General features: G+C 60.7%; 47 protein-coding genes and 3 pseudogenes (1 of these 50 running past the window's edge). 26 read left to right on the top strand and 24 right to left on the bottom strand.

Annotated elements, in window-relative coordinates; genetic code table 11:
• The 4 genes in view from AWB69_RS26640 to AWB69_RS47170 are tightly spaced (at most 46 nt apart) and all read left to right on the top strand, a layout consistent with a single transcriptional unit that may run on beyond the window.
• Positions 1–768, top strand: the 3' portion of a protein-coding gene (locus tag AWB69_RS26640; RefSeq protein WP_063977918.1) for an SDR family oxidoreductase. 15 nt of this gene lie to the left of the window's left edge; the window shows 768 of its 783 coding nt (coding positions 16–783); its start codon lies beyond the left edge, outside the window; the stop codon is at positions 766–768.
• Positions 768–1493, top strand: a complete 726-nt coding sequence (locus AWB69_RS26635; RefSeq protein WP_062089822.1) for an SDR family NAD(P)-dependent oxidoreductase — start codon at positions 768–770, stop codon at positions 1491–1493. The genes AWB69_RS26640 and AWB69_RS26635 overlap by 1 nt, the downstream gene beginning before the upstream one ends.
• Positions 1494–1539: 46 nt before the next feature.
• On the top strand, positions 1540–3264 hold the full coding sequence (locus AWB69_RS47175) for an FAD-dependent oxidoreductase (RefSeq protein ID WP_062089821.1): 1725 nt from the start codon (positions 1540–1542) through the stop codon (positions 3262–3264).
• A complete protein-coding gene (locus AWB69_RS47170; RefSeq protein ID WP_062089820.1) occupies positions 3261–4451 on the top strand; it encodes an NAD(P)/FAD-dependent oxidoreductase in 1191 nt (396 codons plus the stop codon). The genes AWB69_RS47175 and AWB69_RS47170 overlap by 4 nt, the downstream gene beginning before the upstream one ends.
• Positions 4452–4559: 108 nt before the next feature.
• Here the strand turns inward: AWB69_RS47170 and AWB69_RS26625 are convergent, their stop codons facing one another.
• Positions 4560–5690 carry a porin gene (locus AWB69_RS26625; protein WP_062089847.1) on the bottom strand — a complete coding sequence of 377 codons (1131 nt, stop codon included), beginning with the start codon at positions 5688–5690 and terminating at the stop codon, positions 4560–4562.
• A 439-nt stretch (positions 5691–6129) separates the two neighbouring features.
• Between AWB69_RS26625 and AWB69_RS26620 the strand changes: the two genes are divergently transcribed.
• From AWB69_RS26620 to AWB69_RS26610, 3 genes are read left to right on the top strand one after another with little or no spacing between them, the layout of a single operon-like run.
• Complete coding sequence (locus AWB69_RS26620) at positions 6130–7071, top strand: dihydrodipicolinate synthase family protein (RefSeq protein WP_062089819.1); 942 nt, start codon at positions 6130–6132, stop codon at positions 7069–7071.
• Positions 7072–7078: 7 nt separating this feature from the next.
• Positions 7079–8209 carry an NADH:flavin oxidoreductase/NADH oxidase gene (locus AWB69_RS26615; RefSeq protein ID WP_062089846.1) on the top strand — a complete coding sequence of 377 codons (1131 nt, stop codon included), beginning with the start codon at positions 7079–7081 and terminating at the stop codon, positions 8207–8209.
• 30 nt (positions 8210–8239) lie between these two features.
• Complete coding sequence (locus AWB69_RS26610; protein ID WP_062089818.1) at positions 8240–9376, top strand: NAD(P)/FAD-dependent oxidoreductase; 1137 nt, start codon at positions 8240–8242, stop codon at positions 9374–9376.
• A gap of 28 nt (positions 9377–9404) precedes the next feature.
• Here the strand turns inward: AWB69_RS26610 and AWB69_RS26605 are convergent, their stop codons facing one another.
• From AWB69_RS26605 to AWB69_RS26570, 8 genes are all read right to left on the bottom strand, one after another.
• Complete coding sequence (locus tag AWB69_RS26605; protein WP_062089817.1) at positions 9405–10145, bottom strand: amino acid ABC transporter ATP-binding protein; 741 nt, start codon at positions 10143–10145, stop codon at positions 9405–9407.
• Positions 10066–10812, bottom strand: a complete 747-nt coding sequence (locus AWB69_RS26600) for an amino acid ABC transporter permease (protein WP_062089816.1) — start codon at positions 10810–10812, stop codon at positions 10066–10068. Before AWB69_RS26600 ends, AWB69_RS26605 begins: the two co-directional genes overlap by 80 nt.
• Complete coding sequence (locus AWB69_RS26595) at positions 10812–11486, bottom strand: amino acid ABC transporter permease (RefSeq protein ID WP_047897726.1); 675 nt, start codon at positions 11484–11486, stop codon at positions 10812–10814. The genes AWB69_RS26600 and AWB69_RS26595 overlap by 1 nt, the downstream gene beginning before the upstream one ends.
• A gap of 91 nt (positions 11487–11577) precedes the next feature.
• Positions 11578–12381 carry a transporter substrate-binding domain-containing protein gene (locus AWB69_RS26590; RefSeq protein WP_062089815.1) on the bottom strand — a complete coding sequence of 268 codons (804 nt, stop codon included), beginning with the start codon at positions 12379–12381 and terminating at the stop codon, positions 11578–11580.
• 207 nt (positions 12382–12588) lie between these two features.
• Positions 12589–13356: an SDR family NAD(P)-dependent oxidoreductase gene (locus AWB69_RS26585; protein ID WP_062089814.1), complete on the bottom strand. Its 768-nt coding sequence runs from the start codon at positions 13354–13356 to the stop codon at positions 12589–12591.
• A gap of 101 nt (positions 13357–13457) precedes the next feature.
• The gene (locus tag AWB69_RS26580; RefSeq protein WP_062089813.1) at positions 13458–14213 is read right to left on the bottom strand and encodes an SDR family NAD(P)-dependent oxidoreductase; all 756 of its coding nucleotides are present in this window, start codon (positions 14211–14213) and stop codon (positions 13458–13460) included.
• Between the two features lie 177 nt (positions 14214–14390).
• A complete protein-coding gene (locus AWB69_RS26575) occupies positions 14391–15188 on the bottom strand; it encodes an IclR family transcriptional regulator domain-containing protein (RefSeq protein ID WP_047897722.1) in 798 nt (265 codons plus the stop codon).
• A 65-nt stretch (positions 15189–15253) separates the two neighbouring features.
• Positions 15254–16711 (bottom strand): NAD-dependent succinate-semialdehyde dehydrogenase, encoded by a 1458-nt coding sequence (locus AWB69_RS26570; protein WP_062089812.1) that lies wholly within the window; start codon positions 16709–16711, stop codon positions 15254–15256.
• A 166-nt stretch (positions 16712–16877) separates the two neighbouring features.
• On the opposite strand from AWB69_RS26570, the gene AWB69_RS26565 reads away from it, so the two are divergent.
• On the top strand, positions 16878–18287 hold the full coding sequence (locus AWB69_RS26565) for an aminotransferase (protein ID WP_062089811.1): 1410 nt from the start codon (positions 16878–16880) through the stop codon (positions 18285–18287).
• Between the two features lie 55 nt (positions 18288–18342).
• On the opposite strand, the gene gcvPB is transcribed toward AWB69_RS26565, so the two are convergent.
• Positions 18343–19896 carry an aminomethyl-transferring glycine dehydrogenase subunit GcvPB gene (gcvPB, locus tag AWB69_RS26560; protein ID WP_062089810.1) on the bottom strand — a complete coding sequence of 518 codons (1554 nt, stop codon included), beginning with the start codon at positions 19894–19896 and terminating at the stop codon, positions 18343–18345.
• On the bottom strand, positions 19886–21295 hold the full coding sequence (gene gcvPA, locus AWB69_RS26555; protein ID WP_062089809.1) for an aminomethyl-transferring glycine dehydrogenase subunit GcvPA: 1410 nt from the start codon (positions 21293–21295) through the stop codon (positions 19886–19888). The genes gcvPB and gcvPA overlap by 11 nt, the downstream gene beginning before the upstream one ends.
• Before the next feature lie 103 nt (positions 21296–21398).
• On the opposite strand from gcvPA, the gene AWB69_RS26550 reads away from it, so the two are divergent.
• A complete protein-coding gene (locus tag AWB69_RS26550; RefSeq protein WP_075643989.1) occupies positions 21399–22520 on the top strand; it encodes an ATP-NAD kinase family protein in 1122 nt (373 codons plus the stop codon).
• A 21-nt stretch (positions 22521–22541) separates the two neighbouring features.
• Positions 22542–23474: a 3-hydroxyacyl-CoA dehydrogenase gene (locus AWB69_RS26545; RefSeq protein ID WP_062089807.1), complete on the top strand. Its 933-nt coding sequence runs from the start codon at positions 22542–22544 to the stop codon at positions 23472–23474.
• Positions 23475–23591: 117 nt separating this feature from the next.
• Here the strand turns inward: AWB69_RS26545 and AWB69_RS26540 are convergent, their stop codons facing one another.
• The 4 genes from AWB69_RS26540 to AWB69_RS26525 all read right to left on the bottom strand — a co-directional run bounded on the left by AWB69_RS26540 (position 23592) and on the right by AWB69_RS26525 (position 27382).
• The gene (locus AWB69_RS26540; protein WP_062089806.1) at positions 23592–24947 is read right to left on the bottom strand and encodes a sensor histidine kinase; all 1356 of its coding nucleotides are present in this window, start codon (positions 24945–24947) and stop codon (positions 23592–23594) included.
• Positions 24948–25066: 119 nt separating this feature from the next.
• A complete protein-coding gene (locus AWB69_RS26535) occupies positions 25067–25855 on the bottom strand; it encodes a response regulator transcription factor (RefSeq protein WP_062089805.1) in 789 nt (262 codons plus the stop codon).
• A gap of 41 nt (positions 25856–25896) precedes the next feature.
• Complete coding sequence (locus AWB69_RS26530) at positions 25897–26580, bottom strand: response regulator transcription factor (RefSeq protein WP_062089804.1); 684 nt, start codon at positions 26578–26580, stop codon at positions 25897–25899.
• A gap of 10 nt (positions 26581–26590) precedes the next feature.
• Complete coding sequence (locus tag AWB69_RS26525; protein WP_231937235.1) at positions 26591–27382, bottom strand: MipA/OmpV family protein; 792 nt, start codon at positions 27380–27382, stop codon at positions 26591–26593.
• Between the two features lie 577 nt (positions 27383–27959).
• On the opposite strand from AWB69_RS26525, the gene AWB69_RS26520 reads away from it, so the two are divergent.
• Entirely contained in the window at positions 27960–28634 is a 675-nt protein-coding gene (locus tag AWB69_RS26520; RefSeq protein WP_197500329.1) for a COG4705 family protein, read from the top strand.
• 370 nt (positions 28635–29004) lie between these two features.
• On the opposite strand, the gene AWB69_RS26515 is transcribed toward AWB69_RS26520, so the two are convergent.
• Both AWB69_RS26515 and AWB69_RS26510 read right to left on the bottom strand, forming a co-directional pair.
• Positions 29005–30417, bottom strand: coding sequence for a sensor histidine kinase (locus AWB69_RS26515; RefSeq protein WP_062089802.1), 1413 nt, complete (start codon positions 30415–30417; stop codon positions 29005–29007).
• Positions 30404–31087 (bottom strand): response regulator transcription factor, encoded by a 684-nt coding sequence (locus tag AWB69_RS26510; protein WP_062089801.1) that lies wholly within the window; start codon positions 31085–31087, stop codon positions 30404–30406. Before AWB69_RS26510 ends, AWB69_RS26515 begins: the two co-directional genes overlap by 14 nt.
• A gap of 153 nt (positions 31088–31240) precedes the next feature.
• Here AWB69_RS26510 and AWB69_RS26505 point away from each other — a divergent pair, with 153 nt between their 5' ends.
• The 8 genes from AWB69_RS26505 to AWB69_RS26470 all read left to right on the top strand — a co-directional run bounded on the left by AWB69_RS26505 (position 31241) and on the right by AWB69_RS26470 (position 42799).
• Positions 31241–31912, top strand: a complete 672-nt coding sequence (locus tag AWB69_RS26505) for a response regulator transcription factor (RefSeq protein ID WP_062089800.1) — start codon at positions 31241–31243, stop codon at positions 31910–31912.
• 110 nt (positions 31913–32022) lie between these two features.
• Entirely contained in the window at positions 32023–33516 is a 1494-nt protein-coding gene (locus AWB69_RS26500; protein ID WP_062089799.1) for an efflux transporter outer membrane subunit, read from the top strand.
• A complete protein-coding gene (locus AWB69_RS26495; protein WP_082913598.1) occupies positions 33513–34727 on the top strand; it encodes an efflux RND transporter periplasmic adaptor subunit in 1215 nt (404 codons plus the stop codon). Before AWB69_RS26500 ends, AWB69_RS26495 begins: the two co-directional genes overlap by 4 nt.
• Entirely contained in the window at positions 34724–37834 is a 3111-nt protein-coding gene (locus AWB69_RS26490) for an efflux RND transporter permease subunit (protein WP_062089797.1), read from the top strand. The genes AWB69_RS26495 and AWB69_RS26490 overlap by 4 nt, the downstream gene beginning before the upstream one ends.
• A gap of 331 nt (positions 37835–38165) precedes the next feature.
• Positions 38166–39248: a hypothetical protein gene (locus tag AWB69_RS26485; RefSeq protein WP_063977914.1), complete on the top strand. Its 1083-nt coding sequence runs from the start codon at positions 38166–38168 to the stop codon at positions 39246–39248.
• A gap of 554 nt (positions 39249–39802) precedes the next feature.
• Entirely contained in the window at positions 39803–40465 is a 663-nt protein-coding gene (locus AWB69_RS26480) for a response regulator transcription factor (protein WP_062089795.1), read from the top strand.
• On the top strand, positions 40441–41757 hold the full coding sequence (locus tag AWB69_RS26475) for an ATP-binding protein (protein ID WP_062089794.1): 1317 nt from the start codon (positions 40441–40443) through the stop codon (positions 41755–41757). Before AWB69_RS26480 ends, AWB69_RS26475 begins: the two co-directional genes overlap by 25 nt.
• A 316-nt stretch (positions 41758–42073) precedes the next feature.
• The gene (locus AWB69_RS26470; protein ID WP_062089793.1) at positions 42074–42799 is read left to right on the top strand and encodes an MlaA family lipoprotein; all 726 of its coding nucleotides are present in this window, start codon (positions 42074–42076) and stop codon (positions 42797–42799) included.
• 127 nt (positions 42800–42926) lie between these two features.
• Here the strand turns inward: AWB69_RS26470 and AWB69_RS26465 are convergent, their stop codons facing one another.
• A complete protein-coding gene (locus tag AWB69_RS26465; RefSeq protein ID WP_331712696.1) occupies positions 42927–44210 on the bottom strand; it encodes a sensor histidine kinase in 1284 nt (427 codons plus the stop codon).
• 498 nt (positions 44211–44708) lie between these two features.
• Between AWB69_RS26465 and AWB69_RS26460 the strand changes: the two genes are divergently transcribed.
• On the top strand, positions 44709–45632 hold the full coding sequence (locus AWB69_RS26460) for a class I SAM-dependent methyltransferase (protein ID WP_062089791.1): 924 nt from the start codon (positions 44709–44711) through the stop codon (positions 45630–45632).
• A gap of 309 nt (positions 45633–45941) precedes the next feature.
• Here AWB69_RS26460 and AWB69_RS50870 read toward each other — a convergent pair whose 3' ends face one another.
• Together AWB69_RS50870 and AWB69_RS46045 are read right to left on the bottom strand one after the other, a co-directional pair.
• Positions 45942–46373, bottom strand: coding sequence for an IS5 family transposase (locus AWB69_RS50870; protein WP_063977916.1), 432 nt, complete (start codon positions 46371–46373; stop codon positions 45942–45944).
• Between the two features lie 374 nt (positions 46374–46747).
• Positions 46748–46934 (bottom strand): annotated as a pseudogene (locus AWB69_RS46045) (DDE-type integrase/transposase/recombinase); the annotation flags it as partial.
• A 32-nt stretch (positions 46935–46966) separates the two neighbouring features.
• Here AWB69_RS46045 and AWB69_RS26445 point away from each other — a divergent pair.
• Positions 46967–47491 (top strand): GntR family transcriptional regulator, encoded by a 525-nt coding sequence (locus AWB69_RS26445; RefSeq protein ID WP_062089788.1) that lies wholly within the window; start codon positions 46967–46969, stop codon positions 47489–47491.
• Positions 47492–47702: 211 nt separating this feature from the next.
• Here the strand turns inward: AWB69_RS26445 and AWB69_RS26440 are convergent, their stop codons facing one another.
• Positions 47703–48620 (bottom strand): LysR substrate-binding domain-containing protein, encoded by a 918-nt coding sequence (locus tag AWB69_RS26440; protein ID WP_062089787.1) that lies wholly within the window; start codon positions 48618–48620, stop codon positions 47703–47705.
• A gap of 191 nt (positions 48621–48811) precedes the next feature.
• Between AWB69_RS26440 and AWB69_RS26435 the strand changes: the two genes are divergently transcribed.
• Complete coding sequence (locus tag AWB69_RS26435; protein ID WP_062089844.1) at positions 48812–49540, top strand: isochorismatase family protein; 729 nt, start codon at positions 48812–48814, stop codon at positions 49538–49540.
• A 66-nt stretch (positions 49541–49606) separates the two neighbouring features.
• Here AWB69_RS26435 and AWB69_RS26430 read toward each other — a convergent pair.
• Together AWB69_RS26430 and AWB69_RS26425 are read right to left on the bottom strand one after the other, a co-directional pair.
• A pseudogene (locus AWB69_RS26430) lies at positions 49607–50191 on the bottom strand (oxidoreductase); the annotation flags it as partial.
• Positions 50192–50227: 36 nt separating this feature from the next.
• Positions 50228–51283: a hypothetical protein gene (locus AWB69_RS26425; protein WP_062089843.1), complete on the bottom strand. Its 1056-nt coding sequence runs from the start codon at positions 51281–51283 to the stop codon at positions 50228–50230.
• Positions 51284–52255: 972 nt separating this feature from the next.
• On the opposite strand from AWB69_RS26425, the gene AWB69_RS26420 reads away from it, so the two are divergent.
• The 4 genes from AWB69_RS26420 (at position 52256) to AWB69_RS26405 (ending at position 57230) form a co-directional block, all read left to right on the top strand.
• Positions 52256–53368: an NADH:flavin oxidoreductase/NADH oxidase gene (locus AWB69_RS26420; RefSeq protein ID WP_062089786.1), complete on the top strand. Its 1113-nt coding sequence runs from the start codon at positions 52256–52258 to the stop codon at positions 53366–53368.
• 100 nt (positions 53369–53468) lie between these two features.
• Complete coding sequence (locus tag AWB69_RS26415) at positions 53469–54347, top strand: NmrA family NAD(P)-binding protein (protein WP_062089785.1); 879 nt, start codon at positions 53469–53471, stop codon at positions 54345–54347.
• A gap of 311 nt (positions 54348–54658) precedes the next feature.
• Positions 54659–55750 (top strand): alkene reductase, encoded by a 1092-nt coding sequence (locus AWB69_RS26410; RefSeq protein ID WP_062089784.1) that lies wholly within the window; start codon positions 54659–54661, stop codon positions 55748–55750.
• A gap of 118 nt (positions 55751–55868) precedes the next feature.
• Complete coding sequence (locus AWB69_RS26405) at positions 55869–57230, top strand: flavin-containing monooxygenase (protein ID WP_231937234.1); 1362 nt, start codon at positions 55869–55871, stop codon at positions 57228–57230.
• 65 nt (positions 57231–57295) lie between these two features.
• On the opposite strand, the pseudogene AWB69_RS26400 reads toward AWB69_RS26405, so the two are convergent.
• A pseudogene (locus AWB69_RS26400) lies at positions 57296–57490 on the bottom strand (helix-turn-helix domain-containing protein); the annotation flags it as partial.
• Between the last annotated feature and the right edge of the window lie 181 nt (positions 57491–57671).

The raw sequence follows: 57671 nt of genomic DNA, 5'->3' as shown, positions 1-57671 counted from the left end.
GAAGGCCGTCGCGCGGTGGTGTGCGGCGGCAGCAAGGGGCTGGGACTGGCAGCGGCGCGTTCGCTTGCGCGGGAGGGTGTGGACCTGACACTGGTCGCGCGCTCACAGGAAACACTTCAAACTGCTGCGCGCCAGCTCGTTGCCGAAACCGGTGTGAATGTCGCGACCGTCAGCGCTGATCTGAGCACCGCGCAAGGACGTGCCGAGGTGCTCGAACAGGCCGGGGTCGTGGATATCCTGGTTGCCAATCCCGGGATTCGCCAGGTCCCCGATAACTTCCGGACGATCACGCGTGAGGCGTGGGACGGCTGGATGGAAGCGCATTTCTTTTCGTCGCTCGAACTCATCCGCGCTGTCGTGCCGGGTATGAGCGAGCGCGGTTTTGGCCGTATCGTCAACATGTCGGTGAGCTTTATCAAATTTCCACAGGTCGGCTTCGGGCCTAGTCACGCGGCGCGGCTCGCGCTCGCCGGCGCGATTGCCGCCATGGCGCGCGAGCTGATTCCTCACAACGTGGTGATCAACAGCGTGTGCCCCGGACTCTTCGAAACCGACGCGCTGATCACGAACCTGCACGGTCATGCGGCACGCGGCAACACAAGCTATGAAGCAATAGTCGCGGACCGGTTGAGCCACTGTCCGGCAGGACGCTTTGCGGACCCGTCCGAGTGCGGCGACCTGATCGCGTTCTTGTGCAGCGCCCAGAACGGCTTCATGACAGCGCAGAACATTGTCAACGACGGCGGTGTCTATCAAGGGCTCTTTTGATGACTCAAGCTAACGGGGAAGAGCGCGGCGTGGTCATGTTGTCGGGTGCGTCCAGGGGTATCGGCGCAGCTATCGCGCAGCGTCTCTACAACGACGGGTACACGCTTTCGCTCGGTGTACGCGATCCAGCGAGCGTCGATCCGGCGCTCGCGGCAGATACGGCGCGCGTGCTGGTCGGGCACTACGATGCGTTCGACGCCGCGTCGCCCGCCGCGTGGGTCGCGGCGACACTGGCGCGCTTCGGTCGTATTGATGCGTTGATCAACAACGCCGGCATCCTGCTCGAAATAGTGCTTGAACGAGGCGACGAAAGCGCGCTCGACCAGATGTGGGAGGTCAACGTGAAGGGGCCGTTCCGCACGATTCGCGCCGCGATGCCCGCGCTGAGAATGGGCGGCCGCGGCCGGGTGATCAACGTGGCCTCCACCGATGGCAAGCGGTATCGGCCGACGGATTCCATCGGCTACTCGATGACGAAGCACGCCGTGATGGCGCTCACGCACGCGGCGCGCTTCGACGGCTGGGAGAGTGGTGTGCGCGCGACCGCGCTGTGTCCCGGCGCGGTGGATACAGAACTGATCGCGCACTTTGCCAGCGCAAGTCCCGTGGCCGATCGGCTGCGCCCGGAAACTGTCGCGGATACGATCGCTTTCTTGTTGTCGCTGCCGAACAATGCGACCGTGGCCGAACTTGTCTTGAACACCCGGCTGGAGCCGTCGCTTTGAGCCGGATCATTTGTTTTATGCTTGCTGATGTACCCATTGATCGACCATGACCCAAACGATTCCTATCCAGTTCGACGGCGAGACGCTTCACGCCCGGGCCGGTGAAACCCTGGCGGCGGCGCTCATCGCGCATGGTGTGCAGCAGTTCCGGACCACCGTCTCGGGTCAGCCGCGCGGCGTGTTCTGCGGAATGGGCGTATGCCAGGATTGCCTCGTCGAAATAGACGGCGTCGCGAATCGCCGCGCGTGCATGACGAAGATCGAGAAGCCGGTCACCGTCCGGCGCGGCGTGCACGCACGCCCACTGCCGCCGGTGACGGCGTCCGCTTCGGGCAGTTACGCCGGCTCGCCTGAACCTGAAATACGCGAACCCGCCTTGCTTGTGATCGGCGCCGGGCCGGGTGGATTGTCCGCCGCGCTCTTCGCGCAACGGGCCGGCGTGCAGGTCACCGTGCTCGACGAACGCAGTCAGGCCGGCGGCCAGTACTACAAGCAGTTGGGGGTGTCGGCGTCCGCATCGGCGTCGGAACCAGGGATCGCGCCTCCCGACGCGCAGCATCGCCGGGGCGCGGCGCTCATCGAATCGGCGCGCAAGGCGGGCGTGGAGATCATCCACGACGCGCTGGTCTGGGGCGCGTTCGAGCCAAAGGAGTTCATCGCGACGGTACGTGGACGGTCGATCCGCTTCCGGCCCGCAGCGTGCATTGTCGCGACAGGCGCCTACGAGCGCGGCTGGCAAGTACCGGGCTGGACGCTGCCGGGCGTGATGACGACCGGCGCCGCGCAAACGCTGTGGCGCACGTCACGGCGCCTGCCTGGCAAGCGCGTGCTGATCGCGGGCAACGGGCCGCTCAACCTGCAACTCGCGGCTGAGCTCCTGAGCGGCGGTGCGAGCGTCGCGGCTGTGGTTGAAGCGGCGCCGCGGCCTGGACTGGCCACATTGGGCCCGCTCGTCACGATGGCTCTCGCGGCGCCCGGGCTCGTTGCCGAGGGTGTCGGCTATAGCCGGATGGTGAAGCGCAACGGCGTGCACATCATCAATGACACTGTGATCGAGGCCATAGAGAAAACCGGGAGCGGGCTGTCGGTCACCCTTGCACGTGTGTCGGGCGAGACGCTTGCGCCGCGTATTGATGTCGATATCGTCTGTCTCGGTTACGGCTTTGAGCCAGCCAACGAACTGCTGCGTGCGCTTGGGTGCACGCATGACTTCGATACCGATCGGCGGCAGCTTGCAACACGCCGCGATGACACGGGCCTGACCAGCGTCGCGGGCGTCTATGCGCTCGGTGATTGCACGGGTCTTGGCGGAGCGAAGGCGGCGCTTGCGGAAGGCTCGGTCGTCGGCGCGGCGGTTGCGGTGTCGCTGGGCCATGCGCTCGCAGGTCCACTCGCCGGCGAACGCGATCGCGCAGTTGCCGATCTGGCTAGACAGCGCCGCTTCCAGCAAGCGCTCTGGACTGTCTATGCAAGTCCGCTGAATGCTCCGAAGGAACGCTGCGGCGACACCGTGATCTGCCGCTGCGAGGAAGTCACCTTCGGCGAGCTGGACGCAGCGCTCGACGAGGGCCTGAGTACGGTCGGCGCGATCAAGCGGCGTACGCGCATCGGCATGGGACGCTGCCAGGGGCGTTACTGCGCGCCCGTTCTCGACGAGATCGTCTGCGAACGCTTCGGCCGTTCGCGCGACGAGATGTCCGGATTTGCCCCCCGTGTTCCAGTCAAGCCGGTATCGATTGCGGAACTGGCCGGCCACGGCGACGATTCATGAACGATCCCACGATGGGCGCTTTGCCGCGCCGGCAAACCGATGTCGCAGTCATTGGCGTGGGCATTGTCGGATTGTGCCTGGCCGGTTTTCTCGCGCAGCGCGGGCGGGACGTCATGCTGCTCGATGCCGGCGGCTCTGCCGCGTCGACAGCGAATGCCGGCAGCCTTCATGTGCAGATGCAGAGTCGTTTCATGCGGCTCTTTCCCGAGCGCGTGGCCAGTTTTGAACAGCAGTTGCCGCTTTATCCGAAAGCGGTCGAGTACTGGCGGGAATTCGAGCGAGCCATTAACGCGGATTTCGAAATGAAGGTGTCGGGTGGCCTGATGGTCGCCGAGACGCCGGAACAGTTCGATTTCCTCGTGGCCAAAAGCCGTCGTGAACGAGAGCTGGGCCTCGAAGTCGAACTCCTTGAGCGCGCCGACCTGCAGCGCATTGCGCCGTATCTTGGCCCCGCCGCGTTCGGCGCCGAGTTGTGCGCCAACGAAGGCAAGCTCAATCCGCTCAAGTGCAACACCCAGATCAGGGCGTGGGCGTCACGCATGGGCGTGACCATTGTCGATCAATGCAAGGTCAACCAACTGCGTCCTGCCGGCTCGGGCTTCGCGCTGACCACGTCGCTCGGCGCGCTCGATGCGAGACAAGTCGCCGTTGCGGCGGGCCCCGGCGCGCGCGCGCTGATGGATAGTGCAGGGACCTTCCTGCCGGTGGATCCCGAGCCGCTGCACATGAATATTACCGAGGCCGCGCCGCCGCTGATCCTGCATCTCGTGCAGCACGCCGAGCGGTCCATCACACTCAAGCAATTATCGACGGGGCAGGTCGTGATCGGCGGCGGGTGGCCGGCGAAGCTCGCGGCAGGCGCCGACTATCCCGTTGTCGATCCCGCCAGCGTGATCGGCAATGTATCGCTGGCGCAGTTCATGGTGCCGGCGCTCGGGTCGCTGCAGATCATCCGGACGTGGGCCGGCATGAATTCGAAAGTCGATGGCCGGGGCGTGCTCGGCGAGATGCCTGGATTGCCCGGATTGCATGCGGCCATTCCCGGCGATGCCGGCTATACGCTGGGGCCACTGACCGCGCGATTGGTAGCAGACCTGATGACCGGCCGCGACCCGGGCGTCGACATGCGACCCTATTCGCCGATGCGTTTTCAGGCGGAAGAGCTTCGGCTTCTGACCGCGCAATGACCGCGCAATAAGCGCTCGTGAATGCCTGAACCCGGGCCTCGCCTGAATGTCGACCCGGGAAGCAATCCGCCGCGCCGCACGACCCGAAAGTCGCGCGGCGCTTCTTTATCAGAAGCGGTGACGCAGGCCAATCCGCACGCTGGTCTGCGTGCTGGTGGTTGACGGTGTGAACAGGAAGCCCTGAACAGCGTCCACACCCGACGACGCCCGCAGGTAAGAGCTCTGCAGGTAGACGTCGGTGCGCTTGGTGAACGCGTAGTCGAAGCCGAGGCTGGCTTCGTTGTAGTGATGGCCTTCGAAGGTCGAGTAGAAGTAACCCGCTGCCGCATTGAAAGATGGGGTGATCTGCCACGACGCGCCCGTATCGTAGGTGCGCAGCGCCGACGTGCGGCCAAACCCCTTGAACCAGACGTCCGAGTACGCGACACCGTACGTGACGTTCGACATGACGTAGCTTGCGCCAAGCGTAAGCACGCTCTGGCTGTCGATCTGCAGGGGCGTGCTCGCAAACAGGTCGGTGACTTGCCCGGTGACGGGGTTGCGTGTCGCCGTGGTCTGGCCCAGAAAACTGGAGACGCCCATGGAGGCGTAAGGATCGATCGCGTTCGAACCGAACGGGTTGTTCATGCGCAGATACACCGCGCCGGCCGAGAACGCGCCGTGGTTGTACTGCCCGCCCGCGGACCATGCGCTTTGCTGATGAAGACTGCCCGCCACATTGCCGAACGAATACATTGCGCCTCCCTGCAGCCCGTGGAAATCCGCACTCTTGATCTTGACCACGTTATCCAGGCGCTCCCAGCCCATGCGGTCCAGATCGCCCTGATGCGTGGCATAGCCGCTGGCCCAGGCGCTCATCGCATAGTTGGCGGTGTAGTCGTAGATCAAGTCGTACTGGCGGCCGATAGTGATGGCCGCGTACTCGTTCTGCAAACCGACCCATGCCTGCCGGCCGAATTCGCGTCCCCCCTGACGGAGCTGGCCGTTCAGAGCATCGAACCCGTTTTCAAGGGTGAAGATCGCCTTGAGCCCGCCGCCAAGATCCTCGGTTCCCTTCAGACCCCACCGGTCGCCCGAGGCAATCGAGTCGTCCATCTTGAGGTTATGCGCACCGCCTTCATTGCTCACGAACGTGGGACCCACGTCGATCACGCCATACAGCGTGACGCTGCTCTGCGCGTGAGCCAAACCCGTTGCTGCAACGCCCACAAGCGCTGCGATCCGCCTGATAGTTCTCATGCCACTCAACTCCCCTGAATTGATGCTGCTGAAAATTTGCAGTACGAAGCAGTTTCTTCGCGGCTGTTGCGAAGTTTGGCGAAGATTTGCCTGAATCGTGCTGCCTGCCCACGTGGTTTGCACGTCCCGCAGTCGCCACGGTGCGCGCTGCATCGGAACATTTTTTGACGTACGCGCTTTGTGACAAAGCGTGCGCCATGCTAACATTCAGACGCCATGTGAACAAAATTGAATGTTGGAATTTTGTGAAATTTTTGGGAAATTGGTGTAAACCCACTGAACACGCAGATCAATTTTTACCGATATAGGGCAAGCATAGGGCTTGATTCGGTCCTGGACGGGCTTGAAGGCAGGTTGGAGACAAAAAACCAACTTTGATCTCATGCATAAAAACTGTGCGCATTGCGCTCAAGCGTTCAATGATTTAACGGAGAGATACGTGAGTAAAGTTTTTCGTGGCAGCTATGGTGTGACCGTGACGCCCTTTACCGCCGACGGCGAGTCGATCGATGAAGGCGCACTCAGGCGTTTTCTTGACTGGCAAATAGAAGCGGGCTCTCCCGGTGTGATCATCCTGGGTACAACTGGCGAGTTCCTGACCATCAACGACGAGGAGCGCACTCAATATGTAGAGGCGACGGTCAAGCATGTGGCCGGGCGAATGGATGTGCTGGTCGGCACCATGAACGCGTCGACATCGAACGCGGTGCGTTATACCCGTGAGGCAGAAGCGCTGGGCGTAGACGGTTTCATGATCGCGCCGCCGTATTACTACACCCCGACTGACGACGAGATCTTCGAGTATTACCGGGCGATCTCCGAGGCCACGTCGCTGCCGATCATGCTTTACAACAACCCCGTGACGACCAACGTCGACATGTCGGCGAAGCTGGTGGCGCGCCTGACGCGGGCATTCGACAACATCCGCTATATCAAGGAAGCGAGCATGGACGTCGGCCGGGTCTACGACGTGATCGAAGCGACCGAAGGCGTGATGAACGTGTTTGCCGGCGAGCGGCCCGTGGAGAGTTTCCTGCTCGGCGCGCTCGGCTATGTGAATCCGTATGCGAACTACATCCCCGAGGCCTCCACGCGGCTGTGGAACGCGTTGGTCGAGGGCGAACTGGAGGAGGCCAAGACCATCCAGAAGATGATTGCCAGTTTCGACCGCATCATCGCGGAGGGTCATCCGACCTACGGACACCAATGCTATTCGAAGGCGCTGGCCGCGTCGCAGGGTTATCCGGTCGGCGACGTACGGCCACCGCTGACCAGGTTCGCCGCGCTGGGCAGCGAGGGCACGGAACGGCGCGCGAAGATCGTCTCGATCATTGACGATATCAATGCCTATGTCGCGCGGTGCGCGGCGCAAAAGGGCTGAGCCGGCGATGCCCGGGATCCGCTTGTTCACGCCGTTCAGTTTGCGAGGCGTCACCTTCTCCAACCGCATTGTCGTGTCGCCGATGTGCCAGTACCGCGCAGTCGAAGGCGCGGTGAATGCGTGGCATCTCGCGCATCACGCGCGTTTTGCACTCGGCGGCGTGGGCGGCGCGGTGATCGAAGCCACTGCGGTGGAGCGGGACGGCCGCATCAGCGAGGGCTGTCTCGGGCTTTGGGATGACAGCCAGATAGACGGCTTCCGGCAACTGGCCGAGCTTTATCACGGGCAGGGCATTTCGGTCGGTGTGCAGATCGGGCATGCCGGGCGCAAGGGTAGTTCCGCCAGTCCGTGGGACGGAGCGGGACCGCTCGCGAGCGCATCTCCGCCACGCGGCTGGCCAACGGTCGCGCCTTCGGCGATTGCCCATGCCGAAGGCTGGCCGATTCCCGCCGCGCTCGACGAGGCTGGGATCGCCCGCATTGCCAGGTCGTTCGCGGCGAGCGCCCGGCGCGCGGTTAGCGCGGGTCTCGACTTTATCGAAGTGCACGGTGCGCATGGTTATCTGTTGCATGAGTTTTTATCGCCGATATCGAATAGCAGGACCGACCGGTACGGCGGCACTTCAGAGAACCGCGCGCGCTTCGCCCTCGACGCCGCGCAAGCGGTCAGGCAAGCGGTGCCGGACGCGATGCCGGTGTGGTATCGCGCGTCCTGCGTGGATGAAAGCGCGGGGGGCGTGACGCTTGACGAGACCATCGAACTGGCACGTGGGCTGAAGGACATTGGCATCGACCTGGTCGACTGTTCGTCGGGTGGTATCCGTGGCCCGGTTGCGAGGTCCACGCGCCCGGAAGCGCCTGGGCATCAGGTGCCCTACGCAGAGCGGATTCGTCGTGAAGCGGGCATCCCGACCATGGCGGTGGGGCTGATCACGGAGCCTGGCCAGGCAAACACGATTGTCAGCGAAGGCTCCGCTGATCTGGTGGCCATCGCGCGGGAACTGCTGGCCGATCCGAACTTCGTGTATCGTGCGGCGCGCTCGCTGGGTCACCCGACGCCGCACGCGTTGCTGCCCGAGAACTTCGGCTTTTTTCTCGCGCGGCGTAACATGCAAGCTCCGGACACCTCCTCCACGTAACACCGTTTCAACATCCCACTTGCTGACCCGATGAACGATGTGATTGTGATCGGCGGCGGTCTCGCCGGCTGCGCGACAGCCTACTATCTCGCCCGCGATGGCCTGGCCGTGACCGTGCTCGAGCGCAGCGAGCTCAACACGCAGGCATCCGGCTCGAACGCGGGCAGTCTGCACGCGCAGATTCCGCATGACCCTTTCGTCAATCGCGGGCCGCAGTGGGCCCGGACGTTCGCACCGACCATCGGCTTGCTGCGTCATTCCATCGATGTATGGCGCGATTTGCCCGTGACGCTCGGCGCCGATCTCGAAGTGTCCCTGAAGGGCGGTTTGCTGGTCGCGACCGACGCGTCGCAGATGGCGTCGATCGCCGCCAAGGCGGAGGTGGAGCGCTCGCAAGGTCTGGAGGTCCGCTTGCTCGACCGCGCAGACGTAAGGACGCTGGCACCCTATCTCTCGGACACAATCGTGGGCGGTGCATTTTGCCCGGACGAAGGCAAGGCGAGCCCGCTTGCCGCGACGCTTGCGTACGCGCGAGCGGCCCGTGCGCTGGGCGCCAGATTCGTGCGCCATGCCGAAGTGACCCGAATCGCGCCCATACGCGACGGCTTCGAGGTATCGGCCGGGACGGAGCTTTTTCGGGCCGGGCGCGTGGTCAACGCGGCGGGCGCCGATGCGGGCAAGATCGCCGCGTTGCTGGGTATTTCAATCGACGTGCAGGGCTTTGCGATCCAGGTTGCCGTGACTGAGCGCGTCGCGCCGTTGATTCCACACCTGGTCTATTCCGCCGGCGACAAACTTACGCTCAAGCAAAACCAGGCGGGTTCGGTCCTGATCGGCGGCGGCTGGCCTGCGCGCTGGCACAACCGCGGTTATCCCAGCACGGATCCCGATTCCCTGCAGCGCAACATGGCCGTGGCATTGGCGACGGTGCCGGCGCTTGGCGCGCTGCGCGTGATCCGGACCTGGGCGGCTGTGGTGAACGGCACGGACGACTGGAAGCCGATCCTGGGTGAAGTGCCAGGCACGCCCGGCTTCTTCATCAACTTTTTCCCGTGGATGGGCTTCACCGCCGGCCCCGCGGTGGCGCAGATTGTTGCGAGCCTGGTGCAGGGCAAGCCCGCTCCCTTCGATGTTGACCTCTCGCCGTTCCTGCTGGCGAGCGCCTGACCGCCCTGGTAGTTTTAGTCGCTTTTACTTAGTGATGCCGAAGTATCTTGCCGACGAAGTCCCGCGTGCGCGCTTCGCTTGCATGGCTGAAGATCTTGTCAGGCGTGCCGATCTCCACCACCTGCCCCTTGTCCATCATCACCACGCGCGTGGAGACTTCGCGTACGAACGACATTTCGTGTGACACGACCAACATGGTGATGCCTTCGCCTGCCAGCGTGCGCACCGTGTCGAGCACTTCGTTCACGAGTTCAGGATCGAGCGCGGCCGTGATTTCATCGAGCAGAAGGAGTTCCGGCTTGAGCGCGAGCGCGCGTGCAATGGCAACACGCTGTTGCTGTCCTCCCGACAGTTCGTCGGGATAGCTCGCGTGTTTTTCCGCGAGGCCCACACGCCGCAACAACTCCTTCGCTTCTGCTTCGACCTGCTCGCGCGGCCGCTTCTTGATCTTGAGGGGCGAGATGGTGACGTTGCGCAGCACGTCCATGTTCTGGAACAGGTTGTACTGCTGGAACACGATCGCCATCTTGTCGCGCGCGGCCCGCACGCTTTTACGCGACGAATAATCAAGCGGTTCGTCGTCGAGCACGACCCGCCCGGCTGTTGGCGGCATCAGTCCGACCAGCGTGCGCAGCAGGGTGCTCTTGCCTGAGCCCGACGGCCCGATCAGGCTGATGACTTCGCCCCGTTCAACCGAGAGTGTGATGTCGCGGAGAACCTGTTGCTGAGCGTACGCGCTTGAGAGTTTTTCGACTGCGAGGTGAGGCAAGGCGATTCTCCAGATAGGCACCCAGACGGCTTAGCGGGTAGGACAAAATAAAATAGGCGGCGAGGACCGCGCCATACACGAGAAAAGGTGAGAAGCCCCGGTTCATCAGGACCTTGCCTGTGAACGTCAGCTCGACCACACCCATTTGCGACGCCAGCGACGTGTCCTTGATGAACATCACCATGAACGCGAACGCGGGCGGCAGGATCACTTTCCACGACTGCGGCAGCAGCACCAGGAACAGCGTCCGCAGGAAGCCGAAGTTCATGACTTCGGCCGCTTCCACCTGCTGGCGCGGCACGGATTCAAGCCCGGCGCGAATGACCTCCGAGAGAAACGCGGTCGCCACGATGCAGATGGATACCGTTGCAATCGTGAAAAGCGAGATGTCCGAGCCGAAGCCCTGCAGCGCGAACATGACAATGAACAGGTTCACGAGAAAGGGAATGCGCCGGAACACTTCGACCAGCACCGTCAGCACGAAACGCAACGGCGCAAGCACACCCGCCCTGGTACCGCGGATCACGGCAATGACAGCCCCGAGCACAATGCCGACGCCGCAACCGAGGGCGGTCATCGCAAGCGTTCGGCCCATGGCCTCGAGCAGGAACTCGAACGTGAAACGCGTGAAGAACGTGGGAATTTGCGCAATGATCTGGTCGAGCATCAGAAGATCCTCGCTTTGACGCGAAAGGCATAGCGGCCGGTCAGCGCAAGTGCGATCGACGCGACGAAGGTCAGCGCTACATACATGGCAGCTACGACCGAGAAGGTTTCAATGGTGCGCATGTTCGCGCTGGAGATGTTGATCGCGCGGCCCGTGAGTTCCTCGACGCCGAAGATCGAACCAATCGAGCTGCCGAGCACGAGCCAGACAAAGAAGTTGCAGAGCGGCGCATAGATGGTCTTGGCGACGTGCGGCAGGATCACATAACGCACCATCTGCAGGCGCGACATGCCGAGCGTTTCGGCAGTTTCCAGTTCCGAGATCCGCACGGAAATGATGCCCGAACGAAGGATATCCGTAAGATAGGCACCCGAGTTCAGAGTGAGGCCGATCAGCACGGCGGTCATCGGGGAGAGGGTGATGCCGGCGTCGGGCAACGCGTAGAACAGGAAGAAGATCTGCACGAGCGCGGGCGTATTGGTCAGCACAACCACATACAGGCCGACCAGGCGGCGTACCAGCGCGCCGCCATGCAGCTTGCCGAGCGCGCCGGCGAGTCCGATCGCGCTGCCGAGCCAGAACGAGACGAAGGCGATCTCGAGCGTCAGCACCGCGCCGGTTGCGAGATAGGGCAACTGGCGCAGTACGTCGGCGTATTGAAGGGTGTAAGTCATGGCAATCCGGATCAAACGACGACGTGCCCGGCGGGGCACGCGCTGTCATGCGTCATATGGCCGTGCGCCGCAACCGGCGCGCGGCCACGGCTCAGAAATACGGGTTGGGTACGATCGGTTTTTGCATCGGCGTGCCATACGCCTTTTGCCATGAGTCGTTGACGAAACCTGACGAGTGCAGGTCATACAACACCACGTTCAGATAGTCTTTCAGCGTCGAATTTCCCTTCGATACCCCAATGCAGTCGTAGTTCACGAAGATCGGGTCATTCAGCGTCCGCCACTTGATGTTCGGGTAATTCTTGGTGAAATTCTGGAAGAAGTCGATGTTCTCGACAATGGCATCGCCCCGTCCTTGCGCGACCGCGCGCACCGTGTCCGCAATGGACTCGACCAGCAGCATCTTGGCCTTCGGCAGCTTGTCCTTCACGTAGTCGACCGACCAGTTGCCGCGCATGTCCACCAGCGTGACCGACGGCGAATTCAGGTCCGTCCATTTCGTGGCCTTGATCTTGTCGGTGGTCAGCACGGACATCGACTCGGTATGCAGCGGCACGGTGAAGTCGATCAGCTGCGCGCGCTCGGCGGACCGGGTCAGTGCGCCCAGCGAGATATCGATGCGGTCGGACACGAGGAACGGGACGCGCTGCGCGGTTTCGGTCGGCACGAACTCAGCCTTGATGTTGAGCGTGCTGGCAATCTTGTTGCCAATATCGATATCGAAACCCGCAAGCTGGTTGGTCGCGTTGTACGAACTCATTGGCGGAAAATTCGGATTCACGCCGATGCGAATCGTCCCGCTCTTGATGACCTGATCGAGTGTACGGGCTTCGGATACCTGGGCGGTCATTGTCGCGACAACCGCCGCCAGCACGAGAAATACTGCTCTAAACATTGCGAACTCTCCAGAAAGGGCAAGGGAAAATCTGGGCGGCGGATGCCGGGTTGCCGGGTTGCCGGGTTGCACGGCAGGCTGAATCTGAAACGGTTGAACCCGGCCAGAACTCCAGGCATTCCACAAAAAAATTGTCGCTGCATCAAAATACACTGTCAAAGAAAATGTGCGCGAGGCGCACTTATGTTCTCATTATTCGAGGCTTATTCAGCGCACGTAGCTCGCGCCGTTGACGTCGAGGGTGGCGCCGCTCAGGTGACGCGCGGTGCCGCTGGCCAGGAACGCGACCAGGTTGCCGATGTCCTCGGGCGGAACCCATTCGCCCATCGCGAGAGTGGCTGTGATCTTGTCCTCGCCGCCTTGAGTGGCCGCGAACGCTTCTGACATTTGCGTACGGACCACGCCCGGTGCGACCACATAAGCGAGCAGGCCGTCGCGCGCATGTGCTCGCGCGACGGTCTGGGTCATCGAGCGCACAGCCGCCTTCGACGCGGCATACGCGATGGTGTCGGGGTTGGTTACGCCGCGCTGCGCCGCCCAGCTCGAGATGGTCACGAGCACGCCGCCTTGCTGGGCGAGGAAATGCTTGACCGCCCGGCGGATCAGGCGCGCGGGCGCCAGCACATTGACCGCGAGCGTTTCTTCCCAGACCGCGTCCCAGGTGGCGTCGTCGGCTTCGAAACCACCGTGCCACAGCATGATCGCGGCGTTGTTGACGTACACGTCGAGTCGTCCGCGCCAGGCTTGCGCGTCATCCCACATTGCCTCGGTCCCGGCAAGATCGCGCAGGTCGGCTTGCACGAAATGTTTGCGCGACGCAGGCACGCTGGCGAGTGCGTGTTCAGCGCCCGCGCGATCATGGCCGTAGTGCGCCACGACATGCGCACCGGCCGCGCCGAGCGCCGTTGCGATTGCCGCGCCGATTCCTTTCGACGCACCCGTGACGAGCACGGTCTTGTTTTCCAGACTGAACATCGGTGATGACCTGAAGCGAGAGAAAGGCCGGCGTATTGCGTGCCGGGATTGCGTGCCGGGATTGCGTGCCGGGATTACTTGCCGGGATTACTTGCCGGGGACTACTGCAGGCCGGCGTCGACGGGCAGCAGCACGCCCGTGATGCCGCTCGCCCTATCCGATGCCAGGAACATCGCGGCGTGCGCGACTTCGGCCGCAGTGGCGAGGCGTCCCAATGAATTGGCGTGCGCGAGTTCCTGCAGCGCGGTGTCGGCGTCTGTGCCGCCCGTGCGGGCGCGATGATGGATGCGATCGAGCAGCGCGTTCGTGGCGATCGGGCCAGGAGCAAGCGCATTGACGCGCACGCCCTGCGGACCGAGATCGCGTGCCGCTGCACGCACGATGCCCAGTACCGCGTGCTTCGACGCGGTGTAGAGCATCTGGCGCCCGTGCGCCGCGAACGAATTGATCGATGCCATCACGACAATCGATCCTTTCGTGACGCTCAAAACCTTGGCGGTCCTGGAAATCGTGATCGCCACGCCGCGTGCGTTGACGGCCATGACGCGGTCCCATTCATCGAAGTCGATGCTGTCTGTCGTGCGCCAGCCCGGCACGAGTCCCGCATTCGCGATCACGACGTCAAGACGGCCGAATTGCTCGAGCGTCGCCGTCACGCACGCTGACACGCTCGCCTCGGAACTCACATCGCAATCGAGCGCCGTCATGCCGGGCGGCGGGGCAAGCCGCGCGGATGACGCCAAATCCGCAACCACACCTACCGCGCCCTGTTCGGCAAACATCGCTGCGATGGCGTGACCGAGGCCGCGTCCGCCTCCCGTGACCAATACGACCTTACCTTTCACTGACGACTGCATGAACGATGGCTCCGGTAGTGATGTCTTGCGATGTCGAATCGATATTAGCGCACAAAAGTTCGCCATGTAAACATCTCGTCATTAAAAACTGGCAGGAAAGGGTGGCTAATGGATGAAAAAAGGGCGAAAAAAAACGGCACGCAAGGCGTGCCGTTTCATGGGGCGGGGACGGGGCAATCAGGCTTGCAGCGCCCGTGTAATGTCCTTCGATGCTTCCAGCATGGCCGAAAGAATCCTCGTGCTGATATCTTGCGGCGTGACCCGTTCGGCCGGGCAGCATACGTTGAGCGCGGCGACGACCTTGCCGTCGCGGTCGCGAATGGGCACGGAAATGGAGCGCAGGCTGATCTCCAGTTCCTGGTCGACGATCGACCAGCCGCGCAAGCGGGTTTCCTCCACCAGTTCCCGCAGCTTGACCTTCGACGTCACCGTGTTCGGCGTGAATTTCTGCAGTTTCGCGCCTTCCAGATACTGTTGAAACTCGGCATCCGGCAAGGCGGCGAGCAATACCCGTCCGGTCGATACACAATGAGCCGGAGTCCGGCTGCCAATGGAAATCCCCACATTCACAATGCGATTCGATGCCGCCCGCGCGACATAGATCACCGAATCGCCGTCCAGCACGGCGGCAAAGCACGATTCCTGGACGTTGGCCGAGAGCGCGTTCATGATCGGCTGGGCAATATCCCAGATGTTCATGGACGACAGAGCCGAAAAGCCGATTTCCAGGATCTTCGGCTTCAGGTTGAAGTACTTGCCATCGGTCTCGGCATAACCCTCGCGCACGAGCGTGAGCAAGAAGCGCCGGACCGTTGCGCGTGTCATGCCGCTCGCTTCGGCCACTTCGCTTAGCGTGCGGCGCGGCATGTGCCGGTTGAATACCTTGATGACTTCCAGTCCGCGAGCGAACGAGCCGACGTAGTCGCGGTCGCGTACTTCATCGTCGTCATCCAGAGCCGTTTCGTATGCGGCCATATGCTTCCCCTTCAAATAAGCGCAGTGGGCGCATGGCGCACAAATTGTGCAATGTGCAAATCTTATCAGCAGATTTCCGCGATGCACACATATTTGAGTTCGGTAAATTCCTCGATGCCGTGCATGGATCCCTCGCGCCCCACGCCGGATGCCTTCACCCCGCCAAACGGCGCGCCCTCAAAGGAGGTTGCGCCCGTATTCACGCCCACGATGCCGCATTCCAGCGCCTCGCTGACTCGCCAGACGCGCGCATTGTCGCGGGTGAAAAAATAGGCGGCGAGGCCGAATTCCGTGTCGTTCGCAGCAGCCACCGCTTCTTCTTCGGTGTGGAAGCGGAAAACGGGCGCGACGGGGCCGAACGTTTCCTCGATCGCGACTTTCATCGACTGAGTGACGCCTGTCAGCACGGTCGGCTCGAAAAACGACCGGCCCAGTGCGTGGCGCTTGCCGCCCGCCACGACTCTTGCCCCCAGCGCGAGCGCATCCGCGACGTGCTCCTCGACCTTCGCCACCGCCTGCTCGTCGATCAATGGGCCTTGCGCGACGCCCGGCTCGAAGCCGTCACCGACCGTCAGCGCGTTGACCGCGCGGGTGAGCGCCTCGACGTAGCGGTCATGAATGCCCGCCTGGACGTAGATTCGATTCGCGCACACACAGGTCTGCCCCATGTTGCGGAACTTGGACGCGATGGTTCCGGCGACGGCGACGTCGACATCGGCGTCGTCGAATACGATCAGCGGTGCGTTGCCGCCCAGTTCCATCGCGACTTTCTTGATCGTGCCGGATGCCTTCTGCATCAGTGATCGGCCGACTTCCGTCGAGCCGGTAAAGGTCAGTTTGCGCACGAGGGGGTGTGTCGCGAGTTCGTCGCCGATCGCCGATGCCGCCCCCGTCAGCACGCTGAATACACCGGCGGGCAAGCCGGCGCGCTGCGCGAGTTCGGCCAGCGCGAGTGCGGAAAAGGGCGTTGCACTGGCTGGCTTGAGCACCATCGTGCAGCCGGCGGCAAGCGCGGGCGCGGCTTTGCGCGGGATCATGGCCATCGGGAAGTTCCAAGGCGTGATTGCCGCGCACACGCCGATCGGCTGGCGCAGCACCAGCATGCGCCGGCCGGCTGACGGCGCCTGGAGCACTTCGCCGTGCAGGCGTTTGGCGTCTTCGGCATACCACTCGAAAAACGCTGCGCCGTACAGGATTTCCCCGCGGGCCTCGGCCAGCGGCTTGCCTTGCTCCGCAGTCAGGATGCCGGCGAGATCGTCGGCGTTGGCGACAATCAAATCGAACCAGCGTTTGATGATTTGCGAACGTTCAGCCGCAGGGCGTGCGCTCCATTTTTTCAAAACGCTGTGCGCTTTTTCGATAGCGGCGCTGGTCATCGAACGCGTTGCCTTGGGCACCTTGCCTATCGACGCCCCGGTTGCCGGATTCACCACATCGATAAAACCCGCACCTGTATCAGCTATCCACTCGCCATTGTGAAACAGCGCTTGTTTGAGCAGAGTCGGATCCTTGAGTGTCAGCATCGTTGAAATTTCCTCAGTTGGGCGTTTGATCAATTTCGATTCGTTGATTTATGTTCTCATATCGCCCAAAATGACGCAATGCGCACAAATATCAGCGAGTCATTGTCGCCGATATAGCGCGCTGCACTTCTTACCCGCTTTTTCTGTTCCCACTTGGAGAATGTTCATGAGTTTTCCCGTGACGGGCCCCGCGCCCGATCTCAACGATCTGGATCGGCAGTTCTTTTTTCATCCGTTTACGGCGCTGAGCGATCACGAACGCAACGGACCGCTCGTGATGGTGGGGGGCGAGGGCGTATGGCTGGAAGACACCCGCGGGAAGCGCTACATCGATTCCATGGCGGGGCTGTGGTGCGTGAACGTGGGATATGGGCGCCGCGAGATTGCGGATGCAATGCACGCCCAGGCCATGAAGCTGGCCTACTACCACACGTTCGCGTCGATGTCGACGGATGCGCCGATCCTGCTTGCGCAGAAGTTGATCGGGATGTCGCCGGTGCCGATGTCAAAAGTGTTCTTCGGCAACTCCGGATCGGACGCGAACGACACCCAGGTGAAGCTCGTCTGGTATTACAACAACGCGCGCGGCTTGCCGCTCAAGAAGAAGATCATCGCCCGCAGGCGGGGGTATCACGGCGTGACCGTGGTCACCGCCGGCATGACCGGTTTGCCGGGCCTGCATAACGGCTTCGACCTGCCGTTGTCGTTCATCAAGCACACCACGGCGCCCCACCGCCTGTGGGAAGCAGAACCGGGGCAGAGTGACGCGGCGTTCGTCGCGAAACTCGCGAACGATCTGGAGCAACTCATTCTCGCCGAAGGTCCGGAGACGGTCGGGGCCATGATCATGGAGCCGGTGATGGGCGCCGGCGGCGTGATCGTGCCGCCCGAGGGTTATTACCCCGCCATCCAGAAGATCCTCGATAAATACGACGTCCTGTTGATCGCCGACGAGGTGATCTGCGGTTTCGGCCGGCTTGGCACGATGTTCGGCACCGAGGCCATGGGCATGAAGCCGGACCTGATCACGGTTGCAAAGGGAGTGACCTCGGCGTACGTGCCGTTATCGGCGAGTCTGGTGTCCGAGAAAGTGTGGCGCGCGATTGTGTCGGGCAGCGACAAGCTGGGTGTGTTCGGACATGGCTTCACCTACAGCGGCCACCCGATCGCCGCTGCCGCAGCGCTCGCCAACCTGAAGATTATCGAAGACGACAATCTCGTGGCGCAGGCCGGCGCGCGCGGCGAAGTCATGCACAAGCACCTGCGTGCGGCCTTCGCCGATCATCCGGCAGTGGGCGACGTGCGCGGCTTTGGCTTGATCGGCGCAGTCGAATTCGTGGCCGAACGCAATCCGGCCAAGCGCTTCGATCCGGCGTTGAAGGTGGGCTTGCGGGTAGCGAAGGCAGCACTGGCGAATGGCCTGATCACGCGCGGCTTGCCGGACGGCGACTCCATCGCGTTCTCGCCGCCGTTCGTCATATCGGAAGACGAGATCGCCGAGATGGTGAAGCGTGCGCGGCTCGCGGTCGATCAGGTTTTCGGGGAACTGAAGGCGGAAGGGCACTGGAAGGGTTGAAGCATGAACGGTCCGCCACGTCAGGCGGCGGACCGTTCAGTTCTTAGGTTCGCCTCTATGCTGGTGCGCGCTTCTTCAGGTGCGCGCGCCACGTCATTGCCCAGCGTGACGGATCCTCGAGCGGTGCTCCGTCAATACGGCCTGCCGGATGCTTATGCGGCGCGGTTCGAACGATCTCCGGCGTCGTGTATGCCTCATGGCAGATCTGCGCCAGCACGGCAATCCAGGTATCGATGTCCTCCTTCGACCACATTTCGCCCGCCTCCGGCGTAAAGGGTTGCGGCACGATCCATGGTTCGTGTGCGAGCCAGAAGGCATCGACGCCGAAATCCACCATCCGGTTCTGCACGTCGAATACCGTCACGCCCGTGTCTTTTTCGAGCGTCTCAAGGCTGAAGCGCGTCATCTCCATGCGCCATGCGCCGATGTGCGGATGCGAGCAGGTCACGCCGCGAATCTTCGTGAGTTCCCGGGTCATGTAGTTGTTCGCAAGCACCGACAAATCTGCCGCCGCCGCGATACCTTCCGCGCCCATCGCCCGCACCCAGGCATAGGCCTTGATGACCGTTTGCACATTGCCGAAAAACTCGCGCACCCGGCCGATGCTGCCATCCGCGCCAGGCTCAAGCTGATAGGCGCCGTCACGTTTGACGACGAGCGGTCCCGGCAGATAAGGCGCAAGTGCCGCACTGCATCCATACGCGCCGACGGCGGGGCCGCCACCGCCCTTCGGGCCTCCAAAGGTTTTGTGCAGCATGAACATGCAGGCGTCGAAGCCGAGTTCGCGCGCGCGAATCCGGCTCATCACGCCATTGAAGTTGGCGTGATCGTAGAAACATAATCCGCCTGCGTCGTGCACGATCCGCACCCACTCCTTGATGTGCGGGTTGTAGATACCCATGTCATCGGGATTGTTGACCATCAGCGCAGCCGTGCGCTTCGACACGACCGACTTCAACGCCTCCACCGACGGATAGCCGTTTTCCTCCAACGCCAGCGTGATCACCTTGAAACCGGCCGTGGCTGCAGTCGCGGGATTGCACGGATGAGACTGGATGGTCGTGATGATTTCGTCGCGCGTCTCAAGCTCGCCGCGCGCCGCATGGTAGGCGCGTGTGATGCACGCATGCGTGTAGGCCGCGTCCGCGCCGCCGGCCGCCTGGAAGACGAAGCGGTCCATGCCGGACAGTTCGCGCAGCGCGAGGTCCAGCGCGTGAATGATCTGCAGCGTGCCCTGCAGCGTCTCGGGATGCTGTCGCGGATGCAGTTCGGCAACTTCGTCGCGCGCAGTGATGGCTTCGTTCAGGCGTGCGTTGTATTTCATCGTGCACGTGCCGAACAGCGAAATGCCCATCATGCCCAGCGTCTGTTGCGACAGATGCAGATAGTGGCGCAGCACGTCGGGTTCCGACATCTCCGGCAGCGCCGGGCGCTTGGAGCGGCGCATCGAGGCGGGGATCAGCTGCTGCGGATCGCCGACAAGCCCGGTAACCACCGCGTCAATGTCGGGAAATACCACGCCGCGCCGGCCCTCACGCGACATCTCCATCACGATAGGTTCGTCCCAGACAGCCGCGTGATAACGGCGCAGTGCGGGCTTAGTGGTCATGGTCCAGGATCTCGCTGAGGGTATCGATGAGGCGGTCGATGTCGCGCCGCTCGTGGAGTTCGGTGACGCAGTAAAGCGCGCTCTGGCCCAGCGCCGGAAGGTCCGTGGAAAGGTCATGGCCGCCGAAGATGCCGCGCTCGCGCAGCGCGTGATTGATCGATGCCACGCTGCGTCCGGTCCTGGAAAAGTCGACCACGAACTCCTTGAAGAAGCTGCCGGACAGCGGCACCGTGACGCCCGGGAGGCTCGCCAGCCGTTGCGCCGCATAGTGGGCCTGGGCAGTGATGAGCTTGCCGGCATCGTCGAAACCCTGCGGCCCCATCAGCGATAAATACACCGCGTTGGCGATCGCCCATAGGTAGACCGAGTTGCCCGTCCAGTCCTTGCCGTTTTCACGCGATCCGTACGACGACTGTTCCGCCAGCGACAGCCCGAAGCCGATCTCGCCGGGGCGGCTCGTCCCGGTCAGGCTCACGAGCAAGGTGGGATATTCACGCGCGTAGCGCTCTTCGTCGCGCGTCGCGATAAACCCGCCCAGGCCGCCGCCGCCCAACATGTGGACGCCTAGCGGTTGCGTGGTACCGACCACAATATCGGCGCCATAAGACGGCGGCGGGGCGAGCACGCCGAGGGAGATCGGGTCCACCCCGACGATCATCTCCGCGCCCGCCGCATGCGCGAGTTCAGCCAGGCGCTGTGCATCCTCTTCGATAATCCCCAGGTAGTTCGGCATTTCGATGTAGACCGCGGCGGTATCGTTGCCGATCTTGACGGCGGCGTCGGCCAGGTCGATGCGCCCGGTCGCGGGATCGAAGCGCATCGGTACGACAGAAAGGTGCTGCGCCATTTCGGGCGGCTCGCAGTAATTGCGAATGACCAGCAGCCGTTCGGGGTCGATCGCTTCCGGCACAAGTACCGTACGCCGTCCGTTCAGGCGGGAGGCCATGCGCAGCGCGTGCCCGGCCGCGCAACCCCAGGTGTAGACGGGCAGGCCGACCAGATCGCAATCGACAAGCTCGCCCAGCTGGCTGCAGAACTCGAACCACGCCTGATAGCGTCCCTGGTCCGATGACGGCGTGCCCCAGACCGATGTCAGGAACTCGCTGCGGCGGACGATTTCGTCGCAGATGGCCGGCACATGATGGCGCCAGCAGCCCCCTCCCAGGAAACTGAGGTCGCTCTCGCAGTGGCGGTTCTGGCTGAGCGTATCGATCAAATGACGCCGCAGCGCAGGTTCCGAAGCGAGTGCGGGTGGCAGGTCGAGCGGCGCCTGGGTTCGGTGATCGGCGGGGATCTGTTCGAACAATTCCGCGATGGTTTTCGCGCCGATCGCGTCCAGCATCTCCTGCTGGATCGCGCTCACGGCATTCGCCATGAAGGGATGCGGCTGGTTTCGCATGCATTGCTCCGGTAACGGGTGCCTGGATTGTTATTGCGCACAATTGTTTGTATGGCGCACAATATAGCCACATAAATTTTTTGCCGCAAGGCCCGACGCGCACGTGGCGATCTGTATTGGAATAGTGATCAATCCGCTCGCCGGCATTGGCGGCGCGGTCGGGCTGAAAGGCAGCGACGGTGCCGAGATTGTCGAGGCGGCGCGCGCGCTGCATGCGTCGTTTGATGCCGGCACGCGGGCGTTGCCTGCGCTGCTGGCGCTCCGGGCGCTCGACGCATCGCGTTTGCGGGTTGTCACTGCCGCCGCGGAGATGGGCGAGGACGCGTGTCGCCTCGCCGGGCTGAACGCGCAGGTCGTCGCGTGGCCACGGGGCGCGCCGAGTTCATCGGCGGATACGCGTGTGGCATGCCGGGCGTTTGTCGATGCGGGAGCGGACCTGATCCTGTTCGCCGGCGGCGACGGCACGGCGCGCGATGTGGCGGCGATCGCCGGCCCTGACATCCCGATGATCGGCGTGCCGTGCGGCGTGAAAATGTACTCGGGCGTGTTCGCGTTGAGTGCTTCGCGCGCCGGGGAACTGGCAGCGCACTGCGCGCGCGGCCCCTTCGATACGCAGCAGGTCGAATTGCTCGATATCGACGAAGCGATGCTGCGCGCCGACCGCGCTTCATCGCGGTTGCATGGCTACGCACTGGCGCCGGTTGATTGCGTGCGCATGCAGGCCAGCAAGGCGCATAAGCCCGCCAACGATCGCGCCGACATTGATGCCGCATGCCGGCAACTGGCCTCTGAATTCGAGCGCGACACGCTCTATATTGTCGGTCCCGGCACCACGATGGCGACGCTCTGCGAACAAGCGGGCGTGCAGGGAACCCTGCTTGGCGTCGATGCGATCGTGAACGGCAGCATCGTCGCCGCAGATGCGTCCGAAGCCACGCTGCTGAGTTTGCTGGACAGATGGCCGTCAGCGGCGATCGTGGTCGGCGTGATCGGACGCCAGGGATGCCTGTTCGGGCGTGGTAACCAGCCAATCAGCGCGCGCGTGCTGGCACGCGTGCCACGGCAGCGCATCGAAGCAGTCGCGAGCGTTCACAAGTTGTTGTCTTTGGTCGACGGCCGCCTGTTCGTGGATACCGGCGACGCCTATAGGGATCGCACGCTCGCAGGGCCGCTGCGAATTCGCACGGGTGCGAACCGGAGCATGGTTATGCGCGTGACGTATTGAAAGCTCAGACACGGAGGAACGATGAGGACGGTAGCAATAGTCGGCGGGGGAAGTATTGGTGTGGCGTTTTGCATTGTGTTCGCGCGTTCGGGTTTCAAGGTACGTCTGTACGACCCGGCTGAGGAACGGCGGCGTGCAGTAGAGCCGGAAGTGCGGGCGCGCCTGGATGACCTTGCTGAATTCGGTTTGCTGAATGATTCAACGGAGTCCGTGCTGGCTCGCATTGTCGTGCTCGACAACCTCGCCGATACCGTTCGTGACGCCGTGCTCGTGCAGGAATGCGCGCCTGAGCGAGCGGACCTCAAGCGCGAGCTGTTCATGCAGATCGATGAATATGCCTCCGCCGACGCGGTGCTGGCGAGTTCGTCGTCCGCCCTGACGGTTTCCTCTTTTGCGGATGCGTTGCGCGGTCGCGAACGGTGCCTCGTGGCGCATCCTGGCAATCCGCCGTATCTGATTTCCGTGATCGAGATCGTGGCCGCGCCGTTCACCTCCGGCGAGACCATTGCTCGCGCGAACGCGCTTTACGAAGAGGCCGGGATGAGCGCGGTTCAAGTGGCGAACGAAATAGAAGGCTTTATTTTCAACAGGCTGCAGGGCGCCTTATTGCGGGAAGCGTATTGCCTTGTGCGTGACGGCGTGGCGTCCGTGAGTGATATCGACCGCGTGGTACGCGATGGCGTGGGCCTGCGCTGGTCGGTGACCGGGCCGTTCGAGACGGTCGACCTCAACACGCGTGGCGGGATCGAATCCCACGCGAAAAAGATGGGTCCTGCCTACGAGCGAATGGGCGCTTCACGAGGCCAGCACGATCCGTGGACTCCCGAACTTGTGGCGCGTGTGGCCGGCGAGCGGCGCGCCGAATTGTCGCTCAAGGACTGGGACGCACGCGTGCAATGGCGTGATCGGCGGCTAATGGCTTTGATCCGCGATCGCAGGCGACTGGAAATTTGAGCGCCGCCAGGGCTAACGGATCTGCAGGGAGCGCGCGCGAGGCGATGCGGGTACCACGTGCGGTTGTGGTGCGATGAACGCTGCTTTGCCGTGGACGTCACGGCTTCTCCAGTCCAGCTAGAACCACACAATAAATTGTGTTCCCGATACCAGGTTTTTAACGGTAAGCCGCCAGTTATGCGCCAACGCAATTTCGCGGCAGATGGCCAGACCCAATCCTGCACCATCGTGGCGGGCGCCGGGAGCACGCCAGAATCGATCAAACAAAAAAGGCAGGTACTCCGGATCGACGCCCGAGCCTTCGTCCTGGATCCGAATGGTTTTGTTATCGACCAGAACCATGACCGACCCGAAGGGCGGTGTGGCGTTGATCGCGTTCTCGACAATATTTTTTAGCAGGATAAAGAGGGCGCTTCTGTCGGCACGCATTGACGCGGGAACGATGGGCGCGTCGATATGCAGTTTCACCTGCTTTTGATCCGCCTTTCGCGCCAGATAGCCCACTACGTCTTCCGCGACAGCGACCCTGTCTACATCGGAAAAATTAAAGTTCTGCGATTCGCTGACTTCTGCGAGGTGCAGCAGTTGCCGAACTTGCCGCGCCATCAAATCGATCTCGCGGAACAGCAGATCCTTGTTCTCAATCTCGGGCTGGAGTTCGATCTGTCCTCTGATCAAGGTCAGTGGCGTCTGGAGTTCATGCGCGGCGGAAGCAAGAAACTGCTGCTGCACGGCAAAGCCATTTTCAAGCCGCGCAAGCGCCTCATTAAACGCGGTGAGAAGCGGTTTGATTTCACTGGGAAGACCCTCGACCGACAGGCGGGTTTCAAGATTCTGAGGCGTGATCGATGCGGCGGCGCTCGACGCTTGCCTAAGAGGCCGCAGCACCCTGCGCACGGTAAAGGTCAGCGTCAGGCCAAAGACGATGGTCGCGATCAAAAGGGTGAATGCGACAATCTCCGGAATCGGCTCGATCTTTTCGCCAAGAGCCGCCCGGTTAAAGGCTTCGCTTGCCGCGCTCTGTACGAAGAACCACGCCTGCCCATGGCGGATCTCCAGTGTTACTACGTCGAACTTTCTGCCCGCTATGGTTGTATGCCTCATCGTGCCGACAGCGGAGGCAAGGTCCCCGACGTCCCATGGATCGCTGTTACGTGCGCCTCGCGACGCAAGCACGACTCGGCCAGACTCATCGAGCACCCGATATAAAAGCTCGGTCGGCGCTGCATTGAAAAGCCATGTGGTGCGCTCGTCGACCTTGATCGACATCGGTCGGCCGGATTCGTCGAAGCTCAACCCTGCTGCGACGTGTTGGGCCATTTTCATGTTTTCCAGGGTTCGGAATCGCTCGGGCGGAAAGTGATTGAATCCATAGAGGACGATCGCGGCAATGACAGTAAGACTTGCCGCGAGGGCGGCAACGCTGGTGACCCACAAGCGCACGGACAGGCTTCTAATCCAGTAGTGGAACATGATTGCTCTCCGTATCTGTCAACGGCTGCTGCGAAGGGAAAGCCAGTTATATTTTTTGTGTTGTCGATTGCCCTTGCGGATTTTTCAGGTCGGATCAAACGAATGACCGCGCCCGGACATCACCCGGCACTGCCTCGCGTCGCGGTTTGCGGAGGCAGGACATCTACCCGGACGTTTTGAAATGCGGTGCGATGCGTTCGCCCCGGGTCGAGATTAAACGCATAGCCCTTTCCGCGCACGGTTTCTATGATTTCACAAACCCCGGCCACGCGTTTGATCCGCGAGCGCAGACGATGCACCCAGACACCTGCGTCCCCTTGCGCGTCAGGAGCGTCAGCCGCAATGCACTGGACAATGGCAGCCTTGGTAAAAACTCTTCCCGGCGCCGTCACGAGCAGCGCGAGGATTGCGTACTCGTTCTGCGTAAGCGAGACCGGTTTTCCATGATAAGTGAGACTGCGCCATGCAAAATCCAGTCTGAATCCATTGAATTCATACGGCGCTCTCCAGACCGGATCCTGAAGACGGTGACGTTGAACCCGCCTGAGCACATTTCGAATCCTGACCAGTACTTCTTGTACATTGAAGGGCTTCGAGATGACGTCGTCTGCACCGCACTCAAGCGCAATGATGCGCTCTGTCTCGTCGCGTTGCTCGCCGAGCATGATGATCGGCAGGTCGTCCTGAGACGTCCGGAGAGCCTGCAGTGCTTGCAATGCCGCCAGACCATCGCCGCTGGATGCACCACCGGCCATGACCATCAGCGTGGGCCGCTCAGCCTCGATGCGCCGGGCGACTTTGCTGGCGTTGTATAAGACTGCGACGTCGTAGCCGCTCGCCTGTAAGGTCGTACGCAGCGCGTCGCGACAACTCGCGTCACCGTCGACCACAAGGATAAGTTGCTTCATGGAGTCCTCACATCGCGGCTCAGGGAGCTCGCGCGTGCACATCAGTCAGAGTCCAGCTTTTGCAGCGCAAAGCCCGCGCCCCGGACGTTGGCAAGACGCGTGGTCGCATTGATCGCCAGCAGCTTCTTGCGCAAGCGGTGAATGGTCACCTCAAGCGCGTTCGGCGTGACCGCTTCCCCTAATCCCCAGGCAGCGTGTTCCAGTGCCGAATGCCGGACGGTCTGGCCAGCCGCCTTGAGCAGGGTCAACATGATCTGCAGCTCGGTTGGCGAAAGCATGATCGACTGGTCGCCGCAACGCAGGGCATGTTGTTGCGGGTCGACCGCGATGTCCGCGAAACTCTGAATCAGCGTTGTGAGTTCGGCCGGCCGCCGCATCAGCGTGCGCACGCGCGCGACCAGTTCACTCATGGCGAACGGTTTGGTGACGTAGTCGTCCGCACCGGTTTCCAGGCCGTCGATCCGGTCATGCAAAGCGTCCCGCGCGGTCAGCATCAGGCACGGCATCATCCGTCCGGCTTCACGTAACTTGCGCAGAAATGCGAGCCCGTCACCGTCGGGCAATCCACGGTCGAGGATCAGGACAGCATAGTTCGCCTGGCTGATGCCGTAATGGGCTTCCGATAGATTGCTGAAGATATCGGTCTCGATTCCCGCGCCTGACAGCGCTTGCCGGATCATTCCCGCCAAACGTGCGTGGTCTTCGACCAGTGCGACTCGCGACATGGAGCGGTGCTCACTTGAATTGATAGAGGTAGCCGAGCCTGACCTCGGGGACAAATCGCTTGCCGACCAGCGGACTGTCGGTGATCCCGCTGCTCAGGTGCGTTACGCCAACGTCGAAGAACACGAGCTGGTGGGGTGTGAATCGATAGTCAACCTTGGTACCGATGGACACATTGTAAGCCGCTTTCCCGGTGTAAGCGGGCCGTCCAGCCCGCACTTCCGACGACCTCACGCCATAGTAGTAGTCGACGTATTTGCTGCTGAGCCATTCGGCGCCTACATGTGGCTCGACTGAAAAGCTGCCGTATTCCAGGGCCTTCGCAAACTCGATGCTTGCTTTCTGTCCCTTGTTCCCACCCGTCAGGAAGTCGCCCGAGAGCGTGCCATAGCCGGTGTGCCAGGCAAGCGCCGGGCCGAACCAGAACGCGCCGTTACGGTTTTGCATGCCATTCAGGATCGGCGCATCCGAGCCTTTGTACCCATCGCCGATCGCATATTGGCCGCGCAGTGTGAACAGCACGCTGCTCCACTTGCCTATTTTCAGGTCCAGCGTGGTGCCAAGCGCGTGTATCCACTTGTCGTCGAAGTAGATCAGCGGAATGGGCGTGACCTTTGAGCCGTATCCCTTGTAAGGCGCGCCCTCAAGGCCAACACCGGCACCGAGACCCCAATGCGTGACGTTGGTTGCATTGCTGAGGACGGTGAATCCTGTGTCGTCTGTCTCGGACGGATCTTTTGTGAGGCCGTCTGCTGCCCAAACCGCCCCCGAATGCAGCATGACCGATGCGACGGTGAGCAGCAATCGGGTCCTACGGTGAAGAAGTTTTCTCACAGTTGTGCCTTTGAAGAGGGGGAATGACGGACCCGACTTTAAGGCTCCCTGACTTACTGCTCACTTACTCGCCGACCGGATTGCTGCGTACAAAAGTACCGGGCTAATGACGCGAAACCGCGCTCATTGCGGGCTCTTGCGCAACGCCATCCATAGGGTCAGCGCCGCGGCTTTTCGTCTGAATGCATCCACGCAGGTGAACACGACAGGGACCACCAGCAAGCGCAACACCGTCGATGAACGACCAGCACGTAAGTGTCGCGTAAGTCGATCCGGGCGATTATGGAATTGCCGGACGCGGGTGTGTTGCCTTTACTAGCGGCGTCCGCCCGTTGTCTTCGCCAATCTCGCGGTGTCAGCCAAAGCGTACATGGATCGACAAATCGCCAATACCGGCGTGACCGGAACTCGGGCGCCCGCCGCGGCCGAGATAGATCCTGTCTCGTCGAACTACTAATAGGAGCGCCTGATGTACTTGAAGGTAACCCCAAAAGTTGGCCCCAGATACTGGGCGGCAATCCTGGTCGCAAGCATGTGCGGAACAAACTTGGGCGATACCATTCCTGACGTTCTTAAAGTGAGCGCGCTCTCGGGCCTTATCATGCTGGCGTTTATGTTTGCGCTCTTGATGTCCGCCGAACGCGCAACTGCCCGAGGAAGCGAAGCTTTCTATTGGATCGCTATCCTCGTTGTGCGAGCGGCGGCAACCAATATCGCTGATTACTCTATAGACCAGGCCCATCTCACGTACTTAAACGTTATTGCCGCGTTAGTGTTGCTTCTTGGTGGAATCTTGGTGCTGCAACATCGATCAAAGTTGAAGCAGATCAAGGGCACCTTGCCAGCAACGGGCGGCTTATATTGGCTGACAATGCTGTTGGCGGGGTCTCTTGGAACGGTGATCGGCGACGCACTCGGTCACTCGTTCAACTCAGTCAAAATCGGGGTTCCGATATCCGCTTCAATTGCAACGCTAGCTCTGCTTCTTATCTGGACCGCAAGAACGCGCATGAATTGGCTCGGTGCAACAAGCTACTGGGTGGCTGTCGTCGGCGTGAGGTGGTGGGGCACCAACGTTGGCGATGTCCTGGCCTTTCTTCTGTCACTGGTCCCCAGCGCTTCAATAACCGGATCGGCGCTCGCGATTCTATTGCTCACCTGGCGCGCATCCCCGACCGGATCAACGGATCTGGCGCGTTCGTCTCGGGGTCAGGAAACGTGACCACGCTATCAATAAAGCTTCTGGACTCACTTTACGTATTCCTGATCGTTGCCGCGTTGACAGGACGGGCGAACGCCTCGGCAAGGGATTGAGCCGTGTCGCTGTTTCGTCTCGTGTCGTGCCGCTGCCCGCGCTCGCCGCCACGGGCCAGAGATCGGAGTTTTCAAAACGAGGCTGCTCTCCCGCAGCCTCGAAGGCGCCTGCCGCGACCTAGCCGATCTTGCTAGCGGCCTCCTTGGCCAGCAATCTTTGCGCTTGCCGATCGCCGCTGCCCGCTTCTTTCGCTGTGGTCGCGGCTGATTCAGTTGCTTCCGCCAGTGCAGCGCGTCCCGCGTTGCTAATGCTGACCGTTGACGACGCCGGCGGACCGTCAACCAGAGGTGCTTAACGCGCTGACTGCTTCGCGGCTGCTGTTGCGGGCGTCGGGTGACTCATGGGGTTTAGCCAACTGTACTTCGCACCCTGCCTGTACGTCCGCGAAGCGGATTTCCATGCCGTGCATCGCGGCTACCGCATTCGCCAGGCTCAGCCCGAGTCCGTTGCCGGGTGTATGCCGGCTCGCTTCACCGCGATAGAAACGTCCCAGTACGGCTTGACGTTCCTCGACGGAGATGCCGGGGCCGTTGTCGCGGATCGACACGCCGAAGTCGCTGGCGTCGCTGAACAGGCGCACGCAAACATGGCCTTCCGGCGGCGCGAACTTGATGGCGTTTTCCACGAGATTGGCGAGCGCCTCGAACAGCAGACTGGGGTCTCCAAGCATCGGATAAGGCTCGGGAGATGACCGCTCCAACACGAGCGAGATGTCCTTGTCCTCCGCTGCCGGCTCATACAGTTCGACGGCATCCATTGCCACCGCAGCAAGATCCACCGGCTCGAAACTCTCCCGCCGCACGCCGCTTTCAATCTCGGAGATGCGCAAAAGCGCATTAAAGGTGCGTAACATGCCGCCCGCTTCGGCAAGCGTATTTTCGAGCGCGGCGCGATATTCCTCTTTCGTCTGCGCGCGCCGCAGTGCTCGCTCGAGGCCGGCGATCAGGCGCGTGAGCGGCGTGCGCAGGTCGTGTGCAATAGCGTCGCATACACCCTTGACCTCGCGCATCAGACGCTCGATTTCATCGAGCATGCCGTTCACCACGCGCACCAGCCGGTCGAGATCGTCCTGCTTCGAACGCATGGGCAGACGCTGGCTCAGGTTGCCCGCGACGATTTCCTTGATGCTCGCGGTGACTGCATCCAGGCGGCGCACCGAGCCCACCCCGATCAGCGCCGCGCCCAGCAGCCCGACCACCAGCGTCAGCACTGCGGCGGAGAGCAGGGCGTGCAGCAGTTCTTCATCGAAGTGATCGAGCTCGCGCGTGTTCTGGCATTGAATCGCGACTCGGCCGCCCGGGAAACCCGCGGCGATGCAACGGCCCGGAGGGTTATGTGGCAGGCCATGAAGGCGCAGCGTGAACGGCGTGTCGAAGGCCGGAATAACCGGGCGATCACCGGGATATCCACCCGCCAGATGATGCCCGCTGGCGTCGAAAAGACCGAACGGACGTTGCATGTGCAAATCGTACTTGTTCTGATTTTCGAAGCGGGCGACGAGATCGTCCGGCTTGTCGCGAATCAACTCTGCGTGCTCGCGACGCAGCCACTCATCCACCCGCTCCGTCTCGAAACCGGTGATCTCCACATACAGATAACCGAACAGGAGGATGGAGGCGAAGCCGAACATTGCGAGGAACAGCGTCGCGAGCCGGAAGCTTGTTGTGCGATGGAGTTCAGTCAGGCGCACGGAGCAGGTATCCCGAACCGCGCACGGTATGAATCATGGGCATCGACCCGGCGGGGTCGAGCTTCTTCCTGAGACGGCTGATATGCACGTCGATCACGTTGGTCCGTTCGTCGAGCCGATAGTCCCAGACCGCTTCGAAGAGCATCGTGCGGCTGACCACCTGGCCCTGGTTGCGCATCAGGTACTCGAGCAGCCGGTACTCGCGCGGCAGCAAGGCTACGGGCCGCCCGGCGCAGGTGACTTCGCGCTTGAGCAAGTCGAGTTGCAACGGACCTGCGCGATATTCCTGCACGCTCGGCGGCGCGTCGCGGCGGCGCATCAGCGCGTCCAGCCGCGCCGTCAGTTCGATGAACTCAAAGGGTTTCGTCAGATAGTCGTCACCGCCCGCGCGCAGGCCGCGCACCCGCTCGTCGACCGCGGACAACGCACTCAGGATCAGCACCGGCGTGACCACGCCCGCGCTGCGCAGCGACGCCAGCATGCCGAGGCCTTCCAGTCCGCCTGGCAGCATGCGGTCGAGCACGATTGCGTCATAGGCGTTGGCGATCGCGAGCATCAGCCCCTCGCGGCCGGTCTGCCCGGTGTCGACCACGCAGCCGTGGTCGGTGAGCGCCTCGACGATCTCGTCGAGCGTCTGGGCGTCGTCCTCGATAACGAGTACGTTCGGCATGCTGTCTCCTGTTGCGGGTGCGCCCCGGCGGAACATCCACCGCGCACAGCCTGTAAACTACCCTTTGCCATGGCAGTATGCCGCGCCGAACCGGTCGGGCATTTCGCCTCAGCATGAAAAAATTTTAATGCAAGCGCGCGAGGATAGTCCCGTATGCGGATTCTGGTGATCGAAGACGATGCCCGCGGCAGGGTGTTCCTGGCCCGCGGGCTGACAGAGAGCGGCCACATAGTCGATACCGCCGGGGACGGCGCCACGGGCCTCGTGCTCGCGCGCGAAGGGATATACGACCTGCTGGTCACTGACCGGTTGCTGCCTGCCCTGGACGGCGTGGAGTTGGTACGGCAATTGCGCGCGGGCGGGGACGTCATGCCGGTGTTGATGTTGTCGGCGCTCGGCGCCCTGAACGATCGGGTAGAAGGCATCCGGGCCGGCTGCGACGATTATCTGGTCAAGCCTTACGCGTTCGCGGAACTGCTGGCGCGGGTCGAGGCGCTCGTGCGCCGGAGCAATCGCGGGCGCACGGGACACGTGTGGTCGTGCGCGGACCTTTCGCTCGATACACGGGCCAGATCCGCTTCCCGGGCGGGACGAAACCTGAATTTGCAACATCGCGAATTCCTGTTGCTCGAATGCCTGATGCGGCATGCCGGGCAGGTCGTGACGAGGAGCATGTTGCTCGAGGCGGCGTGGAATTATGACTTCGAACCGCGCGGAAATATTATCGACATGCATATGCACCGGCTGCGCGCCAAGGTGGACCGCGACTTCCCGGCACCGCTGATTCGCACCGTAGTAGGCGCTGGCTACGTTCTGGGTGGTTGATTTTCGTTCGCGCTCGTCCCCGCATTAAAGTTTTTTAATCATCGCGCGAAAGAGCGGACAGGACGGTCTCACTATGCTTGCGACTTCATTGTTGCGAGAGACACTACTCCATGTCCGAACCGCCTCGTTCGGCGCTGTTGCCCGCATTTTGCCGCGCCGAACCGGTGCGTCCGGCCTGCGCGGCCGTACTGGTACTGGCACTGCTGTTTTCGGGCTGTTCGCTCGTGCCCGCGTACAAGCGCCCCGATGCACCGCTTGCCCAACGCTTCGACGGCGCCGCGTCAACCTCGCTCGCCGGCACCACGCCGGTTCGAAGCGAATGGTGGCGCGCGTATCAAGATCCCGCGCTTAACGCGCTGGTCGAGCGGAGCTTGCGGAACAACTTCTCCCTGGCGTCGGCGGTGGCGACCGTCGAAGAAGCGCGCGGCAATGCAGAGAAAGCCGGCGCGCCGCTGTATCCGTCGTTGACGCTTGGGGCAACCTACGACCGCAGCCATCAGGGCGGCGCCGGCGGCCAAAAGGGCTCGACAGGAAAGAGCCAGAGCGTCTTTCTCGAGGCCAGCTATGAAGTCGATTTCTGGGGACTGAACGCGGCGAACGCCAACGCCGCGATGCTGCTCGCGCGGGCATCGGAATTCGACCGCGATACGGTCGCGCTGACGCTGACCGCATCGGTTGCCGACACGTACTTCCAGATCCAGTCCCTGCGGCGCCGGGTGATGCTCGCACGCACCATTTCCACCGACGCCGACCACATTCTTCAGTTGCTCATCGCGCAGAAGGGGGCCGGCGTGGCGACGGAGTTGCAGATCCAGCAGCAGCGCAATGCGCTGGCCACGTTCCAGGCGAACGTGCCGGTCTTGCAGCAGCAACTCGATCAAAGCCTGCATTCGCTGGCTGTGCTCACAGGCAGTGCGCCCGAGCAAATGAACGTGGGCGAGGTGCAGCTGAGCGCCATTCCAATCCCGGCGGTGCGGCCCGACTTGCCGTCGAGCCTGCTGGAAGCACGCCCCGATATCCGCTCGAAGGAAGCGACCCTGCAGTCTGCGAACTACAGCGTCGGCGCGGCACGCGCGGCGTACTTTCCGACCCTCCTGCTCACGGCCGATGGCGGTTTGAGCAGCGGTTCGCTGTCGCATTTCCTGACGAGCCCGTTTGCCAGCATCGTGGCCGGCCTTGCTGCACCAATCTTCGATGGCGGCGCGTTGCATGGCCAGCTTCATGCCAATCAGGCGGCCGTGACCAAAGGCGTGGCGGACTACCGGCAGACGATCGTGACCGCGCTGCAGGACGTTGAAGATTCGTTGACGGCCGCGCAGCAACAGCAGCTTGCGGAAGCCTTCGACCAAACCGCCGCCGACGCAGCGCGCCAGGCCGCGACGCTCGCCGAGGCGCAGTACAAGTTCGGCACGGTCGACTTCCTGACCGTACTCGATGCACAGCGCACGCTGTACCAGGCAGAGGACACGCTGGTGCAGGCACGGCTCTTACGGCTGCAAGCGTCGGTGGGTTTGTTCCGTGCTTTCGGCGGTGGTTTCGGCGTCACCGATTCCGCACGCGAGCCGTCTCCATCAAGTTCCCAATCGAATCCTGGCAACTCATGAAACAAGAAGACATTCCTCTTCAGCCGGAGCCTCGCGGTCACGATAAACGGTCCATGCGTGCACCGTTTATCCTGGCGATGCTTGTCCTTCTCGCGCTGCTCGGCTGGTGGCTATGGCCGAAACACCCGGTCAGCGCGCCGGCTGCCGCCGTTCCGGTCAACGCCGGTCATGCCACCTTGCTTGACTTCCCGATTCGCCTCGCGGCGGTGGGAACGGTCCAGGCGCTCAACACAGTCGATGTGAAAGTACGGGTCGACGGGCAACTCGCGCGCGTTGCCTTCACGGAAGGGCAGGATGTGAAGGCGGGCCAGCTCCTCGCGCAACTGGACCAGGGTCCGCTCACCGCGCAATTGCGGCAGGCTGAAGCCGCGCAGCGCAAGGATCAGGCGAGCCTCGACAATGCCCGCCTGGATCTCGCGCGCTTCTCGAAGCTGGTGGGCATCGGGGCGGCGACAACGCAGAGCGTGGACACCGCGAAGTCGCAGGTCGAGTCGTTCGCGGCGAGCGTCGCAGCCGATGCCGCGCTGGTCCAGAGCGACCGTCTGCAACTCGGCTTCACGACGCTGTACGCGCCATTCATGGGCCGCGTCGGCGCGCGTGAGGCCGACCTTGGTGCGATCGTGCATCCGGCAGATACGACCGGCATCGTCACCGTCACGCAGATGGAGCCGATCGAGGTACTGTTCTCCGTGCCGCAGGACGGCTTGACCGACCTGCTCGCGGGACAGGCGAAAGCACCGCTGCCGGTGGATGTCACCACGCGTTCGGGAGGTACAGAGCTCGCTTCGGGATCACTGGTTTTCATCGATAGTCTGGTCGATGCCACCACCGGCCAGATCAAGCTCAAGGCATCGTTCACGAACCAGGACCGCAAGCTCTGGCCGGGCGAACTGGTCAACGCGCGCGTGCTGATCCGCACGGATAAACAACGCCTGGCCGTGCCCAGCCGCGCAGTGGTGAATACACAGAACGGCTCGCAGCTCTACACGGTGGGTCAGAACGGGCGGGCGCAGTTGCGGCCGGTGCAGGTCGGCGTCAGCGTGGACGGCATGACGGAAATTCGCGGTGGTGCCACGGCGGCGGACCTGATCGTGTTCGATGGCCAGAGCCGTCTGAATCCCGGCGCGCTGGTAGCGGCGAAGGTGGTAGCCGCGACGCCCGACACGGCCGCTGACGCCGCCAACAGCGGCACCGTGGGCGATCCGTCATGAGCCTTCTCGAACGTTTCATCCAGCGCCGTATTGCGACGAGTTTTCTGGCTATCGCGGTGCTGCTGGTCGGCGCGGTCGCCTACTTCCTGTTGCCGGTCGCGCCGTTGCCGCAGGTCGACTTCCCGACCATCCAGATTGTCGCGAAGTTGCCGGGCGCGAGCGCGGAGACCATGGCGACGTCGGTAGCGACGCCCCTTGAAAGGCAACTGTCGCTGATTGCCGGCATCACGCAGATGACCTCGTCGAGTTCGCTCGGCACGACGAATATTGCCGTCCAGTTCGATCTGACCCGCGACATCAACGGGGCGGCGCAAGACGTGCAGACGGCGATCAACGCGGCCGGCGGCACGCTGCCGAAGAACCTGCCGAACCCGCCTACGTACGAGAAGGTCAACCCCGCCGACTTCACCTTGCTGTCGCTCGCGCTGACATCGCCTTCGCTGACGCTCACCCAGCTCGACGGTTACGCGGAAGATTATCTGGCGCAGCAGATCTCGCAGATGCCGGGCGTCGGTCTCGTCGACTTCCATGGACAGCAGCGTCCGGCCGTGCGTATCCAGCTGGACCCCGACAAGCTCGCGGCACGCGGCCTCACGCTGGAAGACGTGCGTTCGATCGTGGGTCTGCAGACAGTCAACGCGCCCAAGGGGAGCCTCAACGGTCCTGACCGCTCGGTCGTATTCAACGCGACGGACCAGCTCACCACCGTCGATGGATACCGCGACCTCGTAGTGGCCTACAAGAACGGCGCGCCTGTTCGCGTGCAGGACCTGGGCACGGTCATCAGCGCGTCCGAAGACACGCAAGAGGCCGCGTGGCTGCAGCATGAACGCTCGATCATCCTGGACGTGCACAAGCAGCCGGGATACAACGTAGTCCAGACTATTGCCAACATCAAGACAGCGTTGCCCGCGCTCGAAGCGACGCTGCCGGCCGCTGCGCATCTGCATGTGGTGGGCGACCGGACCCAGACGATCAATGCGTCCGTCCACGACGTGCAGTTCACGCTGATGCTGACGGTTGGACTCGTCGTGATGGTGATCTTCTCGTTCCTGCGCAACCTGTGGGCGACTGTGATCCCGAGCCTGACGATACCGCTTTCGCTGGTCGCGACCTTCGGCGTGATGTACTTGCTTGGCTATAGCCTCGACAATCTTTCGCTGATGGGGCTGACCATCGCGGTGGGCTTTGTGGTTGACGATGCGATTGTCGTGATCGAGAACGTGATGCGCCACATCGAGGAAGGCGTGCCTCGAATGCAGGCCGCTTTGCTGGGTGCGCGCGAAGTCCGCTTCACGATCATCTCCATGACGATTTCGCTGATCGCCGTGTTTATCCCGATCCTGCTGATGGGCGGCATTGTCGGGCGGCTGTTCCGCGAGTTTGCCGTGACGGTGAGCGCGGCGATCCTGATGTCGGCGGTGGTGTCGCTGACGGTGACGCCAATGCTGTGCGGCTGGCTCATCCGTGCGCCCGGCACGGACCGCGGCCGGGCGCGCAAGCTGGAAGTGTGGCTCGAGCGGGTTTTTACGTGGACCGAGCGGCGTTATGAACATGGGCTCGATTGGGTGCTTCGCCATCAGAAGATCATGCTCGGTGTGACGGTTGCAACGGTCATTGCAACGGTTGGACTCTTCATCGCGATTCCGAAGGGTTTCTTCCCGCAGGAGGATTCCGGGCTGATCATGGGCGTGGCGCAAGCGGCGCCCGACATCTCGCCGCAGTCGATGGCGACGAAGATGCAGCAGCTTGGGTCTATCATCGAGGCCGATCCCGCCGTCGATAACGTCTACTACTGGATGGGTGCGAATCCGACCGTGAGCCAGGGTCGCATGATGATCAACCTGAAGCCGTTCGGGCAGCGCACGGACAGTGCCGGAAAAGTGCTGAACCGCCTGAAACCGAAGCTTGCCAAGGTGATCGGCATTTCGATCGCCATGCAGGTCCGCCAGGATATCCAGGTGGGCGGCCGGATCAGTGCCGCGCAATATCAGTACACGCTGCAGGCACCCGACGTCAACTTGCTGAATCATTGGGCGCAGTTGATGACACGACGTCTGTCGGCGTTGCCGGAACTGACCGATGTCACCTCGGACCAGCAGGCGTCGGCGACCAGCGCGAATCTGGTGATCGATCGCAGCACCGCATCGCGTTTCGGCATCACGGCGCAAGCGATCGACGACACGCTCTACGACGCCTTTGGCCAGCGCCAGATCGCGACGCTGTTCACGCAGCTCAACCAGTATCACGTCATAGAAGAAGTGGATCCGAAGTTTCAGCTGACAGCCGATGCGCTCGCTCACTTGTACGTGCGTTCGCCGCTCACCAATTCGCTTGTGCCGCTGAACACGCTCGCGAAAGTCGAGAACACCGTATCGCCGATTTCGGTCAACCATCAGGGCTTGTTTCCCTCGGTGACCATCTCGTTCAATCTCGCTTCGGGGCAGTCGCTGGGCAATGCCGTGAACGCGATTCATCGAGCGGAAGTGGCGGCGGCCAAGCCGGATTCGCTTACCAGCACGTTCCAGGGAACAGCGCAGGCGTTCCAGGCGTCGCTGAAAAGCGAGCCTTACCTGATCGCTGCCGCGCTCGTGGTGGTGTACCTGATACTTGGGATCTTGTACGAAAGCGCCATTCATCCGCTGACCATCATTTCGACGTTGCCGTCCGCGGGCGTGGGCGCGCTGCTCGCGCTTATGTTATGCGGCCAGGATCTGTCGATCATGGGCATGATCGGCATCATCCTGCTGATCGGGATCGTGAAGAAGAACGCGATCATGATGATTGACTTCGCGCTGGTCGCTGAACGGGAGCAGGGTTTGTCTCCCCACGATGCAATCCGCCAGGCTTGCGTGCTGCGGTTCCGGCCGATCATGATGACGACGCTGGCTGCGTTGTTCGGCGCTTTGCCGCTGGCGCTGGGGCATGGCGCGGGCGCGGAGTTGCGAGTGCCGCTCGGCATTGCCATTGTCGGCGGCTTGATCCTCTCGCAGATGCTCACACTGTTCACCACGCCGGTAGTGCACCTCTGGTTCGACCGGCTCGCTCACTGGATCGACCGGAAGCGCGAGAGCGGGGTGGCGACGGAGCGCACGCCGGTTCAATAGTGGATGTGCTACACCCGCCGGGCTTGTCAGTGACCGGGTAGGGTACTGCGGCGGGTTACCTTGGATAAATCGTGCAGCACGAGTGGACCAGGAACCGCACCTGACTTGTCAAGCGGTTTGTGCACACCCAACGCGTGGGCGCATATCGCAGCTCGATAGTCGCTTCTGCTCGTCCATTAACTAGGATTCCGATTGATGTCTCCAAGGCTGAATTTTCCGCGATGTAGGCATATAGTCGGCAGGCCGTCGGCAATACGGAGTCTGACTGTCATCATGCATTCAATATGGAAATATATGGTAATGGACTTCCCGTTACCGACATTGAGCTCACATGACTCCTAAAAAACTTGCTTGCGTGGCTGGCCTCGTTTCCACGCTTGCTGCATGCGGTGGTGGCAGTAGCAACTCGACGCCCCCGAGTTCAACACCCGCGATTGCGGTTCCAGCGTCGGTGGCCGCGGCGCTCCCGGGCTACAAGATCTCCGTGTTTGCGCAGGTTCCCGGCAAGTTGCGCCCCGATGACCTTCTCTTGCACGGCAGCAACATCTTCGCCATTGCTCAGGACAACAATAACAATCCGGATGGCACAGCCGTCGCAGGGACCTCGCCGCAAAGCGAAGTGATCGAATACGATATGAACGGGAATGTCGTCCGGACCTTCAACGTGCCGGGGCACCCGGACGGGCTGATGGAGTTCGATTCGCACACCGTGTGGGTGAGCACCAACGAAGACGCGAACCCCATGCTGATCGTGATCGACACGACGGCCAATACGCAGCAAACGCTCACTCCTGACGCTACGCCAATACACGGCGGGGGTCTGGATGACATGAAAATGCTTAATGGCGTCGTGTATGCGGCCGCCTCCAATCCCGCTTTGGGTGCCGCGACGGCGACAGCGCCCAACGGCGTGAGCTCGGTGCCGTCGCTCTATAGCGTGACGCTGAATCCGGATCATCAAACGTTCCATCTGACGCCTGCGCTGATGGGTAACGCAATGGCGACGAATATCCCCACCAATACGCAAGTAACGCTCAACATGACCGACCCGGATTCGATGGCGATCGATCCGAGCGGCAATCTGGTTGTGGATAGCCAGCAGGATTCGGAGCTGGTGTTCATCGCCAACCCGGGTGCGAATCAATCGGTCAGCGTCCTGCCGCTGACGCTGTACGGCAACGGATGGCCGGTCGATGACACGCGCTGGGCGCCGTCAGGCAATTCGTTCATGTTGCTGGCGGACAATCAGGCGCAGTTGATCTATCGCATCGACGCAACCCCTGGCTTCACTGCCGGCACCGCATACAGCGCAGGCCAAGGCACGGTCTTGCAGGTGAACACGTCGACGGGAGCGATGACGCCGGTGTTCACCGGTATGGGAGCGCCGCATGGATTGATCTTCGTCGGGGACTAAGCGGGACCGTTACCGGCCAGCGAAGAGCAACCGTAGGTCAATAAGGTCATCATCGCAGCTCTAAGTGTTTCCTAAGTCTTGTATGGGAAGCTCTTCCGCAAACAGGTTTTTGGCAGACTTTTTGGCAGACAGACTTTGGCAGACTCAAGCCAATCGCACGTAAGAAGCATTCGTCCACCCCGTTTCCGGGTGGACGAATACCTGGTGCTTGCGTAGTCGTGCACAGGACGCAGTTTTCTGGAATCGGTTGCACCGGCATGCGGAGCCTGGTCCATACCTGTCATAGCTTATCAATTCCGTCAGCGGCGGTTTAACCCCTCATGTCCGCTCATGCATACCGTTCTCATTCGCGCCTTTTTGCAAGCGTCGTCGCTTTTGCTCAAACCTGGCGTGAAGTCAATATCGCGAAGTAGACGTCCTCCCAACGCTGGACGATTCCTTCCTACACGCGTCGTATCCTCGCAGACTGCTTTCCCGTTCTCATCGGTTGAAAAAAGCAGTGCAACGGGCGTCGGTTCTTGAACACCAGTTGCCCCATCCAAGGACGTCAACACATGAGAGTGCTGCTTGTCGAGGACGACAGGATGATAGGGGAATCCATGCAGGCGGCTCTTAGAGATGCTGGTTACGGCGTTGACTGGACGCTCGATGGCGAGTCCGCGCTATCTGGATTTCGAACCCACACCTACGACCTGGTACTGCTGGACCTAGGCCTGCCCAAAAAAAGCGGGACTGCCGTTTTGCGCGAGATCCGCGTACGGAACACTCAGGTACCCATCTTGATTGTGACCGCGCGCGATGCTGTCGGGGACCGTGTCGAAGGACTTGACGAAGGCGCGGACGACTACATACTGAAGCCCTTTGAGATGGCAGAAGTGTTGGCGAGGATTCGAGCGGCGGTGCGCCGGCGCGGCGGTTTCGCAACCCCCGTGATGACAAATGGGGTCATCAGTCTCGACCCGGCCACTCGTGAAGCAAGCCGGGACGACCTGCATACGCGCTTATCCGGCAAGGAATTCGCGTTGTTGCATGCGCTTATGATGCGACCCGGCGCGATCCTGTCACGCTCGGAGATAGAGGAGCGTCTTTATGGTTGGAACGAAGAAGTCGAAAGCAACGTTGTTGAATTCATTATCCATTCGATTCGCAAAAAGCTAGGTGCCGACGCGATCAAAAATGTCAGAGGCGTGGGATGGTTGGTTTCCAAGGAGCACTAAGCCAGTCACTGCGCGTTCGGCTGTCGGTCTGGCTCGCCATTGCGATTGTCATCCTCGCCGTTCTCGGTGCCTGCTTGTCCTATAGCCTGGCATTGCATGAAGCCAATCAGCTGCAGGACAGCCAACTGAAGCAGGTCGCTTCCCTGATCACGGCGAGTAACCTGCCAGCTATGGAGGCCGGATCGCAGCGGTACATCCCCGACAGCGAACCTCGTGCAAAAATCGTCGTGAAGACTTTAACCGCTGAGCAGGACCCTTTCAGCATTCCCAGGTCAATGCCAGATGGTCTCCACACGATCAGCATTGGGGACGAGCGCTGGAGGCTTTTGGTGAGGCCGCTCAATTCGATTACACGGATTGTGGTTGCACAAGAAACCGCGGACCGGACCGAGATCGCTCGCAACAATGCGCTCGCCACTCTGATCCCTTTCGCGGTTCTGGTTCCCGTGTTGCTCGCGATAGTCGCTTTTTTGATGCGGCGGACGTTCAGGCCGTTGATGCAACTATCGGCCGAACTCGATGAACGCTCAGAGCACGACATCTCCGCGCTCGGCTATCCGTTCAAAGGGAATATACCTGGTGAGATCCTGCCGTTCGTCAAGGCAATTGACGGATTGCTCCTTCGTGTTTCAGAGTCTGCCGCGTTACAAAGGCGCTTCGTTGCAGATGCCGCCCACGAACTCCGTTCGCCCCTTACTGCGCTGTCCCTACAGGCGGAACGATTGAGCGCGTCGGAGATGCCGCAGCAGGCACGTGAACGCCTTGACACGCTGCGCGGTGGACTAGCACGTACGCGTGCACTCCAGGAACAGCTCCTGACATTAGCTCGGGTTCAGGATGGCGGTGATCAGTTTTCGGCAAAAACTTCGATAAGGAAAGTATTCAGGCAGGTGATTGAAGACCTGTTGCCACTGGCTGAGCAGAAGGGGGTGGACCTCGGCGTAGAGGGAGACCATGATGCCTTCGTTTCAGTCGGCGAGACCGACCTGGTGACGCTGGTCAAGAATCTCGTCGACAACGCGATCCGATACACGCCAACCGGTGGACAGGTCGATTTGAAAGTTATAACGGCTCGAGGAGCGACGGAGATTCAAGTCGATGATACGGGGCCGGGCATACCGGAAAGCGAACGAGAGCGCGTGTTTGACCGGTTTTATCGTGTGCTTGGTACCGATCAAAGCGGCTCCGGCCTTGGATTGTCGATCGTGCAATCGATCGCGACGAAAGTGGGCGCGAAAATAGCATTGGCCACCGCCGGTCAAACCGGCTTGCGCGTGACCGTGACGTTTTGAATAGTCGTGCGGCGATTAGCGTTGGATCGACGAGCGCGAGGCCGAAAACAGCTCACTGATCCTTCGATCGCGCAGGAGGGCGACACGCCCAGCACATGATGTGCGATAGCAAAACCAAACGACAGTGCGGGCGTGGTGTCCGCGTCTCCGGTACTTACAGTTTGCAATGACCTCACGGGGTGCGAGAGGGCCTGGTCTTTCGACATCCCGGTAAGTAAACAGTAAGTCGCCGTGGCCGATGATGATTTCGATGCTGGAGTTCCACTCATCCGGGGCATCGCGTCCTGTCTTCGTCAACGTCTTCCAGGAGTTCCCCATGAACTACCGCTGCAGCAGCGCGCTCGCGACGATCGCTGCGTCGATCCTGCTTTGTGGATGCGCGACCGGCCCACAGCGCACGGCCGGCGATCCGCTCGAGCCAATGAACCGTACGATCTACTCCTTTAATGGCAAGCTCGACAAGTACGTCGCCAAGCCCGCGGCGACCGCTTATCAGAAGGTCCTGCCGTCGCCTGTCCGGACCGCTGTTAGCAATTTCTTTTCGAACCTGGGTGACATCGGCAACTTCGCTAACGACACGCTGCAGTTGAAACCAACCGACGCCACCGAAGACCTGATGCGCTTCGCGTTCAACTCGACGTTTGGTATTGCCGGGTTCATCGACTTTGCAACCCCGGCAGGCCTGCCTAAGCACCATCAGGATTTCGGACTCACGCTCGCGCACTATGGCGTGCCGATTGGCCCTTACCTCGTGCTGCCGCTGTTTGGCCCGAGCAGCGTGCGTGACGTCAGCAATGTCGCGGTCTCAAGCGTGCTCACCCCGTTCTCGGCAGCGCCGTTCGCGGTGCAAGCATCCGTTACCGGTGTGCATTTCGTGAGCGAGCGCGCCGATTTGTTGGGCGCCACCAACTTACTCTCGCAAGCTGCCCTCGACCAGTATTCATTCACACGTGATCTTTATCTGCGTCGGCGCAAGGCGCTTTCCTCCCCGAGGCCGGACGATGCTGAAAAGCTTCCCGTCTACACGGATGCCGCTCCATAGGAGTGCCCTTAAAAACGTCGGACAGGTAAGTAACGGGTAGGTCGAATGCATTGAACATGACCTTGTGTTCAACGGACGGCGGGAACGGATGCCATGAAGCTCAGTACATCAATAGCGTTACGCGCATTTAAAGCCATACAGTAAATCTGGTTCCTGAAATCAGGCTGCTCACTGTCAGCTGCCATTCGTGAGCAGTGGCAATTTCCTTGCAGATAGCCAGTCCTAGTCCCGCACCGTCGTGACTGCTATCCGGAGCGCGCCAGTACCGCTTGAAAAGGAACGGAAGGTGGTCCTGGTTGATGCCGGGCCCCTGGTCCTGGACCTGAATCGAGGCATTGTCGACGATCAGCGATACGACGCTATTGGGTGGCGAAGCATTAATCGCATTCTCGACAATATTCTTGAGCAGGATAAACAGCGCGCTCCTATCTGCCCAGATCGACGCAGGCGCAACCGGAACCTGAAGTCGGATTTTCACTTGCTCCCGGTCGGCCTTGCGTGACAGATACGCCACGACGTCCCGCGCAACGTCAACGCTATCGACCTCGCCAAAGCTGAGGTTCTGCGGTTCGCTGACTTCGGCGAGATGCAACAACTGCCGAACTTGCCGGGCCATCAGATCGACCTCGCGAAATAGCAGTTCTCTATGCTTGATTTCTGGCTCCAGCTCAATCTGACCGCGGATCAATGTGAGCGGCGTTTGAAGTTCGTGTGCGGCTGACGCAAGAAATTGTTGCTGGACAGAGAAACCGTTTTCAAGTCTGCCAAGCGCTTCGTTGAAGGCGTTGAGGAGCGGCTTGATCTCACTGGGAACGCCCTTGGGCGAAAGGCGCGCGGTCAAGTTGTGCGGTGTGATCAGCGCGGCGGCGCCCGATGCCTCCCTGAGCGGCCTGAGTGCCCGATGCAAGGTTACGGTCAGCGTCAACCCAAAGATGATCGTTGCAGCAAAGATCGTAATCTTGACGATGGCCGGAATCTGTTTGACCTTTGCGCCAATCATGGCGTCGATCAAGCGCGCACTCATTGCGGATTGGGCATAGAACACGTCATGCCCGTGCGGAACCTGAAGCGTTACGACGTCAAACGGTCTACTGCCGATCGCTACCTGCTCGATCTTGCCGGCGGCTTGAAAAGGATCCCCGGCAATCCAGGGGGTACGGTCCTGTGCGTCACCCGATGCGAGCAACACGCTTCCCTGCTCGTCGAGTACACGATACTTCAGTTCACTGGACACCACCTTGAACAGCCACGCCGTTTGCTCGGAAGGCTGTACCGAGACTGGACGGCCGGCGTTGTCAAAACCAAGCCCCTTCACGACATCCTCAGCTCTTTCTATTTGTTCATGTCGCCCAATCGTCTGCTCGGGAAAGTGGCTGAACGCGTAGACGACCAGGGCGGCCAGCAGACTCATGCAGACCGCGAGCGCAGCAACGCTGGTAACCCACAGGCGTGCGGACAAACTGCGAATCCAATGATCAAGCATGTCGTATAGGGGGTGGTCGACTGCAAACGCTGTGAGCGCGGCCTGGAGTGACTGAGCGCAGATAGATCGGGTTGGATGATCCCGATCATTAGACTCAGATCGTAGTCGATCAATGCGCACCGAGAGTGAACAAAAGAAGGAGAAATGGTGGAGGTTCGGTTTTCTCGCGATAAAAATGCAGGGTCAAATCGGCAATGAAACACGTCCTGATTGACGCATAAGTGGTCGAAACCGCACGTCCCTCGCACGTTCCTCGCAGGTCCCTAAGCGTCAGCTAAGACACTGACCTTATCGTCTGTTTGCTTACTGCGCGACTGGATCCGCAGAAGTTTCTGATTCGAGCCGCGCGTGTTGCTCCAACCACCTCTACGCAACCTTGCGGCTGGCGGCTCGACACCAATTTCTGCCCTGAGATGTCTGCCATAAATGAACACCGAGCCAAACGAATCTCAAACGGATGTCTGGTCTGAATGGCTCTTGCACACGCGCTTTGGTAACGATCCCGAATACGAACAGATGTTGCGCGCCGCGATTGACCCAATCGCAGATCGAGTTCTGGACGGTGCCCGACTTTCTGCCGGGATGACACTAGTCGACATAGGGACGGGCGACGGACTGATGGCTTTTCGGGCCATAGACACAATCGGCCCATCACTTCGCGTTATCCTCACTGATATATCGGCACCGTTACTGCGTCATGTTGAAGCGCTGGCGATTCAAAGGAATGTTCAGAGCCAGTGCAGATTTATTGAATGTCCGGCGGGCGCGTTAAAGGACATCCACGACGTGTCCGTCGACGTTGTTACCACGCGCGCGGTGCTTGCCTACGTTCCAGATAAGGTGGAAGCACTTCGTGAGTTCCTCCGTGTTCTTAAGCCTGGAGGACGACTGTCGATCGGCGAACCCATCCTTCGAGACGATGCGTTTGAAGCTGCCTCATTAAAACAATTGGTAGACGCTCAGCCCCCGGGATTGGACGATCGCTTCTTTCCTCTTCTCAGTCGTTGGAAAGGCGCACAGTTTCCCGACACGGAAGAAAGAATTGCCAGCAATCCTCTCACAAATTTCAGTGAACGCGATTTGGTTCGCTTCGCGCTGGACGTCGGGTTCACTGATATCCACATGGAGTTTCACGTTGATGTTTTCCCGTCGACTGTGCACTCGTGGGAGGTATTTCTGGGCAGTTCGCCTCACCCCTGGGCACCGCCACTCGGCCGCATTCTCGCGGAACGCTTCTCCACTGAAGAGCGTGAATTGTTCGAGGCGATCTTTCGTCCAAGGGTAGAGGCACGGCAGTTCGTTACCGCGGACCGGATAGCGTATCTCACGGCTCGGAAGCCGCTTTCGTAATTGCAACCCGTGGTGTCGATATATCCTGGAATTTCGTACGTCAGGGTTCTTGTTGCACGAGGTTTGATATCCTAAGCAATGTGATTGGCGTTCGGCGCGTTCAGATTGTGCGAAATCCTCGAACGGTCCTCGACTCGACTAGCCAGACATTACTGGCGAAGGCACGGACAATGGGTCGTGGAGGGTGTGCGATCAACCTGTGGTTTTCACCCACGCCGGCGCTCGAAACGCAGAACTGCTTTTGGCTCAGCAATCGAGATAGGCGAGTCCGGCTCCATGACGAAAAGCAGCCGGCCTTTTAATCGCTTATCAGACTCGGAGCGTCGCCCGTTTTCTGTCAGCGCTGGCTTTGCTGACAAGCTTGCTAGCTCTTAGAGTCCCCGCAGATTTGTTTCCTGACAACACGGCACGGACCGACAAACTGTCCACGATCGCGTTCGCCACATCAGCATTGCCGCGACGCTGCAATTCGTCGACGAGCACTCTTTGAAGACTTGGCCACACACCTTCCTCTTGCCACTCGAGCAACCGCCGGCAGCAAATCTGGCCAGTTCCATAGCCGAGGTTTTTAGGAAGCAGGGGCCACGAGATACCCGATCGCAGCACAAACACAATGCCGCAAAATACTGCGCGGTCCGGTGCCCGGGGACGCCCGGCGCTCCGGCGCTCGGACAACGGTCGCGTAGGAATCAATGGTTCAATAAGGGCCCAGAAATCATCGTCTATCAGATCTTCAAACATAGTTCCCATGGGAAAAATCCAGAACCCGGTCTCTTTTTAAATAACGATTTGACGTGAGTAACTTAACTGAAAGGTCAGCTTGGCGCGCAGCCTCAAGTCATCGCGGCTATTAGCCAACACTTTGTTCACAACTAGTGATGCAGTTTGCTTACTATGCGGTCCGCGAGAGCGTACAGAAGCCGCACTGTTCATTAGTAGAACAAGTCCCTTAGGACAGACTTAGGGAGCGTCCGATGCTGGCCGACCAAGCGCCATCGCGCGTTAAAGAAAATGACAAGAAGCCGCATGACAACTACCGCTTGCGTTGTGCAACACCAAGCGGTCGCCGTTGCGGCGAGCGCTCCCTTGACCTGCCGGATCTTGATGGACGTTTACCACTCGGCATTGATGCTCTGAAGGGCAGCCCGATTGGCCCCGCTTTTATCCATGGTGACCGTCTCCGGCGCGCCATTCTGGTAATGGCCTTTTCGAAGTAGCGACTCGCCGCCGCCTTGCTCGCAACCGAAAATCAACCGCCCGACCGGCCTTGTCCACTGCGCGATAGAGGTATTTCCAGTCGGCGCGGATCTTCACATTCTTGCCGAGGGACGATCTTGAAGGCGGTCCCGGTTCGGGAAGCACTCAAGCGGCTTACGGCTGAAGGTCTTCTGATAAATGAGCGCAACAAAGGGGTCGTCGTGGCGCCCCTATCGATTGACGATTTTGTGGAAATCACGGATCTGCGGTTGATGCTTGAGCCGTACCTCATACGTTGTTCGGCGCCAAACTTGACCGATGCAGACCTTGATGTGGCCGAGCAGATGCTGGCGTTGAGCGAACCTGAAGACAGTCCCGCGTCGCATGCAAAGGAGCACTGGGAGTTCCACCGCATGCTTTATTCGAGGGCGCAGCGGCCTCGGGCTCAAGCTCAAATTGATATCTTGTACGTGAGTATCAATCGCTATTTGCTACCCGCCTGGACCAGTGTTGGTCTAAGCACGCATTGGGACGACTCTCATTTGCAGATAACAAAAGCTTTGCGTAAGGGGAACGTGGATCTGGCCGCGCAACTGATTTCAGAGCAAATAAAAGAGACAGCGGACCGGGTAATGACGTTCCTCGAGCGAAGCGCCCATTGAAACGCGACGAAGCCTAAGGTGGCTGACCCTGGAAGTGATCATGGCTGTCGATATCACTCATGGGCTCTTGATGCAGACCTTGGATTGACAGTCATCTTGCTACCAGTTGAGTCTCAACGCGGCCTCGGTTACCCGATGCCGATCGTCGTCGTCCGCATCGGGTCGTCAGAGAATCGATCGCTGCACCACAAGGGAAGGTGAGCCGACAGTGTCACCCCAGCAGTGGCGGCAGTTCGTCCTTCAGGAAATCGACGAAGGCGCGTACCGCGGGCATCATTCCGCGACGCGTCGGGAACAGCACGGCCAGACGACCCTCCCTGGAACGAAACTCCGGCAGTACGACGCACAAAGTCCCCACTTCGATTTCGCGCGTGCATGCATAGAGAGGCAGGCTCGCGATGCCCAATCCTGCCAACGCGGCTTCCTTCAACGCCGCGATATTGTCGCTCTGCAGGCGGGGCTGAATCGTCTGTGTGGAAACATCGCCATTCGCGCCGATCAGGCGCAATACGGTCACCGGCTTACTGATCGACTCGTAGATCAACAGATCGTCGTGAGGTAGCGCATCCGGTGCACCAATCACTCCGATCCTCGCCAGATACGCGGGGCTGGCCACCAGGCCCCAGCGCGCAGTGCCCAGCGGGGCCTGGACCAGGCTGGAAAGCTCCACGTCAAAACTGAGACCGCGTATCACTACATCGACATGTTCTTCGACAAGGTCAACCTGTCGGTTACTTGCCTCGATTGCCAGTCGGACCTTCGGGTAACGCAACATGAAACGGGGCAGCAACTTAGCCAGCACGACGTCTGTAATCGCGACGGACATGCTGGCCCGCACCAGTCCCGTGGGCTCGGCAGTCCGGCGCCGAACGGCTTCTTCACCAGCCTGTGCTTCGGCAATCATGGCCCGGCAATGCGTGTACAGCTCTTCTCCTGCGTCGGTCAGACCCAGTCGGCGTGAGGTTCGGTGAAGTAGTCGAACGCCGAGCTTGGCTTCCAGACCGGTGATCCGGCGGGAGATATGGGATTTGCTTATGCCGAGCGCCTCTCCCGCGGCGGTAAAACCGCGATGCTCAATCACCTGAGCAAAAAGATAGAGGTCGTTCAGGTCAGAAGATACGGGGTTCATCGGACGTCCAGTTCGCTCTTGTTTGGTTTTTATCGTTTCCGGTGGGCAACGATAAGTTGAGAAATACCATATTTATCGATTGTCGTTGCGCAAATATGATTCATCTCAACCCGGCGCAGATGTGCACCGGGCGGTCCGGCGGGACGTCCCGAAGTCCGCCGCCGTATCCCATTCGAACGCTGATAAAGACCATGAAAATCCATCATCTCCTGAAAGCTGTGGTTCTCCCCCTGGCCATTGTCTCCGCCTCTGCCGCCACGATCCGGACGGCCAGCGCGGCCCCTGCGACAAACGCGGTCGCCCCTTCGGGCGCGCCGTACTCGCTGCTGTCGCGAGACAACACGGTGCTCGTGCTGGTTGACCATCAGGTTGGCTTGTTCACCGGCGTGCGCGACATCGATACCGGTGAGCTCAGGCATAACGTGGTGGCACTGGCCAAAACCGCGAAGACGCTCGGTATCCCGGTCATTGTCACCGCGACGATGCCCGACGGCATGTGGGGTCCCACCATCCCTGAGCTGACTGCGGCGCTTCCCGGTGTCCCTGTGATCAGCCGGACCTCGATCAATGCTTGGGACGATCCGAATGTGCGGGCGGCGATCGAGAAGACTGGCCGCAAACAGGTCCTGATCGCCGGTGTCTCGCTGGAGGTGTGTGCCACGTTCCCGGCGCTGTCGCTCAAGGCCGCGGGCTACGATCCCCGTGTGGTGCTCGACGCGTCAGGTACGTTTAGTGATGCCAAGCGTACGGTGGGGCTGCAGCGCCTGGCGGGTGCAGGCATTCCGGTGACCGACTACGCCACGGCGGGTGTGGAGATGCTGCATGGCAACGACGATCCGAAGGCGCAGCAGGTGTATGCCGATCTCGATATGCCGTTCGCCAACCTGGTGTGGCAACTCAAGAATGCTTCGGGCAAGTGACACAACAACCCGAGTCGGCGAGGGCGAACAGCGTCCTCGTCCGAACAATTCAGTAGTTCAAACACGCTATGCGAATGCGTCGACACCTGTCAGCTCCGTTGACAGTTTCCAGAGGCGCTCATCCTGCTCAGGATCGATTGCATGTTGGCGTACGCCAGAATCTGCATCGCCAGTGGACACCAGCGCCACATCACAATCCTCGCAGTAGAGACCGCCGAGCCCCGCAAGGTGTGGCGATGTCGCCGCCCACACCTGAGTCGCCGCGCCCTGCGCAGGCGTTTTGAAAGTCGGATCGACCAGCGTACCGTGCTCGTCGATCCAGCCGGCCGCCATCTTCTCTGCATGTGTCATATGTCGGAGTAACGGCGTCGCGATTTTCCCCGGATGCACAGAAAAGACGCGTACGCCATCTCGTACGCCGAACTCGTCGAGTTGCACTGCGAAGAGCGCGTTGGCGGTTTTCGATTGTCCGTACGCGAGCCACTTGTCGTAGCTTCGCGTGAACTGCACGTCATCCCAGCGTATTGGCGTGCGTCGGTGTCCGAGTGACGACACGGCGATCACGCGCGCGCCGTTACCATGTGCGAGGACGGGCCACAGCCGGTTGACGAGTGCGTGGTGGCCAAGATGGTTGATCGCAAACTGCGCTTCCCAGCCGTTGTCGCCGCGTGTCTCGGGGCAAGCCTCTCAGTAGCGCCACTGTTCCGATAGCTCGCTGGCAAGCGCGAGCTTCTCTTTAATGATCTCGATGAAGTTGGTCGTTGATCTCATCGAACCCTTCTGTGATGCAATGAAGTTCAATGCAGAGGCGTTAATGGGCCGGATCAAGCGTCTGTCGATTCCCTTCATTCGCGCAGCATTGCGCCTCGTCTCCGCCACCAGATCTCTGGCACCGTTAAAGCCCGGCGTTATACCGACCTGCGCTCGAACTTGCGCGCGCAATTCCGAGGCGTATTCGGGAGATTGCCCTAGCCGATCGAGATCGACCAGCAGATCCGCGTCGTCGGCCGAGCGCAACGCGCAGAGAATCCACAGCGCTAAAAATGCCCGATAGGCATTGTCGCCGTCGACCGTACGCACATACTGCTCGCAGGCCGCCGCATACTCGTCGATCGCGGTAACGGGAGCAGGCAACAAGCGAACGCCGCATACATCAATGACCTGCCTGACGATGGGCTCGGCCTGATTGAGGCCCAACACGCGGAATGGAGCAGCAACAAAGAACGGGTTGCTCCATTGCTGATGGAGCAACCATCCGGAGGCGAACTGCGATGCGGGATTTCGCAGAACGACCGCATGCATTACCTCAGGAAAGGCACCCTTGAACCACGTCAAGCGGCCGAGGGAACGACAAAATTTGAAGACAGGTGTTTTGCCCTGATTCGTCGTCTGGTCACAGAGATTTTTCAAGTACGCCTGCAATGCTGGAAAGGCGGCGTCCGGCACGGGCCCGAAGCGATCCGTACTAAAGCTCTTCCGATATCCGGTCACACCGTACAAGTTGTCCTGGATGAACGGCCGATATTCGGTGAAGTACGGCGCAGTGAGTGTCGGGTGACCTGAGGTCCAGGTCGGCGCCAAGGCGGGGATATCGGCCGCTCTCAGATCACCGAGTATCGGATGAAGCGGCTCATAGAATGCCGTCACGGTCTGCAACACCCGAAAGCGAGACCACACCCAGGTTCCCGCGCTTCTCCAGCCGGTGTGCAGGAAAATACCGCGTGACTGTCCTTTCTCCTGCATGACGGCATCCTGAACGGCAGGTTTTACGGATGTGTGTCCGTTATCGTCGGCGGCGCCCGGGGCAATTCCAGATTGCTGCGTCATTGGCTTTCTCCAGAGTCCAGAGGGAAGGTCGGTTTATGTGTGCAGCGTCGGCATCGCCAATTGCTTCCAGTCCCCGTGCACGCGGAATCTGCAGGCTGCTATGGGGGCAGTGTTAAAGACGATAGTGCGAGCGCGGATATCGGGAAAACGGCCCGTTGGACAGCCGGTAGTGTAGTTTCACGCGTCTTGCTCCGCGTTACCGCGCAGCCCGCAACGGTTACGATCCGTTACTAGCGCAGCCTCCCGAGATAGTGAAAATAGCGCCGGCTTACCAAGGGAAGCACCGAAAAGGTGTCGCCATGGCTTGTGTTTCGCCTCTGGGCACAGTCTGGAACCGACTGTGTTCTGGGACGGCCGGCGTCGCCAGGGCAGATGCGGCCGGTATCGCACCTGCTTGATCCAGACAGGTGTCTGGCTGCGCTCTTGCTACCCGGTTCGAGCGTCGTTCAGCGTAATAGTTTGCGCGGCCGCCTCGCTTCCCAAATCTCGGCGTTCTTAGCCAATCCCCCAAAAGGCCGGCCGCGCGGGTGACGCGGTTATGCTTGGTGCAGCCCCGCAGCGCTTCGCGACGATGACCATTCAGTCCGCTGCGATGAGTCGTGTCGGTACGCCAGAGCCACTCGGTGGCAACGAATGGAACTTGACCACATACCTGGGAAGCATGGGGCGAAGCCTCGAAAGTCTTGGTCATCTTCGTGTTCGAGGCATACAGTCGGACCCCAGGCTACTTCAATCCCCTTGGTTTGATGTCTTGAAAGGGACGTATCTCAGGGATTGGCGTTCGAAGCAGACCCGATATTGTCAGTATCAGGCATCTGAAAGTTCATCAACCGATTGCAATTCATATAGTTTTAGTCGTACTACTAATCTATATGCAGGGAATATCCTATGAGCGCACTGTTCTCGCCCATCGCGCTTCGTCGCGCTTCGCTACCGAACCGCATCATCGTCTCTCCAATGTGCCAGTATTCCGCCGAAGACGGACTGGCTAACAAATGGCACGAAGTTCATCTCGCAACACTTGCCTTGTCGGGAGCCGCAATGCTCTGCATTGAATCCACGGCAGTCGAACCGGAAGGGCGAATCACCCCGGGAGATCTGGGTCTTTGGAACGACGCGACAGAGGCCGCGCTCAAGACAGTGCTTGATACGGTCCGGGCGCATTCAGATATTTTTATTACTCTCCAGCTTGCGCACGCGGGTCGCAAGGCGTCAAGCGACAAGCCCTGGCGAAACGGGCACTTAATTCCTCCTTCGGAAGGGGGATGGAAAACATTTGCGCCCTCTGCAGTGCCGCAAAAGGAGGGAGAGGCTGCACCGACCAAACTGGACCCGGCAGGTTTGGAGCGCATCCGCGAAGCATTCGTTGCGGCCGCAAAAAGGGCTGCTCGCCTCGGGGTCGACGGCATCGAACTTCATGGAGGCCATGGGTACCTGCTACACCAGTTCATGTCACCTGTCTCGAATCAACGCACAGATGAATATGGCGGATCCCTCCAGAATCGTCAGCGGTATCCGCTCGAGATTTTCGATGCTGTCCGGGCAGTGTTTCCAGCAGACAAGCCGGTAGGCATCAAGGTATCCGCATCCGATTGGGTGGAGGGCGGCTGGGACATTGAGCAGACTATTGCTCTCGCCCGCGAACTCAAGAAGCGGGACGTCGACTGGATCGTCGCGTCTTCGGGTGGCATTTCGCCCCTTCAGAAGATTTCTCCCGCCGCGGGTTATCAGGTCCCATTTGCAGCAGCAATCAAAGAAGCCACTGGCGTTAATACAACGGCGGTGGGCCTCATCACCGAAGCTGGACAGGCAGATGAAATCATAAAAAATGGCCAGGCGGACTTCGTCGCAATTGCGCGGGCGATGCTGTACGACCCGCGTTGGGGCTGGCACGCAGCGGCAGAACTCGGAGCAACGGTGGATGCGCCGCCGCAATACTGGCGTGCACCTCCCCGAGAGCACGCCGATGTCTTTGGAAAAATCGTGCAAGGCGCCCGGTAATTGTGATTGAGGGTTGTGTCGCAGTGGGAATCAAACCTTGCCTGGGTGCGTTTGCGGACCGGTGGTTCAAGTTAAGTTTCTGGTACCGCTGAGGATCGACATGAACAATGCTCTCCCTAGAGTTCTGGTAACGGGCGCCACTGGAAAAGTTGGCTCCGCTCTTGTTTCTCGCTTGCGGAATGAAGTGAGCATCGACGTTATCGCAGGAGTCCGCTCTCGGCAAAAAGCGTCATATCTGGACGTTCCGCTGGTTCACCTTGATTTTGATCGGATAGAAACGCTGAGGCCCGCCATGCAGGATATTGACATCGTTTTCATGATGACGGGATACACCGTCGATATGTTCAGGCAAAGCAAAGCGTTTCTGAATATCGCCAAAATTGAGGGCGTAAAGCACATCGTCCATCTTGGCGCGTGCGGGGACGACGACACCATGGTTGCCCATTGGGGATGGCAGCAATTCGTTGAGCGATATATCGAATGGTCAGGTTTTTCGTTTACGCACCTGCGTCCCGACATCTATATGCAAAATCTGCTTGGATATGGCGGAACCCGTGCCGTCGACGGCGGTGTGATCCAGCATTATGTGGGAGATGCTCGTATTAGCTGGGTGGACTGCGACGACGTCGCTGAAGTGGCAAGAACGTGCATCGTCAACTGGTCCGAACATGCTGGTGCTACCTATCGGCTCGCATCGGACGTCAAGACGTTTTCGGAAGTCGCCGCCGAACTCTCAACCGTACTCGGAAAGCCTTTCACCTATGAACCACGGCCAGCGACCGAGTTTCTCGAGAAGGCAGTGGCGGTCGGTGCCGATGGCGCGTACATGCACTCCGCGTACGAGAACTATGCGGCATACACGGCCGGCAGAGAACCGGAACCAGGGGCCCCGTTTAGCATCATGCAAAAAATCCTCCGCCGCCCCGGCACCACATGGGCCGAGTTTGCTCAGCGTCATCGAGCAGACTTCGATTATTAGCCGGTTTGTTCATGCCTGTTGAGCATGTCCCAATGCTTGCAAAGTCTTTCTCCTGCACGCCAGCCTCACTTAGAATTCAGTCAAATATTTAGATAGCATTACTTACAAATTGAGTAGTTCCATGATTGGAAGTCTTTGGGAGCTTATACGTGAGGACTGGATTTGAGCGTCACGGTTGTCACAGTCACCGACGTTCTAAATGATATCCGACAACCCGCCGTGAATGCCTTGCAAGAGATCGCTGTCGGGGAGTTTCGGAGCGCGAAGCGCAAGCAATTTCATCAGTCAATGTGGTCACTACAGGTGCTTAAATGTCGAAGCTATTTTCACCCATACGGATCGGCGCAATTGATCTTTCCCACCGTGTCGTTCTGGCTCCGCTCACGCGGATGCGCGCGGCTCTGCCGGGCAATGCGCCCAATGACCTGATGGCGACGTATTACGGACAGCGTGCGTCAGAGGGTGGCCTATTGATCACCGAGGCGACCTTCATATCGGCGACCGGAAACGGCGGATACGCTTCGCCAGGCATCGTCACCGACGCACAGGTCGCAGGATGGCGGAAGGTCGTAGACGCGGCGCATGCGAAAGGCGCCAGCATCGTGCTCCAGCTTTGGCACGTCGGCCGGCAGTCGCACGTCGACCTCCAGCCGAACGGCCAGGCTCCCGTTGCACCCTCTGCCATTCAAGCTGATGTTCGAGCGCTGCTGCCGAGTGGTCCCGTGACAGGCTCAATGCCAAGGGCGATTGAGTTGTCGGAAATACCGGGCCTCGTCGGTGAATACCGCAGGGCAGCGGAGCGCGCGAAAGAGGCCGGCTTCGATGGTGTCGAGATACATGGCGCCAACGGTTACCTGATCGATCAGTTTCTCCAGGACAATTCCAATCGGCGTGAGGATGCGTATGGTGGTTCCGTTGAAAATCGGGCCCGTTTTCTTCTTGACGTGGTTGAAGTGGTGAAATCGGTGTGGGGCGGCGACCGGGTCGGTGTTCGCGTGGGTCCCGGCAACAGGTTCGGCGGTATGGGGGACAGCGCACCTGAGGTCACGTTTCCCTATGTGGCGCGAGCGCTCGCGCCTTTTGGATTGGCTTATCTGCATGTCATTGAACCGCGGGTCACGGGTAATGTTTCAGATGACGACAAGCCGCCCGTAGCGGCTGGCTTGCTCCGCCCGCTGTTCGGGGGACCCGTTATCGCCGCAGGCGGTTTCGATGGCGCAGGCGCCGAAAGCATTCTGGAAAAGGGTGACGCGGACCTTGTCGCGTTCGGGCGGCATTTTCTCGCTAATCCCGATTTTCCCGAGAGACTGCGTCGCAGCCTTCCGCTCAATTCCTATGATCGCACCACCTTTTACTACGGTGGCGACAAAGGTTACGCCGACTATCCGGTCTATGAATCGTAGTGACTCGTGAGACTGCCGCCTCCGGTTCATCAAGCAGTCCGGGAGCAGCGGAAGAACGAACGTGGTCTGGTTCCGGGTAGCCGGCGCACCGCAATCACGCACGGAATGGGAGAGCAATGTGCTCCGTTTGCAAGCTAACGATCTTCCGCTAAGGGCGGCAGCCACGACAGATCCAGCGCGTGGCGTCGTCCCCGACGTTTGCGTGATCGGTGCGGGCTCGTCCGGTATGACGGTGGCAAAGGCCCTGCACCAGCGCGGCGTTGTCTTCGACTGCTTCGAGAAAGGTTCGGACATCGGGGGGATGTGGCGTTACGAGAACGACAACGGGCAGTCGTCGGCCTATGCGAGCCTGCATATCGATACTAGCCGCAAAAATCTGGGGTACTCGGATTTCCCCATTCCCGATGACATGCCCGACTTTCTGTCGCATGCCAAATTTCTGGAATATCTGGAGAATTACGCGAATCACTTCGAGGTCAGGGAACGGGTGACGTTCGGAACCGTGGTCGAGGCGGTGAGGCAGGCGCCGGATGGACGCTGGAATGTCCATCTGTCGACTGGGGAGATCCGGAATTACGGTAACGTCGTTGTCGCCAACGGCCACCTTTGGGATCCTCGCACACCGGTGTTCCCCGGCGAATTCCGTGGCGAGACGACTCACTCGCACTATTACCGGACCGCCGCACCCTTCGAAGGCAAGTCGGTGCTGGTTGTCGGTCTCGGGAACTCCGCAGTCGACATTGCGGTCGATCTCGCGCGCCGCGCGCGGAGCGTGACGATGTCCACTCGTCGTAGCGCCTGGATCATGCCGAAATATCTGATGGGCTATCCGGTCGATCAATGGTCGAGGTTTTTGTCCAGGCGCCTGCGCCTGCCGACACCGCTGACACGAAAGATCATGTCGAAACTGATCCGGCTTGGCGTCGGGGACCAGAGGCGGTTCGGCCTGAAAAGACCGGAACATCCCATGTGGCGCGAGCACGCCACGCTCAGCCAGGAACTGTTGCCGTATCTTGGGCACGGCTGGATTTCCATGAAGCCCAATATCAGCCGTATGGACGGCAACGAAATCGCATTCGAGGACGGCAGCCGGCAGGTATTCGACGCGGTCGTCTTTGCGACCGGCTACAAAACTACCTTTCCGTTTCTCGACAGAAACACGTTCGATGCAGAAACGGACACGACGAATCTGTATCGTCGCATGGTCTCGCTCAAGCATCCCGGCTTGATCTTCGCCGGACTGGTACAGCCAGTGGGGCCGACAATTCCACTGGTGGAGATCCAGGGGCGCTGGCTGGCCGCGGTGCTCTCTGGCGATATCGCACTGCCTGAGCACGAGGTGCAGGTACGCGAAGTGGAACAGCACAAGCAATATCAGAGGCAGACTTATCTTGATGCGGACCGGTACGTGCTCGAGGTCGATTTTCGTACCTATGCGGCCCAGATGAACGCCGATATGCGCCGGAAGCCGGCTCGGTGAGCAGGTCAGTGCACGGTCTTCGAACCAGCGATGATCGCTGCCGTCGATCTGGATCAGCTCACTTAGGCACATCGGCCCGAGATCAACCCAGGCGGTCCTTGCTCGCGTAGACGCGCTGCCAGGCGTCGAACCTGACGGGTCGTCAACGACAGTCGCTCGGCGGCACGCCACGGCTTGAGCAGCCCCTCGACCACGGACTGAATCACTTTGAACCGGTCCAACTCGCGCATCGTCATGGTGATTCTGTCCGTCGCCGTCATCGTAGCCCCCGACGCCGTGGGAATCGACGCCGGCTAAGCTTAAGCCGCCCGAAAGCGGACATTTGAATCTAGCTAAAAGCGGACATTTCTAAAAAGCCCTGACATTTAATGTCGAGGCCAGGTAGAGATGTCGTAGCGTGAGCAAAGTAGAGATGTCGGGTTTTGGGGTGTTTTTAACCTG

Source organism: Caballeronia udeis (genome assembly GCF_001544555.2).
GTDB classification, from domain to species: Bacteria; Pseudomonadota; Gammaproteobacteria; order Burkholderiales; family Burkholderiaceae; genus Caballeronia; species Caballeronia udeis.
This window is presented reverse-complemented; position numbering and strand designations above follow the sequence as displayed.

What these genes read in the sequence shown, in the direction of transcription:
- AWB69_RS26635 (WP_062089822.1), top strand. Translation starts at nt 768, where the DNA reads ATGACTCAAGCTAACGGGGAAGAGCGCGGCGTGGTCATGTTGTCGGGT.
- AWB69_RS47175 (WP_062089821.1), top strand. Translation starts at nt 1,540, where the DNA reads ATGACCCAAACGATTCCTATCCAGTTCGACGGCGAGACGCTTCACGCC.
- AWB69_RS47170 (WP_062089820.1), top strand. Translation starts at nt 3,261, where the DNA reads ATGAACGATCCCACGATGGGCGCTTTGCCGCGCCGGCAAACCGATGTC.
- AWB69_RS26625 (WP_062089847.1), bottom strand. Translation starts at nt 5,690, where the DNA reads ATGAGAACTATCAGGCGGATCGCAGCGCTTGTGGGCGTTGCAGCAACG.
- AWB69_RS26615 (WP_062089846.1), top strand. Translation starts at nt 7,079, where the DNA reads ATGCCCGGGATCCGCTTGTTCACGCCGTTCAGTTTGCGAGGCGTCACC.
- AWB69_RS26610 (WP_062089818.1), top strand. Translation starts at nt 8,240, where the DNA reads ATGAACGATGTGATTGTGATCGGCGGCGGTCTCGCCGGCTGCGCGACA.
- AWB69_RS26600 (WP_062089816.1), bottom strand. Translation starts at nt 10,812, where the DNA reads ATGCTCGACCAGATCATTGCGCAAATTCCCACGTTCTTCACGCGTTTC.
- AWB69_RS26595 (WP_047897726.1), bottom strand. Translation starts at nt 11,486, where the DNA reads ATGACTTACACCCTTCAATACGCCGACGTACTGCGCCAGTTGCCCTAT.
- AWB69_RS26590 (WP_062089815.1), bottom strand. Translation starts at nt 12,381, where the DNA reads ATGTTTAGAGCAGTATTTCTCGTGCTGGCGGCGGTTGTCGCGACAATG.
- AWB69_RS26585 (WP_062089814.1), bottom strand. Translation starts at nt 13,356, where the DNA reads ATGTTCAGTCTGGAAAACAAGACCGTGCTCGTCACGGGTGCGTCGAAA.
- AWB69_RS26580 (WP_062089813.1), bottom strand. Translation starts at nt 14,213, where the DNA reads ATGCAGTCGTCAGTGAAAGGTAAGGTCGTATTGGTCACGGGAGGCGGA.
- AWB69_RS26575 (WP_047897722.1), bottom strand. Translation starts at nt 15,188, where the DNA reads ATGGCCGCATACGAAACGGCTCTGGATGACGACGATGAAGTACGCGAC.
- AWB69_RS26570 (WP_062089812.1), bottom strand. Translation starts at nt 16,711, where the DNA reads ATGCTGACACTCAAGGATCCGACTCTGCTCAAACAAGCGCTGTTTCAC.
- AWB69_RS26565 (WP_062089811.1), top strand. Translation starts at nt 16,878, where the DNA reads ATGAGTTTTCCCGTGACGGGCCCCGCGCCCGATCTCAACGATCTGGAT.
- gcvPB (WP_062089810.1), bottom strand. Translation starts at nt 19,896, where the DNA reads ATGACCACTAAGCCCGCACTGCGCCGTTATCACGCGGCTGTCTGGGAC.
- gcvPA (WP_062089809.1), bottom strand. Translation starts at nt 21,295, where the DNA reads ATGCGAAACCAGCCGCATCCCTTCATGGCGAATGCCGTGAGCGCGATC.
- AWB69_RS26545 (WP_062089807.1), top strand. Translation starts at nt 22,542, where the DNA reads ATGAGGACGGTAGCAATAGTCGGCGGGGGAAGTATTGGTGTGGCGTTT.
- AWB69_RS26540 (WP_062089806.1), bottom strand. Translation starts at nt 24,947, where the DNA reads ATGTTCCACTACTGGATTAGAAGCCTGTCCGTGCGCTTGTGGGTCACC.
- AWB69_RS26535 (WP_062089805.1), bottom strand. Translation starts at nt 25,855, where the DNA reads ATGAAGCAACTTATCCTTGTGGTCGACGGTGACGCGAGTTGTCGCGAC.
- AWB69_RS26530 (WP_062089804.1), bottom strand. Translation starts at nt 26,580, where the DNA reads ATGTCGCGAGTCGCACTGGTCGAAGACCACGCACGTTTGGCGGGAATG.
- AWB69_RS26510 (WP_062089801.1), bottom strand. Translation starts at nt 31,087, where the DNA reads ATGCCGAACGTACTCGTTATCGAGGACGACGCCCAGACGCTCGACGAG.
- AWB69_RS26505 (WP_062089800.1), top strand. Translation starts at nt 31,241, where the DNA reads ATGCGGATTCTGGTGATCGAAGACGATGCCCGCGGCAGGGTGTTCCTG.
- AWB69_RS26500 (WP_062089799.1), top strand. Translation starts at nt 32,023, where the DNA reads ATGTCCGAACCGCCTCGTTCGGCGCTGTTGCCCGCATTTTGCCGCGCC.
- AWB69_RS26495 (WP_082913598.1), top strand. Translation starts at nt 33,513, where the DNA reads ATGAAACAAGAAGACATTCCTCTTCAGCCGGAGCCTCGCGGTCACGAT.
- AWB69_RS26490 (WP_062089797.1), top strand. Translation starts at nt 34,724, where the DNA reads ATGAGCCTTCTCGAACGTTTCATCCAGCGCCGTATTGCGACGAGTTTT.
- AWB69_RS26485 (WP_063977914.1), top strand. Translation starts at nt 38,166, where the DNA reads ATGACTCCTAAAAAACTTGCTTGCGTGGCTGGCCTCGTTTCCACGCTT.
- AWB69_RS26480 (WP_062089795.1), top strand. Translation starts at nt 39,803, where the DNA reads ATGAGAGTGCTGCTTGTCGAGGACGACAGGATGATAGGGGAATCCATG.
- AWB69_RS26475 (WP_062089794.1), top strand. Translation starts at nt 40,441, where the DNA reads ATGGTTGGTTTCCAAGGAGCACTAAGCCAGTCACTGCGCGTTCGGCTG.
- AWB69_RS26470 (WP_062089793.1), top strand. Translation starts at nt 42,074, where the DNA reads ATGAACTACCGCTGCAGCAGCGCGCTCGCGACGATCGCTGCGTCGATC.
- AWB69_RS26465 (WP_331712696.1), bottom strand. Translation starts at nt 44,210, where the DNA reads ATGAGTCTGCTGGCCGCCCTGGTCGTCTACGCGTTCAGCCACTTTCCC.
- AWB69_RS26460 (WP_062089791.1), top strand. Translation starts at nt 44,709, where the DNA reads ATGAACACCGAGCCAAACGAATCTCAAACGGATGTCTGGTCTGAATGG.
- AWB69_RS50870 (WP_063977916.1), bottom strand. Translation starts at nt 46,373, where the DNA reads ATGTTTGAAGATCTGATAGACGATGATTTCTGGGCCCTTATTGAACCA.
- AWB69_RS26440 (WP_062089787.1), bottom strand. Translation starts at nt 48,620, where the DNA reads ATGAACCCCGTATCTTCTGACCTGAACGACCTCTATCTTTTTGCTCAG.
- AWB69_RS26435 (WP_062089844.1), top strand. Translation starts at nt 48,812, where the DNA reads ATGAAAATCCATCATCTCCTGAAAGCTGTGGTTCTCCCCCTGGCCATT.
- AWB69_RS26425 (WP_062089843.1), bottom strand. Translation starts at nt 51,283, where the DNA reads ATGCAGGAGAAAGGACAGTCACGCGGTATTTTCCTGCACACCGGCTGG.
- AWB69_RS26420 (WP_062089786.1), top strand. Translation starts at nt 52,256, where the DNA reads ATGAGCGCACTGTTCTCGCCCATCGCGCTTCGTCGCGCTTCGCTACCG.
- AWB69_RS26415 (WP_062089785.1), top strand. Translation starts at nt 53,469, where the DNA reads ATGAACAATGCTCTCCCTAGAGTTCTGGTAACGGGCGCCACTGGAAAA.
- AWB69_RS26410 (WP_062089784.1), top strand. Translation starts at nt 54,659, where the DNA reads ATGTCGAAGCTATTTTCACCCATACGGATCGGCGCAATTGATCTTTCC.